The organism is Caulobacter segnis (genome assembly GCF_029543125.1).
GTDB classification, from domain to species: Bacteria; Pseudomonadota; Alphaproteobacteria; order Caulobacterales; family Caulobacteraceae; genus Caulobacter; species Caulobacter segnis_D.
Genome location: NZ_JARQWW010000001.1, coordinates 110,162 through 163,842 on the forward strand (window position 1 = coordinate 110,162; position 53,681 = coordinate 163,842).

General features: G+C 68.8%; 61 protein-coding genes and 2 riboswitches (2 of these 63 running past the window's edge). Of the genes, 34 read left to right on the top strand and 27 right to left on the bottom strand.

From position 1 onward, the window contains the following. The 5 genes in view from P7B02_RS00545 to P7B02_RS00565 are tightly spaced (at most 45 nt apart) and all read right to left on the bottom strand, a layout consistent with a single transcriptional unit that may run on beyond the window. Positions 1–154, bottom strand: the 5' portion of a protein-coding gene (locus P7B02_RS00545) for a GNAT family N-acetyltransferase (RefSeq protein ID WP_277784347.1). It extends 326 nt beyond the left edge of the window; only the first 154 of its 480 coding nucleotides appear in the window; the start codon lies at positions 152–154; its stop codon lies off the left edge, out of view. Continuing rightward, on the bottom strand, positions 151–1,110 hold the full coding sequence (locus P7B02_RS00550; protein ID WP_277784348.1) for an SDR family NAD(P)-dependent oxidoreductase: 960 nt from the start codon (positions 1,108–1,110) through the stop codon (positions 151–153). The genes P7B02_RS00545 and P7B02_RS00550 overlap by 4 nt, the downstream gene beginning before the upstream one ends. A gap of 45 nt (positions 1,111–1,155) precedes the next feature. Beyond that, complete coding sequence (locus P7B02_RS00555) at positions 1,156–1,926, bottom strand: enoyl-CoA hydratase (protein WP_277784349.1); 771 nt, start codon at positions 1,924–1,926, stop codon at positions 1,156–1,158. Positions 1,927–1,942: 16 nt separating this feature from the next. Next, positions 1,943–2,383, bottom strand: a complete 441-nt coding sequence (locus P7B02_RS00560) for a MarR family winged helix-turn-helix transcriptional regulator (RefSeq protein ID WP_277784350.1) — start codon at positions 2,381–2,383, stop codon at positions 1,943–1,945. 33 nt (positions 2,384–2,416) lie between these two features. Then, positions 2,417–3,511, bottom strand: coding sequence for an MBL fold metallo-hydrolase (locus tag P7B02_RS00565; RefSeq protein ID WP_277784351.1), 1,095 nt, complete (start codon positions 3,509–3,511; stop codon positions 2,417–2,419). A gap of 134 nt (positions 3,512–3,645) precedes the next feature. On the opposite strand from P7B02_RS00565, the gene P7B02_RS00570 reads away from it, so the two are divergent. Beyond that, positions 3,646–4,965, top strand: a complete 1,320-nt coding sequence (locus tag P7B02_RS00570) for a hypothetical protein (RefSeq protein WP_277784352.1) — start codon at positions 3,646–3,648, stop codon at positions 4,963–4,965. Between the two features lie 57 nt (positions 4,966–5,022). Here P7B02_RS00570 and P7B02_RS00575 read toward each other — a convergent pair whose 3' ends face one another. The 4 genes from P7B02_RS00575 to P7B02_RS00590 all read right to left on the bottom strand — a co-directional run bounded on the left by P7B02_RS00575 (position 5,023) and on the right by P7B02_RS00590 (position 9,088). Continuing rightward, on the bottom strand, positions 5,023–6,192 hold the full coding sequence (locus P7B02_RS00575) for an RNA polymerase sigma factor (RefSeq protein WP_277784353.1): 1,170 nt from the start codon (positions 6,190–6,192) through the stop codon (positions 5,023–5,025). A 44-nt stretch (positions 6,193–6,236) separates the two neighbouring features. Next, positions 6,237–6,587, bottom strand: a complete 351-nt coding sequence (locus P7B02_RS00580; protein WP_277784354.1) for a YciI family protein — start codon at positions 6,585–6,587, stop codon at positions 6,237–6,239. A gap of 92 nt (positions 6,588–6,679) precedes the next feature. Beyond that, complete coding sequence (locus tag P7B02_RS00585) at positions 6,680–8,014, bottom strand: dihydroorotase (RefSeq protein ID WP_277784355.1); 1,335 nt, start codon at positions 8,012–8,014, stop codon at positions 6,680–6,682. 33 nt (positions 8,015–8,047) lie between these two features. Beyond that, positions 8,048–9,088 (bottom strand): glycosyltransferase family 9 protein, encoded by a 1,041-nt coding sequence (locus P7B02_RS00590; RefSeq protein ID WP_277784356.1) that lies wholly within the window; start codon positions 9,086–9,088, stop codon positions 8,048–8,050. Positions 9,089–9,145: 57 nt separating this feature from the next. Between P7B02_RS00590 and P7B02_RS00595 the strand changes: the two genes are divergently transcribed. The 9 genes from P7B02_RS00595 to P7B02_RS00635 all read left to right on the top strand — a co-directional run bounded on the left by P7B02_RS00595 (position 9,146) and on the right by P7B02_RS00635 (position 16,784). Beyond that, complete coding sequence (locus P7B02_RS00595) at positions 9,146–9,934, top strand: YgfZ/GcvT domain-containing protein (RefSeq protein WP_277785153.1); 789 nt, start codon at positions 9,146–9,148, stop codon at positions 9,932–9,934. Positions 9,935–9,993: 59 nt separating this feature from the next. Further along, positions 9,994–10,362: a PRC-barrel domain-containing protein gene (locus tag P7B02_RS00600; protein ID WP_277784357.1), complete on the top strand. Its 369-nt coding sequence runs from the start codon at positions 9,994–9,996 to the stop codon at positions 10,360–10,362. Positions 10,363–10,441: 79 nt separating this feature from the next. Beyond that, positions 10,442–11,311, top strand: coding sequence for an alpha/beta fold hydrolase (locus P7B02_RS00605; protein ID WP_277784358.1), 870 nt, complete (start codon positions 10,442–10,444; stop codon positions 11,309–11,311). Beyond that, the gene (locus tag P7B02_RS00610) at positions 11,311–11,895 is read left to right on the top strand and encodes a DNA-3-methyladenine glycosylase I (protein ID WP_277784359.1); all 585 of its coding nucleotides are present in this window, start codon (positions 11,311–11,313) and stop codon (positions 11,893–11,895) included. The genes P7B02_RS00605 and P7B02_RS00610 overlap by 1 nt, the downstream gene beginning before the upstream one ends. A 14-nt stretch (positions 11,896–11,909) precedes the next feature. Beyond that, entirely contained in the window at positions 11,910–12,500 is a 591-nt protein-coding gene (locus P7B02_RS00615; protein ID WP_277785154.1) for a ribonuclease HII, read from the top strand. A 377-nt stretch (positions 12,501–12,877) separates the two neighbouring features. Then, the gene (locus P7B02_RS00620; protein WP_277784360.1) at positions 12,878–13,954 is read left to right on the top strand and encodes a site-specific DNA-methyltransferase; all 1,077 of its coding nucleotides are present in this window, start codon (positions 12,878–12,880) and stop codon (positions 13,952–13,954) included. A 13-nt stretch (positions 13,955–13,967) separates the two neighbouring features. Next, the gene (locus tag P7B02_RS00625) at positions 13,968–15,122 is read left to right on the top strand and encodes a DSD1 family PLP-dependent enzyme (RefSeq protein ID WP_277784361.1); all 1,155 of its coding nucleotides are present in this window, start codon (positions 13,968–13,970) and stop codon (positions 15,120–15,122) included. 31 nt (positions 15,123–15,153) lie between these two features. After that, a complete protein-coding gene (locus P7B02_RS00630; protein ID WP_277784362.1) occupies positions 15,154–15,915 on the top strand; it encodes a histidine phosphatase family protein in 762 nt (253 codons plus the stop codon). After that, entirely contained in the window at positions 15,912–16,784 is an 873-nt protein-coding gene (locus P7B02_RS00635; protein ID WP_277784363.1) for an NAD(P)H-hydrate dehydratase, read from the top strand. Before P7B02_RS00630 ends, P7B02_RS00635 begins: the two co-directional genes overlap by 4 nt. Here P7B02_RS00635 and P7B02_RS00640 read toward each other — a convergent pair. Further along, positions 16,781–17,725 (bottom strand): Gfo/Idh/MocA family protein, encoded by a 945-nt coding sequence (locus tag P7B02_RS00640; RefSeq protein ID WP_277784364.1) that lies wholly within the window; start codon positions 17,723–17,725, stop codon positions 16,781–16,783. The two genes, P7B02_RS00635 and P7B02_RS00640, sit on opposite strands and share 4 nt — an antisense overlap. Continuing rightward, entirely contained in the window at positions 17,719–18,765 is a 1,047-nt protein-coding gene (mutY, locus tag P7B02_RS00645; protein WP_277784365.1) for an A/G-specific adenine glycosylase, read from the bottom strand. Before mutY ends, P7B02_RS00640 begins: the two co-directional genes overlap by 7 nt. A 23-nt stretch (positions 18,766–18,788) precedes the next feature. Between mutY and P7B02_RS00650 the strand changes: the two genes are divergently transcribed. The 7 genes from P7B02_RS00650 to P7B02_RS00680 all read left to right on the top strand — a co-directional run bounded on the left by P7B02_RS00650 (position 18,789) and on the right by P7B02_RS00680 (position 26,213). Continuing rightward, a complete protein-coding gene (locus P7B02_RS00650; RefSeq protein WP_277784366.1) occupies positions 18,789–19,328 on the top strand; it encodes a DUF721 domain-containing protein in 540 nt (179 codons plus the stop codon). 101 nt (positions 19,329–19,429) lie between these two features. Beyond that, complete coding sequence (locus P7B02_RS00655; protein WP_277784367.1) at positions 19,430–20,056, top strand: thioredoxin domain-containing protein; 627 nt, start codon at positions 19,430–19,432, stop codon at positions 20,054–20,056. Positions 20,057–20,068: 12 nt separating this feature from the next. Beyond that, complete coding sequence (locus tag P7B02_RS00660; RefSeq protein WP_277784368.1) at positions 20,069–20,698, top strand: DsbA family protein; 630 nt, start codon at positions 20,069–20,071, stop codon at positions 20,696–20,698. An 11-nt stretch (positions 20,699–20,709) separates the two neighbouring features. Next, complete coding sequence (gene smc, locus P7B02_RS00665) at positions 20,710–24,150, top strand: chromosome segregation protein SMC (protein ID WP_277784369.1); 3,441 nt, start codon at positions 20,710–20,712, stop codon at positions 24,148–24,150. Positions 24,151–24,228: 78 nt separating this feature from the next. Then, positions 24,229–24,702 (top strand): nuclear transport factor 2 family protein, encoded by a 474-nt coding sequence (locus tag P7B02_RS00670; RefSeq protein WP_277784370.1) that lies wholly within the window; start codon positions 24,229–24,231, stop codon positions 24,700–24,702. Between the two features lie 64 nt (positions 24,703–24,766). Continuing rightward, on the top strand, positions 24,767–25,750 hold the full coding sequence (locus P7B02_RS00675; RefSeq protein ID WP_277784371.1) for an SPFH domain-containing protein: 984 nt from the start codon (positions 24,767–24,769) through the stop codon (positions 25,748–25,750). A 4-nt stretch (positions 25,751–25,754) separates the two neighbouring features. Next, complete coding sequence (locus tag P7B02_RS00680; protein ID WP_277784372.1) at positions 25,755–26,213, top strand: NfeD family protein; 459 nt, start codon at positions 25,755–25,757, stop codon at positions 26,211–26,213. A gap of 4 nt (positions 26,214–26,217) precedes the next feature. Here the strand turns inward: P7B02_RS00680 and rnhA are convergent, their stop codons facing one another. Genes rnhA through ispH form a run of 3 tightly spaced genes read right to left on the bottom strand, consistent with a single transcriptional unit; the run spans position 26,218 to position 28,608 of the window. Continuing rightward, complete coding sequence (gene rnhA, locus P7B02_RS00685) at positions 26,218–26,661, bottom strand: ribonuclease HI (RefSeq protein WP_277784373.1); 444 nt, start codon at positions 26,659–26,661, stop codon at positions 26,218–26,220. After that, entirely contained in the window at positions 26,658–27,617 is a 960-nt protein-coding gene (gene thrB / locus P7B02_RS00690) for a homoserine kinase (RefSeq protein ID WP_277784374.1), read from the bottom strand. The genes rnhA and thrB overlap by 4 nt, the downstream gene beginning before the upstream one ends. A 31-nt stretch (positions 27,618–27,648) precedes the next feature. Then, a complete protein-coding gene (gene ispH / locus P7B02_RS00695) occupies positions 27,649–28,608 on the bottom strand; it encodes a 4-hydroxy-3-methylbut-2-enyl diphosphate reductase (RefSeq protein WP_277784375.1) in 960 nt (319 codons plus the stop codon). A gap of 134 nt (positions 28,609–28,742) precedes the next feature. On the opposite strand from ispH, the gene P7B02_RS00700 reads away from it, so the two are divergent. From P7B02_RS00700 to P7B02_RS00735, 8 genes are all read left to right on the top strand, one after another. Beyond that, positions 28,743–29,444 (top strand): Tat pathway signal sequence domain protein, encoded by a 702-nt coding sequence (locus tag P7B02_RS00700; RefSeq protein WP_277784376.1) that lies wholly within the window; start codon positions 28,743–28,745, stop codon positions 29,442–29,444. Continuing rightward, positions 29,441–31,237 (top strand): arginine--tRNA ligase, encoded by a 1,797-nt coding sequence (gene argS / locus P7B02_RS00705; RefSeq protein ID WP_277784377.1) that lies wholly within the window; start codon positions 29,441–29,443, stop codon positions 31,235–31,237. The genes P7B02_RS00700 and argS overlap by 4 nt, the downstream gene beginning before the upstream one ends. 122 nt (positions 31,238–31,359) lie before the next feature. Continuing rightward, positions 31,360–31,578, top strand: coding sequence for a DUF1902 domain-containing protein (locus P7B02_RS00710; protein WP_277784378.1), 219 nt, complete (start codon positions 31,360–31,362; stop codon positions 31,576–31,578). 49 nt (positions 31,579–31,627) lie between these two features. Next, positions 31,628–31,722, top strand: a riboswitch (glycine riboswitch). 4 nt (positions 31,723–31,726) lie between these two features. Further along, a riboswitch (glycine riboswitch) is annotated at positions 31,727–31,805 on the top strand. 62 nt (positions 31,806–31,867) lie between these two features. Further along, entirely contained in the window at positions 31,868–32,977 is a 1,110-nt protein-coding gene (gene gcvT, locus P7B02_RS00715) for a glycine cleavage system aminomethyltransferase GcvT (RefSeq protein ID WP_277784379.1), read from the top strand. A gap of 17 nt (positions 32,978–32,994) precedes the next feature. After that, positions 32,995–33,360: a glycine cleavage system protein GcvH gene (gene gcvH / locus P7B02_RS00720; protein WP_277784380.1), complete on the top strand. Its 366-nt coding sequence runs from the start codon at positions 32,995–32,997 to the stop codon at positions 33,358–33,360. Between the two features lie 19 nt (positions 33,361–33,379). Further along, complete coding sequence (gene gcvPA, locus P7B02_RS00725; RefSeq protein ID WP_277784381.1) at positions 33,380–34,726, top strand: aminomethyl-transferring glycine dehydrogenase subunit GcvPA; 1,347 nt, start codon at positions 33,380–33,382, stop codon at positions 34,724–34,726. After that, positions 34,723–36,294, top strand: coding sequence for an aminomethyl-transferring glycine dehydrogenase subunit GcvPB (gcvPB, locus tag P7B02_RS00730; protein WP_277784382.1), 1,572 nt, complete (start codon positions 34,723–34,725; stop codon positions 36,292–36,294). Before gcvPA ends, gcvPB begins: the two co-directional genes overlap by 4 nt. A gap of 153 nt (positions 36,295–36,447) precedes the next feature. Next, positions 36,448–36,834, top strand: coding sequence for a hypothetical protein (locus tag P7B02_RS00735; RefSeq protein WP_277784383.1), 387 nt, complete (start codon positions 36,448–36,450; stop codon positions 36,832–36,834). 167 nt (positions 36,835–37,001) lie between these two features. Here the strand turns inward: P7B02_RS00735 and P7B02_RS00740 are convergent, their stop codons facing one another. From P7B02_RS00740 to mdh, 6 genes are all read right to left on the bottom strand, one after another. Continuing rightward, the gene (locus P7B02_RS00740) at positions 37,002–37,499 is read right to left on the bottom strand and encodes a F0F1 ATP synthase subunit B (RefSeq protein ID WP_277784384.1); all 498 of its coding nucleotides are present in this window, start codon (positions 37,497–37,499) and stop codon (positions 37,002–37,004) included. Positions 37,500–37,509: 10 nt separating this feature from the next. After that, the gene (locus P7B02_RS00745) at positions 37,510–38,061 is read right to left on the bottom strand and encodes a hypothetical protein (protein ID WP_277784385.1); all 552 of its coding nucleotides are present in this window, start codon (positions 38,059–38,061) and stop codon (positions 37,510–37,512) included. A 26-nt stretch (positions 38,062–38,087) separates the two neighbouring features. Continuing rightward, on the bottom strand, positions 38,088–38,312 hold the full coding sequence (locus P7B02_RS00750) for a F0F1 ATP synthase subunit C (RefSeq protein ID WP_277784386.1): 225 nt from the start codon (positions 38,310–38,312) through the stop codon (positions 38,088–38,090). 55 nt (positions 38,313–38,367) lie between these two features. Beyond that, a complete protein-coding gene (locus tag P7B02_RS00755) occupies positions 38,368–39,129 on the bottom strand; it encodes a F0F1 ATP synthase subunit A (RefSeq protein WP_277784387.1) in 762 nt (253 codons plus the stop codon). Positions 39,130–39,134: 5 nt separating this feature from the next. After that, positions 39,135–39,497 carry an AtpZ/AtpI family protein gene (locus P7B02_RS00760; RefSeq protein ID WP_277784388.1) on the bottom strand — a complete coding sequence of 121 codons (363 nt, stop codon included), beginning with the start codon at positions 39,495–39,497 and terminating at the stop codon, positions 39,135–39,137. Between the two features lie 212 nt (positions 39,498–39,709). After that, positions 39,710–40,672, bottom strand: a complete 963-nt coding sequence (gene mdh / locus P7B02_RS00765; protein ID WP_277784389.1) for a malate dehydrogenase — start codon at positions 40,670–40,672, stop codon at positions 39,710–39,712. 155 nt (positions 40,673–40,827) lie between these two features. Here mdh and P7B02_RS00770 point away from each other — a divergent pair, with 155 nt between their 5' ends. Together P7B02_RS00770 and P7B02_RS00775 are read left to right on the top strand one after the other, a co-directional pair. Continuing rightward, a complete protein-coding gene (locus P7B02_RS00770) occupies positions 40,828–41,868 on the top strand; it encodes a MaoC family dehydratase (RefSeq protein WP_277784390.1) in 1,041 nt (346 codons plus the stop codon). Between the two features lie 7 nt (positions 41,869–41,875). Continuing rightward, a complete protein-coding gene (locus P7B02_RS00775) occupies positions 41,876–42,301 on the top strand; it encodes an HIT domain-containing protein (RefSeq protein ID WP_277784391.1) in 426 nt (141 codons plus the stop codon). A gap of 36 nt (positions 42,302–42,337) precedes the next feature. Here the strand turns inward: P7B02_RS00775 and P7B02_RS00780 are convergent, their stop codons facing one another. Genes P7B02_RS00780 through P7B02_RS00795 form a run of 4 tightly spaced genes read right to left on the bottom strand, consistent with a single transcriptional unit; the run spans position 42,338 to position 45,532 of the window. Beyond that, a complete protein-coding gene (locus P7B02_RS00780) occupies positions 42,338–43,036 on the bottom strand; it encodes a hypothetical protein (RefSeq protein WP_277784392.1) in 699 nt (232 codons plus the stop codon). Continuing rightward, a complete protein-coding gene (locus tag P7B02_RS00785) occupies positions 43,033–43,902 on the bottom strand; it encodes an HpcH/HpaI aldolase/citrate lyase family protein (RefSeq protein ID WP_277784393.1) in 870 nt (289 codons plus the stop codon). The genes P7B02_RS00780 and P7B02_RS00785 overlap by 4 nt, the downstream gene beginning before the upstream one ends. Positions 43,903–43,931: 29 nt before the next feature. Further along, complete coding sequence (thpR, locus tag P7B02_RS00790; RefSeq protein WP_277784394.1) at positions 43,932–44,468, bottom strand: RNA 2',3'-cyclic phosphodiesterase; 537 nt, start codon at positions 44,466–44,468, stop codon at positions 43,932–43,934. Between the two features lie 11 nt (positions 44,469–44,479). Next, entirely contained in the window at positions 44,480–45,532 is a 1,053-nt protein-coding gene (locus tag P7B02_RS00795; protein ID WP_277784395.1) for an aldo/keto reductase, read from the bottom strand. A gap of 137 nt (positions 45,533–45,669) precedes the next feature. Between P7B02_RS00795 and P7B02_RS00800 the strand changes: the two genes are divergently transcribed. Next, entirely contained in the window at positions 45,670–46,422 is a 753-nt protein-coding gene (locus P7B02_RS00800; RefSeq protein ID WP_277784396.1) for a Bax inhibitor-1/YccA family protein, read from the top strand. Positions 46,423–46,484: 62 nt separating this feature from the next. Here P7B02_RS00800 and P7B02_RS00805 read toward each other — a convergent pair whose 3' ends face one another. The 3 genes from P7B02_RS00805 to acnA all read right to left on the bottom strand — a co-directional run bounded on the left by P7B02_RS00805 (position 46,485) and on the right by acnA (position 50,666). After that, entirely contained in the window at positions 46,485–46,820 is a 336-nt protein-coding gene (locus P7B02_RS00805) for a DUF2794 domain-containing protein (protein WP_277784397.1), read from the bottom strand. Positions 46,821–47,143: 323 nt separating this feature from the next. Beyond that, positions 47,144–47,830, bottom strand: a complete 687-nt coding sequence (locus tag P7B02_RS00810) for a DUF1223 domain-containing protein (RefSeq protein WP_347276626.1) — start codon at positions 47,828–47,830, stop codon at positions 47,144–47,146. Between the two features lie 145 nt (positions 47,831–47,975). Then, positions 47,976–50,666 (bottom strand): aconitate hydratase AcnA, encoded by a 2,691-nt coding sequence (gene acnA, locus P7B02_RS00815; RefSeq protein WP_277784399.1) that lies wholly within the window; start codon positions 50,664–50,666, stop codon positions 47,976–47,978. Positions 50,667–50,849: 183 nt separating this feature from the next. Here acnA and ccmA point away from each other — a divergent pair, with 183 nt between their 5' ends. The 6 genes from ccmA to P7B02_RS00845 form a co-directional block, all read left to right on the top strand. Further along, positions 50,850–51,458, top strand: coding sequence for a heme ABC exporter ATP-binding protein CcmA (gene ccmA / locus P7B02_RS00820; RefSeq protein ID WP_277784400.1), 609 nt, complete (start codon positions 50,850–50,852; stop codon positions 51,456–51,458). Further along, on the top strand, positions 51,455–52,120 hold the full coding sequence (gene ccmB, locus P7B02_RS00825) for a heme exporter protein CcmB (protein ID WP_277784401.1): 666 nt from the start codon (positions 51,455–51,457) through the stop codon (positions 52,118–52,120). The genes ccmA and ccmB overlap by 4 nt, the downstream gene beginning before the upstream one ends. A 108-nt stretch (positions 52,121–52,228) precedes the next feature. Further along, on the top strand, positions 52,229–52,738 hold the full coding sequence (locus P7B02_RS00830; protein WP_277784402.1) for a Spy/CpxP family protein refolding chaperone: 510 nt from the start codon (positions 52,229–52,231) through the stop codon (positions 52,736–52,738). Between the two features lie 42 nt (positions 52,739–52,780). Continuing rightward, on the top strand, positions 52,781–53,512 hold the full coding sequence (ccmC, locus tag P7B02_RS00835; RefSeq protein WP_277784403.1) for a heme ABC transporter permease CcmC: 732 nt from the start codon (positions 52,781–52,783) through the stop codon (positions 53,510–53,512). A 2-nt stretch (positions 53,513–53,514) separates the two neighbouring features. Continuing rightward, complete coding sequence (gene ccmD / locus P7B02_RS00840; protein WP_277784404.1) at positions 53,515–53,667, top strand: heme exporter protein CcmD; 153 nt, start codon at positions 53,515–53,517, stop codon at positions 53,665–53,667. Further along, on the top strand, positions 53,664–53,681 hold the 5' end (the start) of the coding sequence (locus P7B02_RS00845) for a DsbE family thiol:disulfide interchange protein (protein ID WP_277784405.1). The gene runs 507 nt beyond the window's last position; only the first 18 of its 525 coding nucleotides appear in the window; its start codon is at positions 53,664–53,666; its stop codon lies beyond the right edge, outside the window. The genes ccmD and P7B02_RS00845 overlap by 4 nt, the downstream gene beginning before the upstream one ends.

Here is a 53,681-nt window from a genome sequence, read left to right on the forward strand (position 1 = left end):
ACACGTGCGGCTCCGGCGCGAACAGGGCCGCCGCCAGGTCGGCGCGGGTGGCGTGCATGTAGTCCAGATCGCCCTGGTGCTCCGCCAGGTCACGGACAAAGCCGAACACCAGATCGAGATCGTCCGGCCCCGCGCGTCGCAGCGTGACGGTCATGCCCCGGTGGTCTCCCGCGACAGGTCCCACAAGCGATCCGCCGCCTGCGGATCAAGGGCGTGATCCATCACCCCGACCCAGGGCTTGTCCTTCGACCAGGGCACGGCCTGGGCGCAGTCCTCCAGATAGAGGCCGCCGACGCCCTCCAGTTCTTGCCCCACCGCCGCCCAGACGGAGGTGGAGGCGCCCTGCTGCGGCGTCTTGAAACCCTCGCGCGGCTTGCCGTTTTCATCCAGCCAGCCAAGCGCCTGCTGCTCCTCGATCGGCAGGTGGCGCTGCAGCGGCGTCAGGATGCCACCCGGCATGACCGCGTTGGCGCGCACGCCACGACCCTTGAACCGCTTGTCGAAACCCACGGCGAACAGGGAATTGGCGGTCTTGGCCTGACCGTAGCTCTCCCACTTGTCGTAAGGCCGCTGGCGATACTGCGGATCGTCGAAGTTCACGCCCGACCGGCGATGGCCGATGGAGGACAGCGACACAACGCGGGAGGTCCGCCCCGGCCGCGACGTCGCTTCCAAAGCCGGCGCCAGCAGCACGGTCAGCAGGTAGTGTCCGAAATGGTTCGTGCCGATCTGCATCTCCAGCCCGTCCTCGGTCCGGTCGAGGGGGCAGGCCATGACGCCGGCGTTGTTGATCAGAAGGTCCAGCGGACGGTCGCCCCAGCGCTCGGCGAAGGCGCGGATGGAAGCCTGGCTGGCGAGGTCGAGCATCGACCACTCCACCTTGCCCTTGGCGGTCCTGGCGATGTCGGCGACGGCGGCCTCCGCCAGATCGGGCTTGCGCACCGCGATGACCACGTCGGCGCCGGCCTCGGCCAGGGCGCGGGCGGTTTCGATCCCGATGCCGGTGGCGCCGCCGGTGACGATGGCCGTGCGGCCGGTCAGGTCATGACCCGCCACCACCTCCCGCGCCGTGGATGAACGCCCGAAGGACGAGGTTATGCGGTCAGACATGGCGGCGTTTCCCTGGTTTTGGGAAACGCTACCACGGGCTTTGGATCAGGCCACCTTGCTGAAGTCGGGCGGGCGGCGCTCGACGAAGGCGGAGAAGGCTTCACGCGCCTCGGCGGTCAGCAGGCGCTCGCCGAAGATCTTGCCTTCCGCATCCATCACTTCCTGGATGAAAGCGGCTTCACGCATCAGCTTCTTGGTGGCGACCACCGCGCCCAGCGGGCGCTGGGCCAGCTTGCGGGCGGCGTCCTCGGCGCAGGCCAGGACCTCCCCCGCCGGCAGGGCGGCGTTGGCGACGCCCAGGGTGGCGGCCTGTTCGCCGTCCAGCGCCTCGCCCAGGGCGAACATGGCGAAGGCGCGGGCATGGCCGATGCGCTGCGGCAGCAGCAGGCTGGACGCCGCCTCGGGCACCAGGGCCAGGTTCACGAAGGGGGTGGTCAGCTTGGCGTCCTTGGCCACGAAGACCAGGTCACAATGCAACAGCATGGTCGTGCCGACGCCGACCGCCAGCCCCTCCACCGCCGCCACCAGCGGCTTGTTCGCCCAGGCCAGGGCCGACAGGAAGCGCAGCACGTGCCGCTCGCCGGTGAAGGCGCCCGTCGCCTGGGCCGCGAAGTCCATCAGGTCGTTGCCGGAGGTGAAGACCCCGCCCTCGCCATGGATCAGCACGGCGCGGATGTCGCTGTCCGTCTCCGCCTGCTCCAGCGCGTCCGCCAGCACGCCGTACATGGCGTTGGTGATGGCGTTCTTCTTATCCGGCCGGGCGAAGGTCAGGCGCATCACGCCGTCTTCGACAGCCACGCGAACGGGTTCGGTCATCTCCGGATCTTTCTGTCTATTCCGCCCGCCGGAATTTCTCCGACAGGCTGGTCAGCCAGCGGCTGACAATCTGCATCTCTTCGTCCGTGAAGCCTTCGGTGAGCTTCTCGTTGATCTCGGCCAGGCCGGCCTTGGCGGTCGCCCGCGCATCCCGGCCCTTGTCCGTGAGATGAAGACGCAGCGACCGGCCGTCCTCGGCGTCGGGGCGGCGTTCCACCAGCCCGGCGCGTTCGGAGCGATCCACCAGACCCGTCATGGCCGACGGAGCCACATCCAGGGCTTCCGCCGCCTCGCCGATCAGGGCGCCGTCACGATTGCCCAGGAAGAACAGCAGTCCCGCCTGGGCGCCGGTCAGGCCGTCCTTGCTGGACGCCATCCGCCCCTCCACCCAGCGCTGCACACGGCGTTGCCCGGCGGAAAGCAGGAAATACCAGCGACGGTCGATCGTCTTCGTCATCTCATATCCAGATTATAATTCGCGTGCGAAATATCAAGCATCTTCTTGAAGGGGCCCGGCGGCCCGGTACCAGAGCACACCTTCACCGTCAGGCTCGACCACAACCGAGCCGCGGTGAACCAGACAGTTCAGGTGCGCGATCGCCTCCCCTGTCGCCATCCCCAACAGGTCCGGACCGATCACCCGCGCGAACAGCAGGGAGAACACGTCCACCGCACGCCTCGGCCCTTCGCGCAGGGTCTTCTCCAGCCGGGCCAGGGCCCGCTCATGCCCCGCGATCAGGTGGTCGATGCGCGAATGCAGGCCGTGAAAGGGATCGTTGTGCGCCGGCAGGACCAGCACATCCTCGGGAACGACCGACTTCACCCGCGCCAGTGAGGTCAGCCAATCCTTCATGGGATCAGCCTGCGGCTCGGTCGGGAAGACCGAGACGTTGGACGAGATCTTGGGCAGCACCTGATCGCCGCTGATCAGCAGCTTCAGCTCCGGCTGCCACAGGCAGGCGTGTTCGGGCGAATGGCCGGAGCCGACCACCACCGTCCACGGCCGCCCGCCGATCTCGAAGATCTCGCCGTCGACTATGCGGCGATAGCTGTCCGGCAAGGCGTGGACCGCGCGGCCGAAGCCGCCGAACTTCACCTGATAGTGCTCGATCGCCGCCTCGTCCCAGCCGGCGGCGCGATAGAAACGCACCCCGTCCTGCGGCGCCTCGCGCCCGGTGTCGGCCACCAACATGCGGCACTGGAAATACTCCAGCCGGGTCATCCAAAGGCGGCAGTCGAACTTGCGGGTCATCCAGCCGGCCAGGCCGATGTGGTCGGGATGAAGGTGGGTGACGATCACCCGCCTCACCGGCCGTCCGCCCAGCGCCCCGGCGAACGCCGCGCGCCAGCCGTCCTTGGTCGGCGGGGTGGCCATTCCGGTATCGACGATCGCCCAGCCTTCGCCGTCCTCGATCGCCCAGACATTGATGAAACCCAGGGATCCGCCCAGCGGCTGACGCAACCACAGGACGCCGGGGGCGACCTCGACCGCATCGCCCGCGCCTGATTCGGGCGCGGTCTCGAACGGGTAGCTCAGCCGTGCGCGGCGCGGCTCCGGCTCGGCGGTTTCAAATCCATCCCGCAACATCATCTCCCGTTTTTCGCCATCATCGGTGTTTAGAGGCTTAGGTCCAACCCCAAGGCCGAACGGCCATCTTGACCCTGCCCCGGCGCTCGCGCTTATGGGCGGATCGGGGAATGTCCAGGAGATCAAAACCCATGAAGCTGTTCGGGATAGCGTTGGCCGCGATGGCCGTCGCCGCCCTGGGCGGAGCCGCACAGGCCGCGCCCAAGGAAGACAAGACCAAGGCGCAGGGCATGGCCGAAGCGCCGGCCGTCATCCAGGCCGCCGGCCTGGCCTGCACCCTCGCCGACGCGCGTTTCATCGCCAAGAACACCGACAAGGCCACCAAGGTCGATTCGAGCTACTACGAAGTGAACTGCTCGGAAGGCGGCGGCTACGTCCTGGTGGGCAAGTCGGATGGCTCCAAGCCGGGCGCCTTCACCTGCCTCGAAACCGGCCAACCCCGCCCGGACGGCAAGCCGTCGGGTCTGGAATGCAAGCTGCCGGGCAACGCTGACGCCCTGGCCGGCATGAAGCCGTTCGTCGCCAAGTCGGGCGTGCCCTGCGAAGTCGAAAAGGCCCGCTCGATCGGCGCCGGCGCCAAGGCCGCCTACTTCGAAGTCGCCTGCAAGGGCGGCTCCGGCTACATCATGAGCACCTCGTCCCCGCCGAACCCGGCCCAGGAAGTAGTGATGCAAAGCTGCCTGCTCTATGAGCCGGGCGGCAACGTGTCCTGCACCCTGACCGACCGCGCCGCCCAACTGGCCGTCGTCGACCAGCTCGCCGCCCAGTCGGACAAGAACTGCGCCGTGAAGGAAAAGCGCTACGTCCTCAGCACCAAGGACGGCTCGAACTACTTCGAAGCCTCCTGCCAGGACGGCAAGGGCTACATGTTCCAGCAAGCCGCCACCGGCAAGCTGGAGCGCGCCATCGACTGCGCCCAGGCCGAATTCGTCGGCGGCGGCTGCACCCTGACCGACGCCCGCGCGGCCCAGACCGAGCAGGCGGCGCTCTACACCCGTCTGGCCAAGAAGGGCGGCTTCGACTGCGACGTCGCCAAGTACGGCATGCTGCCGGCCCGCGTCGCCGGCGTGGAAGTCGTCGAACTGCAGTGCTCGAACCGTCCGGACGGCGCCATCGGCGAGTTCGGCGCCAACACCGCCAAGTTCCACAACTGCGTCCTGGCCGAGTTCGCCGGCTACCGCTGCTCCTTCACCAAGAAGGAGCCCTACTACCCGGGCCTGACCCAGCACCTCGTCAAGTTCGGCAAGGGCAGCTGCCAGGTTTCGGACGTGCGCGGCATCGGTTCGACCGACACCGACGGTTATCTGGAAGTCGCTTGCTCGGACGGCCTGCCCGGTTGGGTTTTGGTCTTCCCTAAAGGCACGGATCAGCCCAAGGAGCTCCTGAGCTGCGTTCAGGCCAAGGGCGTCGGCGGCGGCTGCAAGCTGCCCACGAACGTGACGAAGAGATAAGTCCGGTCCCGGATCGGATACTGTAGGAGCCCCGCCGGAGCGATCCGGCGGGGTTTTCTACATCTGGAGCGCCGTCAGACGGCGTTGCAGGAACAGGCGCTCCGCCGGCGGCGGATCAAGCGCCAGAGCGGCGGTGTAGGCCGCGCGCGCTTCATCCAGGCGCCCGGCCGTCGCGCACAGCGCCGCCCGCGCCGCCTGATAGGGCAGCCAGTCCCTCGGCGCTCCAGCAGTCTCAAGCGCGGCCAGACCGGCGTCGGCGCCCTGAGCTTCGGCCGCTGCGACCGCTCGGTTCACCCGCGTCACGGTATCGCGCCGGAAGAACAGCAGAGCGTCATACAGTTCGACGATGTCCGCCCACGGCGTGACGCCCGTCTCCAGGCGGGAAAGATGCGCCCCATGGATCGCCGCCAGAATCTGGCGTGGTCCCGGCCGCCGCAACGTCGCGGCCCGATCCAGCAAGCGAGCGCCTTCCTCGATCATCGGCGAGAGCCACAGGTCCGGCTCCTGCTCGCTGACCGGGACCATGGCGCCGAGCTCGTCCAGCCGCGCGGGCCGACGCGCCTCCGCGAAACGGACCAGGGCGGCCAGGGCCAGCACCTCGGGCTCATCCGGCAGCAGCTCCGCCAGGACGCCGGAGAGACGCAGCACCTCCGGTCCAAGTTCGGCGGCCTCGCTGGCTCCAGCGGCGTCTTGGTAGGCCTGGGCGTAGGCGATCTCCAGGGTGGTGAGCACCGCCTCCAGACGCTCCGGCCAGGCGGCGCGCCCCGGAACCTCGAACGGCACGCCAGCGTCGCGAATCTTGCGCTTGGCGCGGGTGATCCGCTGCAGAATGGCGGGCTCGGCGACCAGGAAGGCGCGGGCCAGACGCTGGACGGAAAGACCGCAGACCACCCTCAGGGTCAGGGCGACACGGGCCTCCGGCGCGATGGCCGGGTGACAGCAGGCGAAGATCAATCCCAGGCGCTCATCGGGGAACGGCCGGTCAGCGGCCATCAGCAGCGCCTCCGGGTCCGGCTCGGGCGGCGGCAGGTCCGGCTTCAGCCGCGCCCGGACGGCGGCCCGCCGTTTCAGGTCAACGGCGCGCCTCACGGCGGCGGCGTACAGCCAGGCGGCGGGATCGCGGGGCGGCGCATCGGACCAGACGGCCAGGGCGCGCTCGCAGGTGTCGGCGAAGGCGTCCTCCGCCAGATCCAGGTCGCGGAAGCGCGCCGCCAGGGCGGCGACCACCCTGGCCCCGTGGGCGCGGAAAGCCGCCTCCGCCCCCATCCCGATCAGTACTCGGCGACCGGCCGCACCTCGACCATGCCGCCATCGACCACGGGAATCTTCTTCGCCCAGGCCAGGGCCGCGTCGAGATCGGCGGCTTCGATCAGGTAGTAGCCGCCGACCTGTTCCTTGGTCTCGGCGAAGGGGCCGTCATGCACCGTCTGGGCGCCGCCCTGGGTGCGGACCGTGGTGGCGGTGAAGCTGGGCTGCAGGCCGTCGCCGCCCAGCAGGGCGCCCGCCGCCTGCAGTTCGGCGACCAGGGCCATATGCTTGCCGACGATCTCGGTCAGCTTCGCCTCGCCAGCCTCGCCCTCATAAGCGTTCTCGGGCTCGGCGATCAGCATCAGGTATTTCATCTCGTCCTCCATGCGCGGCCAAGCGCCGCCGCCGAAGAGACGCGCGAGCCCCGCCGGATTCGACAGGGCTCGCGAAGAAAGTCGAGGCCTCTTTAGCCCGCCAGGGTTTCCTGGAAGCGGACCGGCTCGCCGCGGCCTTCGGCGACCACTTCGTCGTCGCGCATGACCACCGTGCCGCGGACGATGGTCGCCATGGGCCAGCCCTTGGCCTGGAAGCCGTCGAAGGGGGTCCAGCCGGCGCGGGTGGCCTGCTGCTCGGTCTTGATGGTGCGCTCGGCCTTGAGGTCTACGATGGTCAGGTCGGCGTCGTAGCCCTCGGCCAGGCGCCCCTTGTCGGCCAGGCCGAAGATGCGGTTGGCGCCGTGGCTGGTCAGGTCGATGAACCGCTCCAGGCTCAGGCGGCCATTCGCCACGTGGGTCAGCATGATCGGCACCAGGGTCTGCACCCCCGGCATGCCGGAGGGCGAGGCCGGATAGGGCCGGGCCTTCTCCTCGATGGTGTGCGGCGCGTGGTCGGAGCCGATGACGTCGGCGACGCCCGAGGCCAGGCCGCGCCACAGGCCGGCCACGTGCTCTGCGCTGCGGATCGGCGGGTTCATCTGGGCGTAGCCCTTCAGACGTTCATAGGCCTCCGGCGCGGTCAGGGTCAGGTGCTGGGGCGTGAACTCGACGCTGGCCACGTCCTTGTGCTTGGCCAGGAACTCGACCTCCTGCGCCGTGGTCACGTGCAGGACGTGGATGCGCTTGCCCAGGCCGCGCGCGATGCGAACCAGGCGCTCGGTGGACTGCATGGCGCTGATCTCGTCGCGGACCTCCGGGTGGCTGGTCCAGTCGCCGGTGCGGGCCAGAGGGCGGCGGTCGGCCAGACGGTACTCGTCTTCCGAGTGGAAAGCGGCGCGGCGGTTCACATGGCGCAGCACCTGCTCCACGCCCTCGTCATCCTGCACCAGCAGGGTGCCGGTGGAGGCGCCCATGAACACCTTGATCCCGCAGCAGCCGGGCAGACGCTCCAGCTCGCCCAGGAACTGCGCGTTCTCGTGCGTGCCGCCGACATAGAAGGCGTGGTCGCAGTGCATGCGGTTCTTGGCCCGCGCCAGCTTGTCCGCCAGGGTCGCCGGGTCGGTGGTGTTCGGCTCGGTGTTCGGCATCTCGAACACGGCGGTGACGCCGCCGAGGACCGCGCCGCGCGATCCGCTCTCCAGATCTTCCTTCCACTCCAGGCCGGGTTCGCGGAAGTGGACCTGGGTGTCTATGACGCCCGGCAGGACAGTCAGGCCCGTGGCGTCGAACACCTCCCCCGCCGAGGCCTGGGACAGGTCGCCGATGGCGACGATCTTGCCGTTGACGACGCCCACGTCCGCCAGGCCGCGTCCGGCGTGGTTGGCGACTTCGCCGCCCCGCACGATCAGGTCGAAGGTCTGGGCCATGGTTTCGTCTCCGCGCTGGCGCCGCGGAGAAGATCAGGCCTCGCTGGCCACCTTCTTCGTCCGCGTCTTCTTGGGTTTGACGGCCGGCTCGGCCGCCGGCGCCTCGGGCTGCTCAGCCGTCGCCGCGAGGAGTTCTTTAGCGGTTTCCAGCACGCTCGCCACCGGCAGATCGATCATATGACGGATCGACTGGCTGAGATCGGGGTCCAGCTTCACAAACTGCTCGAACTCGCGGGGGCCGCGCACGGCTCGCGACTTGGGCCCCCACGGGGCGTAGAGCAGATCGTCGGAGGGACCGAACAGGCCAATCGTCGGAACGCCGGCCGCCGCCGCCATGTGCATCAGGCCGGAATCATTGCCCACGAACAGCCGCGCCCGCTTCAGGCAGGCATAGACCGTCAGCAGGTCGGCCTGGCCCACCAGGTCGATGACCTGGTCCTTCGGGAAGGCGGCGATCAGATCGTCGGCGATCATCCGGTCGTCCTTGCCGCCCAGGATCATCAGGCGGCCGCCCTTCAGCTCCCCGGCCAGCAAGGACTTGGCCGTCTGGCCGAAGCGTTCGGTGGGCCATACCTTGCCGATCCAGTTGGCCGACGGGCCGATGGCCAGGATGGGACCCTCGCCCGCCGTGACCTCGGCGGCGCGGGCCTCGGTCTCCTCCGAGGTGAACAGGAAGGGCGACGGCGGATCGTCCTCGAGGGTCAGGACGCGCGCGGCCTCGACCACCTTGTGGACGGGATCGCCGAAATTCTTGCGATGCACGGCGCGGCGTTCGCGACGCAGAAAGCCGCTGATGGCGGAGCCGCGAAGATCGACGATCAGGCCCCACTTCTTGCCGCGCACCTGGCTCCACAGCTTGAACCAGTGGGCCTTGCCCTTGCCCTTCTCCATGACGATCAGGCGATCGAGGTTCGGAATCTGCGCGAACAGGGGGGCGGCCACCGGGCCGGCCACCACGGTGAAGCGGGCGTTGGGCACCTCGTCGGCCAAGCGTTTCAGCAGGCCGGAGGACAGGACCGCGTCGCCGATCCGCGTCGCGGTGATGAAGAGAATCGGGAAGTTAGAGCGGCCCATGGTTAATGATAGCACGAGCCTCTGGCGTTAAAGGCGTCACGGCGCCACATGGCTGACATGAGCATCGCCCGCCTATCCTCCCGCGCCCTGATCAGATTCTCCGGTCTCGACTGGCGGACCTTCCTGCAGGGGCAGCTCACCCAGGATGTTTCGACCCTGCAGCCAGGCGAGGCGCGCTTCGCCGCCCTGCTGACGCCGCAGGGGCGGTTGATGTTCGATCTGTTCGTGGTCGGCTTCGAGGACGGCGCCTGGCTGGACATCGCCGCGGAGCATCGCGACGCCATGGTCCAGCGCATGACCCTCTATCGCCTGCGCGCCAAGGTGGACATCGCCGCCGACGATGCGCCGGTCCTGGCCGCGTTCGACGTGGACCCCGTGCCGGGCGAAGGCTGGGTCCGCGATCCCCGCCGTCCCGACCTCGGTTGGCGCGGCTATGGCGTGGCCTCCGAAACCGATGCGACGGAGGCGGACTACGACGCCTTCCGTCTGGCGCAAGGCGTGCCAGGCCCCGCCGACTGGGCGGGCGAGAAGACCTATCCCATTGAGGCCAACTTCGACCTGCTGGCCGGGATCGACTTTAAGAAGGGCTGCTTTGTCGGTCAGGAGACAACCTCGCGCATGAAGCGCCGGGGCCAGATCAAGAACCGCATGCTGCCGATCACCTTCGACGGCCCGCCGCCCGCCTACGGCGCGGAGGTCCTGGCCGGAACCCTTCGGGCGGGCGAGGTGCTGTCGGGCGTCGACGGCCGGGCCATGGCCCTGCTGCGCCTGGACCGGATCGGGGGCGCGGACCTGACCGTGGACGGCCGGTCGGTGCGGGTCGAGCGGCCCGACTGGATCGCCTGAAGCCGGAACTGCGGGTTGGACGGGGCGTTCGCTCCTCGTCCAATTCAAAGGAGGTTCCCATGAAAACCCTGCTTATCGGCCTGTCCGTCGCCGCGATCGGCGGCGCCGCCCTGGCCCAGACCTTCACCGTCGCCCGCGACGAGAACGTGCCCGCCAAGGGCGCCTTCACCGTCGGCCAGGTCGAGGACGCCGACGTCATCGACTCCGCCAACAAGAAAGCGGGCGAGATCGAACACGTCCTGCTGGATTCCGCCGGCAAGCCCACCGCCGTGGTGATCGAGATCGACCGCATGGGCCTGGACAAGAAGGTCGTCGTCGCCCTGGCTGACGTGACCGTGGCTCCGGAGCCGGGCGACAGCGACGATCACATCGTCCGCACCAAGCTGACCAAGGCGCAGCTGACCGCCCTGCCCGATTGGAAGGGCTAAGGTCCGAAAGGCGCCAACCGCGCCACTGGCGCGGCGGCGAGGCGGCGGCTAGCTTCCCGATCCTGATCGGGAGGGATTCATGGACCGCCGCACCTTCATCGCCGCCGCGACCTCGGCCGCCGCAGTCACCAGCATCGCCCACGCCGCCGAGCCGCGCTTCACTGTCGAGGTGAAGGGCTCCGGCCCCGACGTGATCCTGATCCCCGGCCTGACCTCGTCCCGCACCGTGTGGGACGGCGTCGCCGCGCACCTGCAGGGCAAGTATCGGCTGCACCTCGTTCAGCTCGGCGGTTTCGCCGGCGCGCCGACCGCCGGCAACAAGGATGGCCTGGTCGCCGCCGGCGTGGCCGAGGAGCTGGCGGCCTACATCACCGCCAAGGGCCTGAAGAAGCCCGCCGTCATCGGTCACTCGATGGGCGGGACCATGGGCCTGATGCTGGCCGCCCGGCATCCCGACCTGGTCGGCCGCCTCATGGTCATCGACATGTTCCCGAAACTGGCCGTCGCCTTCTTCGGCCCCACAGCGACGCCGGAGCAGGTGACCGCCGGCGCCGCCGCCATCAAGGCCGGGCTGGAGAGCGGCCCGCAGGCCGAATACGAGGCCCGCACGCGCCAGACCATCGCCGGCATGGTGAAGACCGAATCCGCTCGTGAAGAGATCGTCCGACAGGGGATCACCAGCGACCGCAGCGTCCAGGCCCGCTCCATGCACGAGATCCTGACCACCGACCTGACGCCCGAGCTGACCAAGATCACCGCGCCGCTCACCGTGGTCTATCCCACGGACTCCACCCTGCCGTTCACCGCCAGCTATCCGGCCTGGTACGCGGGCGCCTATGCGTCGGTGAAGGGGGCCAAGCTGGTCCAGGTCGATGGCAGCTATCACTTCATCATGATCGACCAGCCGGCGGCCCTGAACGCCGCCATCGACAGCTTCCTGGCCGGCTGATGGTCACGCGCTGCGTCTGGCACGGCATGGCGGGCGATCCCGTCTATGAGGCCTATCACGACACCGACTGGGGCGTGCCGGAATACGATCCCCGCGCCCTGTGGGAGAAGCTCGTGCTGGACGGGTTCCAGGCCGGCCTGTCGTGGATCACGATCCTGAAGAAGCGGGAGAACTTCCGCGCCGCCTTCGCCGGCTTCGATCCCGAGAAGGTGGCCCGCTTCGGCGACGCCGACCGCGAGCGTCTGCTGAATGACGCCGGCATCATCCGCTCCGGAGCCAAGATCGACGCCGCCGTCAACGGCGCGCGTATCTATCTGAACATGCGCGACCGGGGCGAAGACTTCTCCAAGTTCCTGTGGGACTTCGTCGGCGGCTCGCCCATCAAGAACCAATGGGCGGATCGGTCGCAGGTGCCGGTGAAGACACCGGAGGCCGAGGCCATGGCCAAGGCGCTGAAGGCGCGGGGCTTCAAGTTCTGCGGCCCTGTGATCGTCTATGCCTTCATGCAGGCCACCGGCATGGTCAACGATCACCTCACCTGCTGCTTCCGCCACGCCGAATGCGAGGCTATGAGCGCCGGGTGAAGCCGATTCCCGACATGCTGCTGGAAGCCGCCTGCCCCGCCCCGGTCTGCGGGGTGGACGAGGCTGGGCGCGGCCCCCTGGCCGGGCCGGTCTGCGCGGCGGCGGTGATCCTGGACCCGAACCACATTCCGGCGGGGCTGAACGACTCCAAGAAGCTGACCGCCAAGCAGCGCGACGCCCTGGAGTTCGAAATCAAGGCCCGCGCCGTCGCCTTCTCCGTGGCCTTCGCCACCGTGGAGGAGATCGCCGAGCTGAACATCCTGCACGCCACGGGCCTCGCCATGTGCCGGGCGGTGGAAGGGCTGAGCATCCAGCCGGTCTTCGCCTTGGTGGACGGCAACTACAGGTTCAAGCTGCCCTGCGACATCAAGACCGTCGTCGGCGGCGACGGCATCTCGTCATCCATCGCGGCGGCCTCGGTTCTGGCCAAGACGGCGCGGGACCGGCTGATGGTGGAGATGGACCTGGTTCATCCCGGCTATGGCTTCGCCAGCCACAAGGGCTACGGCGCGCCGACGCACATGGAGGCGATCCGTCGCCTCGGGCCTTCGCCCATTCACAGGTTGGGATGGGCGCCGTTCAAGACGGCGCTGGAAGAGGCCTAGAGCCCCTTATCGAAGATCGAAAATGCGAAAGGCCGCCGGCGACCGGCGGCCTCCGTCAGATCATGTCTTCAGTTGAACGGGCCGGCGAAAGCCCCGATCGCGAAGGCGAAAAGCCCCGCGGCCGCGAAGACAAAGGCCTCAAGCGACGAGCACCGGGCAAGCGCCCGAGTCCACGTGTCGCCCTCTGGCCGCCATACCGCCCCATCGGCTTGGCTGCGCATAATTAGTTCCCTCCAGCCTTTCGGCAGATGAATGAGGGACTCAAGTTTTGTGACTTGGCAAGATTAACAGCGCATTCACCATGTTTTTTTAAGACGCGCTAACCACGCGGCGGTCAGATTCCACCCTCTTCGCGTAACCGGGAGCGTTAGGGCGTCATGAAGCTCGGGCCTGAACTGATTATCCAGGGCGACTGCATCGAGCAGATGAACGCCCTGCCCGAGAAAAGCGTCGACCTTGTCTTCGCCGATCCGCCTTACAACCTTCAGTTGGGCGGCGATCTGCTGCGTCCCGACAATTCGAAGGTTGATGCGGTCGATGACCACTGGGACCAGTTCGAAAGCTTCGCCGCCTACGACGCCTTCACCCGCGACTGGTTGAAGGCCGCCCGCCGGGTCCTGAAAGACGACGGCGCCCTGTGGGTGATCGGCAGCTACCACAACATCTTCCGCGTCGGTTCGATCCTGCAGGACCTGGGGTTCTGGATTCTCAACGACGTGATCTGGCGCAAGTCGAACCCGATGCCGAACTTCAAGGGCACCCGGTTCACCAACGCCCACGAGACCATGATCTGGGCCGCGAAGGGCCGCGGGGCCAAGCGCTACACCTTCAACTACGACGCCATGAAGATGGCGAACGACGAAGTGCAGATGCGCTCGGACTGGACGCTGCCGCTTTGCACCGGGGACGAGCGGATCAAGAACGCCGCCGGCGAGAAGGCCCACCCGACCCAGAAGCCGGAAGCCCTGCTTCACCGCGTGATCCTGTCGTCCACCAAGGCGGGCGACGTGGTCCTCGACCCCTTCTTCGGCGTCGGCACCACCGGCGCGGCCGCCAAGCGCCTGGGCCGTCAGTTCATCGGCATCGAGCGTGAGACCGAATACGCCGAGCTGGCCAAGGAGCGCATCTCCAAGGTCGTGCCGATCGCGCCTGAAGACCTGCAGGTCATGGGCTCCAAGCGCGCCGAGCCGCGCGTGCCCTTCGGCCACATCGTCGAGGCCGGCCTGCTGCAGCCCGGCGACATGCTGTTCGACCCCAAGGGCGAACGCGCCGCCAAGGTCCGCGCCGACGGCAGCCTGGTGGTCGGCGACATGGCCGGCTCGATCCACAAGGTCGGCGCCATGGTGCAGTCGGCCCCGGCCTGCAACGGCTGGACCTACTGGCACTTCAAGACCGACAAGGGCCTGGCCCCCATCGACGTCCTGCGCGCCAAGGTCCGCGCGGAGATGAACTAGCAGGACCAAGGCCGTGCGGAACGATCTGGGAGACCTCGCTGATCGTCCGCACGTGGCCGCCGCCCTGGCCGACATCGGTCGCCCCGGTTCTCGCCATCGCATCCCGACGCCGGCGGCGGTCCTCGACCTCGACGCCTTCGACCGCAATGTCGCGACGATGGCGGAACGCGGCGCTAAGGCGGGCCTAGCGCTCCGCCCGCACGCCAAGTCACACAAGTGCGCCACTCTGGCCCGCCGCCAGATCGAGGCGGGCGCCGTCGGCATCTGCTGCGCCAAGCTGGCGGAGGCGGAAGCCATGGCAAAAGCGGGCATCGGCTCGATCCTCGTCACCTCCCCTGTGGCCGGGGCGCTGTCGGCGCAAAGGGCCGCGCGGCTGGCTACGGACATTGCCGACTTCCGCATCGTGGTCGACCACCCCGACGGCGTGGCCGAACTGGCCGCCACAGGCGCGATGATCCAGGTGGTGATCGACGTGGATGTCGGTCTGGGCCGCACGGGTTGCGGCTCGCCGGAGCAGGCCGCCGTCGTCGCCCAAGCCATCGCCGCCGCGCCGAACCTGAAGCTGCTGGGCGTCCAGGGTTATGGCGGACACTGGCAGCACATGGCCGGCGCCAACACCCGCGCCTCCGCCGTGGCCGAGGGCATGGCGAAGCTCAATGCCGCCGTCGCCGCGATCCGCGCCACGGGCGCGAAGGTCGATCTGGTCACCGGCGGCGGCACGGGCACCTTAAGCGCCGACTTGGCGCAGGGCGTCCTGAACGAGGTGCAGCCCGGCTCCTACGCCTTCATGGACCGGGAATACCGCGACGCCCTGGGCGAAGACGCCGACGGCGCCTTCGAGCAGAGCCTCACCATCGCCGCCACGGTGATCAGCGCCAACCATCCCGCCTGGGTGACGGTGGACGCGGGCTTGAAGGCCTTCGCCGCTGACGGCCCGGCTCCACAGCCGCTGACGCCGCGCTTCGCAATGGCGGCCTACCGCTTCTTCGGCGACGAGCATGGAATGCTGGCCCGGCCGGAAGGCAGGCCCGTCCTGCGTGGCGACCGCATCAACTTCGCCCCCGGCCACATCGACCCGACCCTGGACCGTTACGACCTGCTGCATCTGGTGCAGGGCGACGTGCTAATCGACATCGTCCGGCTGGAGGCGCGCGGCGGCGCACAGTGAACCGAGCCGTCCTTGGCGGATTAAACCCGCCATGGATCAGCGTTGGCCTGAAACCCTCTGGATCGTCCGCCACGGACAGAGCGCCGGGAATGTCGCGCGTGACGCCGCCGACGCCGCCGGCCTCGGCCGCATCGACATCGCCGACCGCGACATGGACGTGCCGCTCAGCGCCCTGGGTCAGGATCAGGCCCGCGCCCTGGGCCGCTGGTTCGCGCAACAACCGCAGGACGAACGGCCCCAGACCCTGCTGGTCTCGCCCTACGCCCGCGCGATCCGCACCGCCGAACTGATGCGCGAGGAAGGCGGCCTGGCGAAACCCGACGGCTTGTTCTGCATCGACGAACGCCTGCGGGAGAAGGAGTTCGGCATCCTCGACCGGCTGACCGGCGTGGGCATTCGCGCCGAGTTTCCGGAACAAGCCGAATTCCGCCGCCTGCTGGGCAAGTTCTATCACCGGCCGCCGGGCGGCGAGAGTTGGTGCGACGTGATCCTTCGCCTGCGCAGCGTGCTCGACACCATCAGCCTGCACCACACGGGCAAACGTGTGATGATCGTCGCCCACCAGGTGGTGGTGCTGTGCATGCGCTACCTGCTCGACGGCCTGACCGAAGACCAGATCCTGGCCATCGACCTGGAGGCGGACGTCGCCAACTGCGGTGTCACCGAATACCGCTTCCGACCCGACGAGAACGACGGCGGCATGGTGCTGACCCGCTGGAACTTCACCGCGCCGGTGGTCGAGGGCGGCGCTCCGGTCACCGCCCAGCCCGACCCTGCGGTCGCGGCGCGATGAGCGCACCGGTCGAAATCACCGCGCGGCTGCTGCGCCGCTGGCCCCTTCCCCAGCCCGGCCGCGGCGGAAAGGAAGAGCGTGGCCGCGTTCTGGTGGTCGGCGGTCATGTGGAGGTTCCTGGCGCCGTGGTCCTCGCCGCAACCGCGGCTCTGCGCGCCGGCGCGGGCAAGCTGCAGGTGGCGACAGTCGAGCAGATCGCCGCCCAACTCGGGCTGTCCCTCCCCGAAGCCCGCGCCTTCGCCTTGAAGGCTGATCACGGCGCTCTGACGCCGGAAGCCCTGGCGCCCCTGATCGAACATCTTCCACGCTGCGACGCCGTGCTTGTGGGTCCGGGTATGATGCAGGAGGGCGAAGCGGTCGCCCTTCACCTGCTGTCGGCGGCGCAGGACGCCGCGATCGTTCTCGATGCAGGCGCCATAACCGCCGCCGACGCGGGCGGTCATCTGCTGGCTCAGCGTCGCGGACGCGTCGTGCTGACGCCCCACGCCGGAGAAATGGCCGCCCTGACCGGACGCCCGAAGGAGGAGATCGAGGCCGATCCCCTGGGCGTGGCCCAGGCCGTCGCGGCCCGCTACGGCGCGGTGGTCGCCATGAAGGGCGCGGCGACGCACATCGCGGCTCCCGACGGCCGCAGTTGGTTCTACCCTGGCGGCGGTGTGGGATTGGGCACGTCCGGCTCGGGCGACGTCCTGGCGGGCGTGATCACGGGGCTGCTGGCCCGAGGGGCGGAGCCCGAACAGGCGGCGACCTTCGGAGTGTATCTGCACGGCGAGGCTGGAAAGGTTCTCGCTCGAAAGGTCGGCCCCCTCGGCTTCCTGGCCCGCGAGATCGGAGCGGAAATCCCTCGGCTGCTGGGCGCCCTGGCCTAGCGGGCCGCGGCGTAGATCGCGTCGATCGCCGTCATGGTCGCCACCGCGTCCGCGCCGCCCGTCAGCGGCGTAACCCGCCCGGCCAGCACCTCGACCACATGATCGAGCTGCGCCTCGTAGGTGGTCATGGGCAGGGCCGGCTCCCAGCGGTCGCCGATGCGCAGGCCGCCATTGTCGCGATACGGGTGGACGAAGCTCTCCAGGGTCATTGAGGCTTTTTCCCCATCCACGCGCAGCAGGATCTTCCGCTCCATCGCCTCCATGTCGCAATGGATTCGGGCCGGCACGCCGCCGAAGTCGAGCTCCGCCCCCAGGGCCGCATCGACGCCGCCATCCCAGCGCGCTGTCGCCGAGCGCACCACCGGCTCCGCGGCCAGAAGCGTCCGCAGGGCGTGCAGCGGATAGCAGCCCAGGTCCATCAGCGCCCCGCCGCCCTGCTCGCGGATCCAGCGGAGCTCGCCCTCGCGCTTGGGGATCACCACGTCGAACACGGCCTCGGCGCCGACGATGCGGCCGAGCTCGCCCGAGGCCATGACTTCAAGCGCCCGCGTCATCATCGGGTGGAAGCGATAGTGGAAGGCCTCGATCAGCACGACGCCCGCCGCCTCGGCCGCATCGACCATCGCCAGGGCTTCCGTCGCCGTCATGGCGAAGGGCTTCTCGCACAGCATGTGCTTGCCGGCGGCGGCCGCCTTCAGCGTCCATTCCAGATGCGCGGCGGGCGGCAGGGCGTTGTAGATCAGGTCCACGTCGTCACGGGCGATCAGGGCCTCATAGCCCTCCACCGCCGTCGTGATCCCGTATTGCTGGGCATAGGCTTGGGCCTTGGACCGGTCGCGCGCCGCCACGGCGGTCACCACCACGTCGTCGCGCAGGGCGACCGGCGGCAGCACGGCCTTGGGCGCGATCTTCGACGCCCCGAGAAGTCCGATCCTCAGCATAGCCTCGCCTCCGCCGCTCTCGCCGCCTTCAGGAACACGCTGGGGAGGGCCTGCAGCCCTTCGCGCGGCGTCCAGATGAACGCCCCATCCCCCTCGGCCGCAAGCACGGTCAAAGTCAGGGAGAAGTGGGTGAACACATGCTCGACCTCGCCCACCGTCCGCCAGGCGGCGGCGACCGGCGCGGCCTCCAGCGCTTCGGCGGGCGAGAACGGCGTCGCGCGCCATTCGCTGGTCGGCAGGGCGAGCATGCCGCCCAGCAGGCCTTTAGGCTCCCGCCGCACCAGACCCGTCTGACCGTCTCGCGTCAGCACATAGGCGACCCCATACCGGCGCGGCCGGTCGGCCTTCTTGGTCTTCCTCGGATAGGTCTCCGGCGCGCCCGTCTTCAGCCCCTCGCAGAAGTCCGACACCGGGCAGCGGTCGCACAGCGGCGCCTTGGGCCGGCAGACGGTGGCGCCGAGGTCCATCAGCGCCTGGGCCCAGTCGCCCGGCCGATGGTCCGTGACCAGTTCGCCCGCCAGACGCTTCAGCTCGGGCTTGGAGCCGGGAACCGGCTCCTCCACCGCGAACAGGCGGGCCATGACCCGCTCCACATTGCCATCGACCACATTGGCCGGACGGTCGAAGGCGATGGCGGCCACGGCGGCGGCCGTGTAGGCGCCGACGCCCGGCAGGGCCAGCAGGCCCGCCTCGGTGTCCGGGAACACGCCGCCATGCTGCCCCGCCACCGCGCGCGCGCAGGCCAGCAGGTTGCGGGCGCGGGCGTAGTAGCCAAGCCCCGCCCAGGCGGCCATCAGGTCGCCGTCCTCAACCGCCGCCAGGTCGGAGACCGTCGGCCAGCGCCGGGTGAAGCCCAGGAAGTACGGGGTCGCGTGCGGCACGGTGGTCTGCTGCAGCATCACCTCCGACAGCCAGACCCGGTATGGATCGGACCGCACGCCCGCCATTCCGGCCGCCGGCCCGGTGCGCCACGGCAGATCGCGGGCATGGGCGTCGTACCAGTCCAGCAAGGCGGCGCGGAGGGGAGCGACGGGGATCATCGAGCTGGGTATATAGGAACTTCATGCGCCGCACCCTGCCCACCGCCGAAGAAGCCGTCGCCATCCTGCGCTCGCGCAAGACCCGGCCGCCGCATCGCACGCCGCCGCCGGCCGGCAAGGCCCTGAACGGCCTGGTGAAGGCGCTGGATGACAAGTATGGCGCCGGCCCCGCCGCCCTGCAGGGGCGGTGGAAGGAGATCGTCGGCGAGAACCTGGCCCGCCGCACCGAACCGGTGAAGATCATCAAGTCCCGCACCGGCGAGGGCGGCACCCTGGAGCTGCGCGTGGATGGCCCCATGGCCACCCTGATCCAGCACCAGGCCGCCGAGATCACCGCCCGTCTCGACCTGATCCTGGGCAAGGGCGTGGTGACCAAGCTGCGGATCGTCCAGGGCCCGGTGAAGGCGCCCGTGGCCGCCGCAAAGCCCGGCCGCCGCCGCAAACCGCCGCTCGATGCGGCGACGGAGGCGTCCCTGGAGACCAGCCTGAAGGATCAGCCGGAAGGCCCCCTTAAAGCCGCATTGCTCAAGCTTGGTCGCGAGGTGCTGCGCGGGGCGCGTTGACAAGCCGCCGCCGGCCTTGCTTTTGGACTCCAAGAACCGCCCGTCGATCCTGGCCGGGAATCGGGCTTAGACTTAACGGCTGCATTTCAGGGATTTTGCCCATGCATTTCTTCGACCGCCGCGTTCTGATCGCCGGCGCTCTCGCCCTCACCGTGGCCGCCTGCTCCAAGGGCGGGACCGGCGGTTCGGCCGTCACCGCCGAGGACATGACCATGGGCTCGGCTGACGCCAAGATCACCTTGGTCGAGTACGCCTCCGCCAGCTGCAGCCACTGCGCCGCCTGGTCTCAGGACGTCTTCCCCGAGTTCAAGAAGAAGTACGTGGACACCGGCGAGGTGCGCTACGTGATGCGCGAGTTCCTGACCCCGCCGGTCGAGGTGGCCGCCGCCGGCTTCCTGACCGCGCGCTGCGCCGGCAAGGACAAGTACTTCACCGTCCTCGACGCCGTGTACAAGGGCCAGCAGGAGATGTTCTCCACCGGCGACTTCCGCGGCGTGCTGCTGCGCATCGCCCAGTCGGCCGGCATGACCGAAGCCCAGTTCGACGCCTGCGTCTCGGACGAAGCCTCGCTGAAGGCCCTCAACGACCGGGTCGAGAAGTACAGCCGCGACGCCAAGATCACCAGCACGCCCAGCTTCATCCTGAACGGCAAGCTGATCGGCGAGGGCGCGCTGCCCATGGAGAAGATCGACGCCGAGGTCGCCGCCGCCAAGGCCGCGCTGAAGTAGGGATCGAACGACGTGACCCTGTCCCGCAAAGGCCTTCGCACTGACCGCCGCAGCGTGCTGCTGGCCGGCTCGGCGTTCGCCCTGGCGGGGGTGTCGCCGGCCGCCGCCGCCCCGGTGGTGCGCGCCGACGACATGATCCTGGGCAATCCCAAGGCCAAGGTCACGGTGGTGGAGTACGCCTCCGCCAGCTGCCCGCACTGCGCGCACTTCGCCAATACGGACTTCCCGCAGTTCAAGAAGGCCTACATCGACACCGGCAAGGTGCGGTTCGTCCTGCGTGAGCTGCTGACCCCGCCGCAGAACTTCGCGGCCCTGGGCTTCCTGACCGCCCGTTGCGCCGGGCGCGACAAGTACTTCGACGTGCTGGCCGCCGTGTTCCGCGACCAGGCCGAGATCTACCGCACCAGCGATCTGCGCGGCGGCTTGCTGAAGATCGCCCAAGCGGCCGGTCTGACAGAAGAGAAGCTGAACGCCTGCATCACCCAGGACGCCCTCACCGCCATGCAGACCCGCATCAACGCGGACGCCCAGGCGGATGATGTCGACCAGTCGCCGACCTTCTTCGTCAATGGCGTGAAGCTGGGCGGCAGCGTCGACTTCGGGGCGCTCAAGGCCGCGGTCGACAAGGCCCTCAAGGGCTAGGAGCACGGGCGGTGCAATTCCAGCGCCTGCGCCTTTCAGGATTCAAATCCTTCGTCGAACCCACGGAGTTCCGCATCGAGCCGGGGCTGACAGGGATCGTCGGCCCGAACGGCTGCGGCAAGTCCAACCTGCTGGAAGCCCTGCGCTGGGTCATGGGCGCCAACTCCGCCAAGGCCATGCGGGCCGGCGGCATGGACGACGTGATCTTCGCGGGCTCGGGCAACCGCCCCGGGCGCAACCACGCCGAAGTGACCCTGACCATCGACAACGCCGACCGCACGGCGCCGGCGGCGTTCAACGACGTGCCCGTGCTGGAGGTCATTCGCCGCATCGACCGCGGAGCCGGCTCCACCTACAAGATCAACGGCCGCGAGGTGCGGGCCCGCGACGTGCAACTGCTGTTCGCCGACGCCTCCACCGGGGCCAACTCCCCCGCCCTGGTCCGCCAGGGCCAGATCAGCGAGCTGATCGGCGCCAAGCCGCAGAACCGCCGCCGCATCTTGGAAGAGGCCGGCGGCGTCTCCGGCCTGCACACCCGCCGGCATGAGGCGGAGCTGCGCCTGCGCGCGGCGGAGACCAACCTGGATCGCCTGGACGATGTGGCGCGGGAGCTGGAGACCAGCCTCAACCGTCTGCGCCGCGAAGCCCGCCAGGCCGAGAAGTACAAGCGCCTGTCGGCGGAGATCCGCGCCGTGCAGGGGGCGGTGCTGTTCGCCCGCTGGACCGACGCCCGCGACACCCTGACCAAGACCGAATCCGAGGCCTCGCAGGCCGCCGGCGAGGCGGAACGCACCGCCCGCGAGGTCGCCGTGGCCAGCGCCGAGGCGATCAAGGCCGAGGAGGCCATCGCGCCCCTCCGCGAGGAGGAGATCATCGCCGCCGCCGTGCTGGGCAAGCTGGCCATCGAGAAGGACCGCATCGAGCGGGAGCTTGAGGCCGCGGCCGCCGAGGTGGCCCGCCTGAACGCCGACCTCGCCCGCATTGACGCCGACGAGGCCCGCGAGGCCCAGGTGCGCGACGACGCCGCCGGGGCGCTGGACCGCCTGGGCGCGGAACTGGCCCAGATCGAGTCCGAGATCGCCGCCGCCCCTCAACGCGGGCCGGAGCTGCAGGCCGCCGCCGCCAAGGCCGAGGAGGCGCGCGCCGCCGCCGACACCCAGGTGGAGACCCTGGCCGCCCGCCTCGCCGCCGAGGAGGCCAGCCGCCGCGCCGCCGCCGCCCGCGTGGAGGAGGCCCGCACCCGCCTGTCGCGCACGGTCCGCGCCCTGGACCAGGCCAAGTCCGAACGCGCCGCCCTGGGACCAGAGGTTGATCCGCAGCTCGCCGACGCCAAGACCCGGTTCGAGACCGCGCTGGAGGCGCTGAAGAAGGCCCGCTCCGCCCTGGAGATCGCCGAGGCCGAACGCGCCGAAGCCGCCAACAGCGAGGCCGGCGCCCGCGATGCGGCCCGCAAGCTGGAGGACCAGCTCGGCCGCCTGAAGACCGAGGCCCGGGGTCTGGTCCAATTGCTGGCCCCGACCGGCAAGTCCGGCTTCTCGCCAGCCCTGGATTCCGTGGCTCCCGACCGAGGTTATGAGGCCGCCCTCGCCGCCGCCTTGGGCGACGACCTGCAGGCGGCGCTGGATGAGCGCGCGCCGTCCTACTGGGGCGGGCGCGAAGTGACGACCCCGACCTGGCCGGAAGGGGCGACCCCGCTCGGCCCGCTGGTCAAGGCGCCCGGCGCCCTGTCGGCGCGCCTGGCCTTCACCGCCCTGGTGGATCGGGCGGACGGCGACCGGTTGCAGAAGCTGCTGCCTACCGGCGCGCGCCTGGTCTCCCGCGAGGGCGACCTGTGGCGCTGGGACGGCTTCACCGCCCGGGCCGAGGCGCCCAAGCCCGCCGCCATCCGCCTGGAGCAGAAAACCCGCCTGTCGGAGGTGGAGACCGAGATCGACCGCCGCGCGCCGGAAGCCGCCGCCGCCGACACCGCCCACAAGACCGCCGCCGCCCGCCTGCGCGCCGCCGAGGATGTCCTGCGCGAAGCCCGCAAGGCGCCGCAGGAGGTTGAACGCGCCCTGGGCTCCGCCCGCGACGTGGTCGAGCGGCTGGAGCGCGAGGCCGCCCGCCGCGACGCCCGCGCCCAGTCCCTGGACGAGACCATCGCCCGCTTCGACGCAGAGCGCGTGGAAGCCGAAACGCAGCTCGCCGCCGTGGAGGCCGAAGCCGCCGGAAGCCAGGGCGGTGAAGACCTGGCGCCTCAGCTGGCCGCCGCTCGCCAGGCCGCCGCCGCAGCCCGCGAAGCCGCCGCCGCAGCCCGCGCCGAAATCGACCGCGAGGTGCGCGAGCACCAGGGCCGCGCCCGCCGCCAGGAAAGCCTGACGCGCGAGATCGCCGACTGGACCCGCCGCGCCAGCGCCGCCGACGGCCGCCTGGAGACTCTGGCCAAGGATCGCGACACGGCCGCCGCCGCCCTGGCCGCCGCCAAGGACGCCCCCGAACAGGTCGAGGTCCGCCGTGTGAAGCTGCTGGAGGATTTCGCCCAGGCCGAGGCCCGCCGCGCCAAGTCCTCCGACGCCTTGGCCCAGGGCGACGCCGCCCGCCAGGCCGCCGACCGCGCCCTGCGCGCCGCCGAAGCCGCCGCCGCTGACGCCCGCGAGGCCCGCGCCACCCTGTCCGCCCGCCTGGACGCCGCCCGCGACCGCTTTGGCGAGATCGCCGGCCAGATCCGCGAGGCGGCCCATATGGAGCCGGAGGAGCTGGGACGCCAGATCGCCGGCGAGGCGATCGCCGTGCCCACCGGCGCCGCCGGGGTCGAGGCCCACCTGTTCAACCTGGAGCGCGAGCGCGACGCCATCGGCGCCGTGAACCTGCGCGCCGAGGAGGAGGCCGCCGAGTCCGGCGCCCGCCTGGAGGCCATGCGCACCGAACGCGCCGACCTGTCCGGCGCCGTGGCCCGCCTGCGCCAGGGGATCGAGGAGCTGAACGCCGAGGGGCGCGAGCGCCTGCTGGCCGCCTTCGACGTCATCAACGGCCACTTCCAGGCCCTGTTCACCGCCCTGTTCGGCGGCGGCCAAGCCGAGCTGCGCCTGATCGAAAGCGACGATCCGCTGGAGGCCGGCCTGGAGATCTACGCCTGCCCGCCCGGCAAGCGCATGGCGTCCATGAGCCTGATGAGCGGCGGCGAGCAGGCCCTGACCGCCAGCGCCCTGATCTTCGGCGTCTTCCTGGCCAACCCGGCCCCGATCTGCGTTCTGGACGAGGTGGACGCCCCGCTCGATGACGCCAATGTCGAGCGCTACTGCAACATGCTGGACGAGATGCGCCGCCGCACCCACACGCGCTTCGTGGCCATCACCCACAACCCGGTGACCATGAGCCGGATGGACCGCCTGTTCGGCGTCACCATGGGCGAGCGCGGCGTGTCGCAGCTGGTCAGCGTCGACCTGAAACAGGCCGAGGCCCTGGTCGCCTAGGCGAAGATGTCTTCGACTTAACTAGGCCGCGCGCCGGTCCGGCCGTAGCAATTCCCTTGGAACACACAGGGGAACACCATGCTCAACCTGCTTCTCGCCGCTGCCGCCGCCGCCGTCATCCCGACGGGCCCGGCGCTGGAGGAGACGCTCGCCAAGCGCGACGCGGAGTTCTTCGAGCTGTTCTTCCAGGGCTGCGACCCGGCACGCCTGCGGACGATGGTCACCGACGACTTCGAATTCTTCCACGACAAGGACGGGCTGGTGGCGACCTCCGGCGACGGCTTCATCGCCGACTACGCCAAATCCTGCGAAGCCAAGAAGAAGCCCGACGCCTGGAACTCCCGCCGCGAGCTGGTCGCTGGGACGATGAAGGTTTGGCCGGCGGGAGGCTACGGCGCCTTCGAACAGGGGGATCACGTCTTCCACGAACGCCAGGGGACCGGTCCCTATAAGCTGGTGGGCAAGGCCGCCTTCACCCAGGTCTGGAAGCTGGAGGACGGGAGCTGGAAGCTGGCGCGGGTGTTCAGCTACGCCCACGAGGCGGTGAACTAGCTCAAGCTTTCGGATGACGAGGGGCGCTCCGGCGCCCTAGGGTTGCATTCCATAGGGAGGCCTCATGTCCGCGCTGATCGTGCCTATCGTCTTCGTCTTCCTCGCCATCGTGGTGCTGTTTGCGGTGGTGAAGATCGTGCCCCAGGGCCGCGAGTTCACGGTGGAGCGCTTCGGCCGCTACACCCGCACCCTGAAGCCCGGCATCAACATCCTGACGCCCTTCATCGAAACCGTCGGCCGACGGATGAACATGATGGAGCAGGTGCTCGACGTGCCGACGCAGGAGGTCATCACCAAGGACAACGTCTCGGTGAAGGTGGACGGCATCATCTTCATCCAGGTGATGGACGCCGCCGCGGCCGCCTATCGCGTGGACAATCTGAACTTCGCCATCACCCAGCTGGCCATGACCAACCTGCGCACCGTGGTCGGCTCCATGGAGCTGGACGAGGTGCTGAGCCAGCGCGACGCCATTAACTCGCGCCTGCTGGCCACCATCGACCACGCCACCAGCCCCTGGGGCGTGAAGGCCACGCGGATCGAGATCAAGGACCTCACACCGCCGCCGGACATCACCAACGCCATGGCCCGCCAGATGAAGGCCGAACGCGAACGCCGCGCCGTCATCACCGAGGCCGATGGCGAGCGCCAGGCCCAGATCGCCCGCGCTGAAGGCTCCAAGCAGGCCGCCATCCTGGAGGCCGAGGGCCGCAAGGAAGCCACCTTCCGCGACGCCGAGGCCCGCGAACGCGAAGCCGAGGCCGAGGCCAAGGCGACCGCCATGGTGTCCGAGGCCATCGCGCGCGGCGACGTGAACGCCATCAACTACTTCGTGGCCCAGCGCTATGTGGAGGCCTTCTCCAAGCTGGCCGAAAGCCCGCAGCAGAAGACCGTCATCGTGCCCGCCGACATGGCGTCCCTGGTCGGCACCATCGCCGGCATCGGCGAACTGGTGAGCACGGCCAAGGCCCCCGCGCCGTCGGCTCCGCCGCCCGCCCAACCGGCCGCCCGCCGCAGCGGCTCGGCCGTGCCGCGCACGAAGGGCTGATCCGATGCAGTCGATTCTGGCCCTCTACGCCTCTCAGCCGCTCTGGGTCTGGCTGGCCGTCGCCGCTCTATTGCTGGCGGCGGAGGTCTCCACCGGCAGCGGCTGGCTGCTATGGCCGGCCGCCACGGCGGCGGCGGTCGGGATCGTCGCGGTGATCCTGCCCCTGCCGCTCGGCTGGGCGCTTGGCCTGTTCGCGCTGCTGACCCTGGTTGCCACCTTCGCCTCGCGCCGGATCCTGCCCCGCAAGGAGCTGGAGCCGACGGACGACATCAACGACCCCCTCAGCCGCCTGATCGGCCGCGACGGCGAGACCGCCAGCGTCTTCGTGGGCGGCGAGGGCCGGGTGTTCGTGGACGGCAAGGAATGGGCCGCCCGCCTGAGCGGCGCCTCCACCCTGGAGCGTGGCATGAAGATCGAGGTGGTCCAGGTGGACGGGTCGGTGCTGACCGTTAGGGCGGGCTAGCGGCCTACCGCCCCAGCGCTTCCTTCAACCCCTTGCGGGCCAGGGCGTCGGCTTCCTCGTTGTACTGATTGCCGGCGTGCCCCTTGACCCAACGCCAGTCGACATCGTGCCGGGCGCGGGCGGCGTCGAGGCGCTTCCACAGGTCTTCGTTCTTGACCGGGCTCTTGTCGGCGGTCTTCCAGCCCTTGGCCTTCCAGCCGTGGATCCACTGGGTGACGCCCTTCATCACGTACTGGCTGTCGGTGTGCAGCTCGACCTTGCAGGGGCGGTTCAGGGTCTCCAGCGCCACGATGGCGCCCATAAGCTCCATGCGGTTGTTGGTGGTGCCCGGCTCGCCGCCGCACATGGTCTTGCGCTTGTCGCCATACATCAGCACCGCGCCCCAGCCGCCGGGCCCCGGATTTCCGCTGCAGGCGCCGTCTGTGAAGATCACGACCTTGGGGGTCATGCCTGCTCGCTGAACAGGTGCAGGCCTTCGCGGTGGACCGCCAGCTTGCGCTCGTACTCCATGGGGTCCTTGGGCCGCACCAGAGCGTCCTTGGGCGTGGCGTCCCAATCGTGCAGGCGGGTCAGGAAGAAGCGCATGGCCGCCCCGTGCGCCAGCAGCGGCAGGGCCTGCTTCTCGGCCGGCGACAGGGGCCGCAGGGTCTCGTAGCCCGCGATCATCGCCCGTGCGGCGGTGGCGTTGAACATGCCGTCCGCCTCGAAGCACCAGGCGTTCAGGGTCACCGCGATGTCGTAGGCCAGGGCGTCGTAGCAGGCGAAGTAGAAGTCGATCGCGCCCGCGAACTGGTCGCCGTGGAAGAAGACATTGTCCGGGAAGAAGTCGGCGTGGATCGCCCCCGCCGGCAGGCCGCGCGGCCAGGACAGGGCGAACTGGGCCAGATCCTTCTCGATGGTGGCCGACAAACCAGGCTTCAGCGCTTCCGCCTGCTTGCGCAGAGGCGCGAACAGCGCCGCCCAATAGGGCTGGCCCAGATCATTGGCCCTGCGGCCAGGGAAGCCTTCGGCCGCCAGGTGCATGCGCGCCAGACCCTCGCCCGCCGCGCGGCACTGGGCGACGCTCGGCTTGCGGACCGACAGGCCCGGCAGGAACTCGACGATGGCGGCCGGCTTGCCGCGCAGGGTCTGCAGATCGCGGCCGTTGCGGTCCTTCACCGGCGTGGCCGACGGGAAGCCCCGGTCGGCCAGGTGCCGCATCAGGCCCAGGAAGTACGGCAGGTCCTCGGACCGCACGCGCTTCTCAAAGACGGTCAGGATGAAGCGCCCGGTCTCGGTCTCCAGCAGGAAGTTGGAGTTCTCCACGCCCTCGGCGATGCCCTTGAACGAAAGGGGAGCGCCCAGGTCGTAGCCTGCCAGGAACGCCGCGAGTTCGGCGTCGGTGATGTCGGTATAGACGGCCATGGGGAGGGGATGGGCGAGCCCGCCCGCCGGGTCAAGCGGTCAGGATGCGGGGAAGCTTGAAGGTCACCGTCTCGAGGGCCGGCGCGACCTCCTCGACCGTCACTTCATAACGCTCCGAAAGGGCGTCGATAACGCCTTGCACCAAGGCTTCCGGGGCCGAGGCGCCGGCGGTCAGGCCCACGCGCGACGCGCCGTTGAGCCAGGCGAAGTCCAGGCCCGTCACGTCGTCGATCAGCCGCGCGTCCTTGGCCCCGCCCTTCAGGGCCACCTCGACCAGGCGCACGGAGTTGGAGGAGTTTTTTGAGCCCACCACCAGCACCAGATCCGTCCCTTCGGCCAGGTGCTTCACGGCCTCCTGGCGGTTGGTGGTGGCGTAGCAGATGTCTTCCTTGTGGGGCGCGGCGATGCCCGGGAAGCGGGCGCGCAGGGCCTCGATGATCTCGGTCGTGTCGTCCACCGACAGGGTGGTCTGGGTCACGAAGGCGGCGTTCGAGGCGTCCTTCGGCGTCCAGGTGGCGACATCCTCCACCGTCTCGATCAGGGTCACCGTGCCTTCCGGCAGCTGGCCCATGGTCCCGATCACCTCCGGGTGGCCGGCATGGCCGATCAGCACGATCTCGCGCCCGGCCTCGAAGTGGCGCTGGGCCTCCACATGCACCTTGGAGACCAGGGGGCAGGTGGCGTCGAGATAGAGCATCTCCCGCGCCTTGGCGGCGGCGGGGACGGATTTCGGCACACCGTGGGCCGAGAAGATCATCGGCCGGTCGGCCGGCGCCTCGTCGATCTCCTCCACGAAGATCGCGCCCATGGCCTTCAGCCGGTCGACCACATGGCGGTTATGGACGATCTCGTGGCGCACATAGACCGGCGCGCCGAACTTCTCGATCGCCCGTTCGACGATCTGGATGGCGCGGTCCACCCCGGCGCAAAAGCCGCGCGGGCTGGCCAGAAGGACGGTGAGCGGCGGTCGGATGGCGGCGTGGGCGTTCATTTCGGTGCGGAACCTAAGCGTTCGAGGGGCGTCTCGCCAGCCGCATCCGTTGCGACGTCATGCATAAGCCTTTATCACGCGGCATGACGCAGGCGGGCTCATTCCGCCTATGCGCTTACATTTCCGGACGATCCATGCGCCGCATCGCCACTTCCGCTCTCTGCCTCGCCCTCGCGGCCAGTTTCATCGGCTCCTCCGCCATGGCGCAGGGCCGACGTCAGGGCGGCGGCGACGCCGAGCGCCGTCAGCAGGAAGAAGCCGCGGCCAAGAAGAAGCGCAAGGAAGAGTGGGCCTCGCCCCGCGCGCCCCTGGCGTCGCTGAAGAACGCCGGCCCCTGCCCCTATGTGAAGGTGCTGTACGACGCCGGCCGCTATCAGGAGTTCAAGGGCGGCCGCGAAGCCATCAACACCGTCGCCTACACCGGCGAGATCGAGGGCCTGTCGGCCGGCTGCCGCTATGAAGGCGCCGATCCGATCGAGATGCGCATCGAGGTGCTGTTCAGCCTGGGCCGCGGCCCGCAGGCCGAAGAGCGCCGCAAGAACTACCGCTACTGGGTGGCCGTGACCCGCCGCAACAACTCGGTCATCGCCAAGGAATATTTCGACCTGCCCGTGACCTTCCCGGCCGGCCAGGACCGCGTGATGATCACCGACCTGCTCGAAGGCATCGTCATCCCGCGCGCCAACGAAACCACCAGCGGCTCGAACTTCGAAGTCCTGCTCGGCTTCGACGTCACGCCGGAGATGGCCGAGTTCAACCGCGACGGCAAACGCTTCCGCGTCAATGCAGGCCAGGCCACGGCCGCCGCCCCGACGACCAACAACCAGAACCAATGACCGACCTGAAATCCCGCCTCGGCGAAGCGGTTGGAGCCGCCTTCGCCGCGGCCGGCCTGCCCGCCGACCTCGGACGCGTCACGCCGTCCGACCGCCCCGACCTTGCCGACTTCCAGTGCAACGGCGCCCTCGCCGCCGCCAAGCAGGCGGGCAAGCCCCCGCGTGAGATCGCGACCGCCGTGGCCGCCGCTCTGGAAGGCTCGCCCCTGTTCAAGTCGGTGGAGATCGCCGGCCCGGGCTTCATCAATCTGAAGCTCGCCGACGCCGCCCTCTCCGAACGCGCCGCCGAGATCGCCGCCGACGAGCGCGCCGGCGCCGCCAAGGTCGAACCGCGCCGCGTGCTGGTCGACTACGCCGGCCCGAACGTGGCCAAGCCCATGCACGTGGGCCACCTGCGCGCCTCGATCATCGGGGAGTCGGTGAAGCGCATCTATCGCTTCCGCGGCGACGAGGTCCTGGGCGACGCCCACTTCGGCGACTGGGGCTTCCAGATGGGCCTGCTCATCGTCGCCCTGCAGGACGAAGGCACGGCCGCCCCGTTCATGGCCGAAGGCGACGGCCCGTTCCCGGTCGAAAGCCCGGTGACGCTCGAGGACTTGGAGCGCCTGTATCCGGCGGCTTCCGGCCGCATGAAGGAAGACGTCGAGTTCCGCGACCGCGCCCGCAAGGCGACGGCGGAGCTGCAAGGCGGCCGCCCGGGCTATCGCGCCCTCTGGAATCATTTCGTAGCCGTCAGCCGCGTGGCGCTGGAGCGTGAGTTCCACGCCCTCGGCGTCGACTTCGACCTGTGGAAGGGCGAGAGCGACGTCAACGACCTGATCCCGCCGATGGTCGAGGAACTGGACGCCAAGGGTCTGCTGGTCGACGACCAGGGCGCGCGCATCATCCGCGTCGCCCGCCCCGGCGAGACCAAGAAGAAGAAGCTGCCCGACGGCTCGGTGATCGAGGCTGAAAGCCCCGACCCACTGCTGGTGGTCTCGTCCGAAGGCTCGGCCATGTACGGCACGACCGACCTGGCGACGATCCTGGACCGCCGCGACAGCTTCGCACCGCACCTGATCCTGTATTGCGTGGACCAGCGTCAGGCCGACCACTTCGAGCAGGTGTTCCGCGCCGCCTACCTGGCCGGCTACGCCGCCGAGGGCTCGCTGGAGCATATCGGCTTCGGCACCATGAACGGCACGGACGGCAAGCCGTTCAAGACCCGCGCCGGCGGCGTGCTGAAGCTGCACGACCTGATCACCATGGCCAAGGACAAGGCGCGCGAACGCCTGACCGAGGCCGGCCTGGGCGCCGAGCTGCCCAAGGACGAGTTCGAGGAGATCGCGCACAAGGTGGCCGTGGCCGCCCTGAAGTTCGCCGACCTGCAGAACTTCCGCGGCACGTCCTATGTCTTCGACCTCGACCGCTTCACCAGCTTCGAGGGCAAGACCGGCCCGTACCTGCTGTACCAGGCGGTGCGCATCAAGTCGGTCCTGCGCAAGGCCGCCGAGAGCGGCGCGGCCGCCGGCCCGATCACCATCGCCGAACCGGCGGAACGTGATCTGGCCCTGATGCTGGACGCCTTCGAGACCGCCCTGGCCGAGGCCTACGACAAGAAGGCCCCGAACTTCATCGCCGAACACGCCTTCAAGCTGGCCCAGGGCTTCTCGAAGTTCTACGCCGCCTGCCCGATCGTAGTCGCCGACGACCCGACCGTCCGCGCCTCTCGCCTGGCGCTGGCCCAGACCACGCTGAAACAGCTCGAACTGGCGCTGGATCTGCTGGGCGTCGCGACGCCGGAGCGGATGTAACCCCATTCCGCTCACTCCCGCGAAGGCGGGAGCCCATACCGAGATTCAGCTTGGATCCCCGCCTTCGCGGGGATGAGCGGACGTGGTTGGCTTATGGTGATCGCTAGGCGTAAGTTTCTCACATGAGCCATTGGGTCCAGGCCGATTGGGATGCCGACGCCGGTGTCTGGGTGTCATCAAGTAGTATTCCCGGCCTCGTGGTGGAGGCTGCAACGCTCCGCGAGTTCGTAGAAAATGCCGACGCCCTAGCAACTGAACTGCTGGTCGAGAACGAAGGCTTTCGCGGCGAAGTGCAGACTGAACTGCGCGTTCAGGGACCGCTTGAGCACACCATCATCTAGGAGCCCCCAGCGACGCTTGACTCCAGGGGGGCGGTCGATCAGGTTCCGCCTCGCTCTCGCGGGAGACATCGGGATTCTTTGAAGCCCGAGGCCGAAGGCGCAACCGCCCCGGAAACGCTCAGGCAAAAGGACCGCGCGAGCCTCTAAACGCTGGAAAGCAGCCTCGTCAGGGGCTCGCCGAAGGAGCAAGGGCCAAGGCCCGGAATCTCTCAGGCTCAGGGACAGCGGGGGCGCCAGCATGTTCGGCTAGGCCGGACGTGTCGCGTCGCCACCCCTCGCGGAGCCCAGCGTGTCCGAAGCCGAACTCAAGAAAACTCCGCTCTATGACGCGCACGTCGCCGCCGGCGCGCGCATGGTCCCCTTCGCGGGCTACTCCATGCCCGTGCAGTACAAGGACGGGGTGCTGAAGGAGCACCTGTGGACCCGCGACCACGCGGGTCTGTTCGACGTCTCCCACATGGGCCAGGCCAAGCTGCGCGGCGTCGCGCCCCTGGCCGCCTTCGAGGAGATCACCCCCGGGGACTACATCGGCCTGAAGCCGGGCAAGCAGCGCTACTCCATGCTGCTGAACAAGACCGGCGGCATCATCGACGACCTGATGGCCGCGCGTCCTGACGACGATGGCCTGTTCGTGGTGGTCAACGGCGCCTGCAAGGACGGCGACTACGCCCACATGGAGTCCGAGATCGGCGGCCAGGTGAAGATCGAACGCCTGGAGGACCGCGCGCTGCTGGCGCTGCAGGGCCCTGAGGCCGCCGCCGTGCTGGCCGCCCATGCTCCGGCCGTGGCCGAGATGGTGTTCATGGACGCCGCCGTGATTGAAATGTTCGGCGTGTCCGCCATCGTCTCCCGCTCCGGCTACACCGGCGAGGACGGCTACGAGATCTCCGTGCCGGCGGCCGAGGCGGCCCGCATCTGGAACACCCTGCTGGAGGACGAGCGCGTTCGTCCCATCGGCCTGGGCGCCCGCGACAGCCTGCGTTTGGAGGCTGGCCTGCCGCTGTACGGCCATGACCTGGACGAGACCACCAGCCCGGTTGAGGGCGGCCTGAACTTCGCCCTGTCCAAGAAGCGCCGCGAAGCCGGCGACTTCCCCGGCGCCGCCCGCATCCAGAAGGAGCTGGCCGAAGGTCCCTCGCGCATCCGCGTCGGCCTGAAGGTCGAAGGCGCTCCCGCCCGTGAAGGCGCGGAGATCGCCGACGCCGAGGGCAAGGTCATCGGGGTCATCACCAGCGGCGGCTTCTCGCCGACCCTGGGCTATCCCATCGCGCTTGGCTTCGTCCCCCCGGCCTTCGCCGAGGCCGGAGCCAAGCTGAACGTCATCGTACGTGGGCGGACCCAGGCGGCTGAAGTCGTCCCGACCCCGTTCGTCCCCAATCGCTACGTGCGCAAGATCTAAGGAAAAGGGCCCCTCCGATGCGCTTCACCAAAGACCATGAATGGATCTCCGTCGACGGCGACATCGCCACCGTCGGCATCACCGCCTACGCCGCCGACCAACTGGGCGACGTGGTGTTCGTCGAGACGCCGGACGTCGGCAAGACCGTGAAGAAGGGCGACAGCCTGGCCGTGGTCGAAAGCGTCAAGGCCGCCTCCGACGTCTACGCCCCGGTCAGCGGCGAAGTGGTCGAGGCCAACGGCGAACTGTCCGGTTCGCCCGAGACCGTCAACGCCGCCCCGGAAGCCGGCGGCTGGTTCGCCAAGGTGAAGCTGTCGGACGCGTCGGAAGTCGACGCCCTGATGGACCGCGCCGCCTACGAAGCCTTCCTCGGCACCCTCTAAGCCAGAAACAACGGCCCCGATGCGTTACCTCCCCCTTACCCCCGACGACCGCGCCGAGATGCTCTCGGTGATCGGCGTCAAATCCATCGACGACTTGTTCGTGGACGTGCCCGCCGCGGCCCGCCGCACCGGCGTCGTCGATCTGCCGCTGCACGCCGGCGAGCTTGAGGTGGAGCGCGAGCTGTCCGCCCTCGCCGCGCGCAACCGCACGGCGGGTTCGGGGCCGTTCTTCTGCGGGGCCGGCGCCTATCGCCACCACGTCCCGGCCAGCGTCGACCACATCATCCAGCGGTCGGAGTTCCTGACCAGCTACACCCCATACCAGCCGGAAATCGCCCAGGGCACCTTGCAGGTCCTGTTCGAGTTCCAGACCCAGGTCGCGGCCCTGACCGGCCTCGAGGTCGCCAACGCCTCGCTCTATGACGGCTCCACCGGCGCCGCCGAGGCGGTGATGATGGCCAACCGCATCACCCGCAAGGGCAAGGCGGTGCTGTCGGGCGGCCTGCATCCGCACTACGTCCGCTCGATCGAGACCCTGGCCCACGCGGCCGGCGTCGCCACCGACACCCTGGCCGCCGCCGTGGACGCCGAGGCCGCCGTGATCGACGCCATCGACGCCGACACCGCCTGTGTCGTCGTCCAGACCCCTAACGTCTTCGGCACGGTCACCGACGTGACCAGGATCGCTGAGGCCGCCCACGCCGCCGGCGCCCTGTTGATCGTTGTGACGACCGAGGCCGTCTCCTACGGCCTGCTGAAGTCGCCCGGCGAGATGGGCGCGGACATCGCCGTGGCCGAGGGTCAGTCGATCGGCAACGGCCTGAACTTCGGCGGTCCCTATGTCGGCCTCTTCGCCTGCCGCGAAAAGTACATGCGCCAGATCCCCGGCCGCCTGTGCGGCGAGACCGTGGACGCCGAAGGGCGTCGCGGCTTCGTCCTGACCCTGTCGACGCGCGAGCAGCACATCCGCCGCGACAAGGCGACGTCGAATATCTGCACCAACAGCGGCCTGTGCGCCCTGGCCTTCACCATCCACATGTCGCTGTTGGGCGAGCAGGGCCTGCGCCGTCTGGCCGCCCTGAACCACGACCGCGCCCGCAAGCTGAAGGCCGCCCTGGCCGCCACGCCCGGCGTCGAGGTGCTGACCGACCGCTACTTCAACGAGATCGCCGTGCGCCTGCCGCGCGACGCCGCCGAGGTCGTCGAGACCCTGGCCGGCGCCGGCGTCATCGCCGGCGTGCCCTATTCGCGCCTGGCGCCCCAGGCGGGCATGGACGACGTCCTGCTGCTGGCGGCCACCGAGCTGACCAGCGACGCCGACATCGCCCTTCTGCAAAAGGCCCTGACCAAGGTGATCGCCCAATGAGCATGAACTCTGTCGGCCGTCCCACCCGGCCCGAAGCCCCCGCCAATGACGCATCGACCGCCACCCTGACCGGAGGCCGCGGCCTGCTGCAGGACGAGCCCCTGATCTTCGAACTGGGCGGCTGGGACAAGTCGGGCGTCGACCTGCCCGAGGCCACCGGCGTCGATGACGCCCTGGACGGCCTGCTGCGTCACGATCCGATCGGCCTGCCCGGCCTGTCGGAGCCGGAGATCATGCGCCACTACGTGCGCCTGTCGCAGAAGAACCACGCCATCGACCTGGCGCTCTATCCGCTCGGCTCGTGCACCATGAAGCACAACCCGCGCCTGAACGAGAAGATGGCGCGGCTGCCGGGCTTCTCGGACATCCACCCGCTGCAGCCGGTCTCCACCGTGCAGGGCGCGCTGGGCCTGATGGACCAGCTGGCCCATTGGCTGAAGACCCTGACCGGCATGCCCGCCGTGGCGCTGTCGCCCAAGGCCGGCGCCCATGGCGAGCTGTGCGGCCTGCTGGCCATCCGCGCCGCTCATGAGGCCAACGGCCAGGGCCACCGCAAGACGGTGCTGGCCCCGACCAGCGCCCACGGCACCAACCCGGCCACCGCCGCCTTCGCCGGCTATACGGTGAAGGAGATCGGCCAGACCGACGACGGCCGTGTCGACCTCGCCGACCTGGCCGCCAAGCTGGGTCCGGACGTGGCGGCCATCATGGTCACCAACCCCAACACCTGCGGCCTGTTCGAGCGGGAGGTGATCGAGATCGCCCGCCTGACGCACGAGGCCGGAGCCTACTTCTACTGCGACGGCGCCAACTTCAACGCCATCGTCGGCCGGGTGCGCCCGGGCGACCTGGGCGTCGACGCCATGCACATCAACCTGCACAAGACCTTCTCCACCCCGCACGGCGGCGGCGGTCCGGGCGCGGGTCCGGTGGTGCTGTCGGCGGCGCTGGCCCCCTACGCCCCCACCCCGTGGGTCGTGGCCGGCGAAGACGGCTTCAAGCTGGTGGAGCATGAGGAAGAAGAGGCAGCGGCCGCCTTTGGCCGCCTGACCGCCTTCAACGGCCAGATGGGCATGTATGTCCGCGCCCTGTCCTACATGCTGTCGCACGGGGCCGACGGCCTGCGTCAGGTGGCGGAGGACGCCGTCCTCAACGCCAACTACATCAAGGCCCGCCTGTCCGACGTGATGAGCCCGGCGTTCCCGGACGGCCCGTGCATGCACGAGGCCCTGTTCGACGACGCCTGGCTGGAAGGCACGGGGGTCACCACGCTCGATTTCGCCAAGGCGATGATCGACGAGGGCTTCCACCCGATGACCATGTACTTCCCGCTGGTCGTCCACGGCGCGATGCTGATCGAGCCGACGGAGACGGAGTCGAAGTACGAGCTGGACCGCTTCATCGCCGCCCTGCGCGCCCTGGCCCACGCGGCCAAGGCCGGCGATGTGGACCGCTTCAAGAACGCGCCGACCCAGGCGCCTTTGCGACGTCTTGATGAAACTCTTGCGGCACGCAAGCCACGCCTGAAGTGGTCTTCTGTGTCCCCGGCGCCACTGGCGGCGGAATAGGGGATTAAGTTTCGTTAAGACGCAACAGGCGTCCTTTACGGCGCGTTCCGGGGTTCTCATATCCCCGGTTGCCCGCCGCCCATCTTGAGTCCATCTGGAGACGCGGCGGGATTCTCCCGTCGTGTCCCAATGCAGATCGCCCTGACCCTCTCGATGCCGCGCGCACGCCAGTCTGACGCCTTCGCCCGAGCCCTGCTCGCGCGTGCGGCGCGTTGGCTGCTGCTCATCGTCGGCGGACTACTGATTCTGGCGGGCTTCCTGATCGCCCCGCTGCCCGGGCCGCTCGGCGTGCCGCTGACCATAGTCGGCCTGATGCTGGTGCTGCGCAACTCCTTCTGGGCGCGCAAGCAGTTCATCAAGGTGCAGCGGGCCCACCCTAAGGTGATCTTCCCCCTGCGCCGCCTGCTTCGCCGCGAGCCGGAGGTTCTGCAGGTGGCCTGGCAGCAGGCTCTGCGCATCGAGCGCATCATCCTCCCCCGCCGCTGGCGCGTCGCCGTCCGCTGGCGCCGGTCGCTGCGGCGTCGGGGCCGGGTGGTTTAGGCCAAACCCGCTCATCCCCGCGAAGGCGGGGGCCCACGCTGCTTCTCTCCCGAAGGCCGAACGCCCGCATGGATCCCCGCCTCTGTGGGGATGAGCGGTCGAATGGCCAAAGAAAAAGGGCGTCCCCTTTCGGAGACGCCCTTCGATCTTTCAGCTCAACCCCGCTGCTACTGCAGCTTGGCTCCGGCCACCTGCTTGACGGCGGCGTCGACCAGCGGGTCCGAGGCGCCCAGACGGGCGACCAGGATCTGCTCCGCCGCGGCGACAGCCAGGTCGGCGGCGGCCGACTTCACCTCGGCGGCGGCCTCGGCTTCGGCGGCGGCGATCTTGCGCTCGGCCAGTTCGGCGCGACGCTTGATCTGCTCTTCGAGCTTGCCCTGGGCTTCCGTGGCCAGACGCTGGGCATCGGCTTCGGCGGCGGCCAGCATCTCGGCGGCCTGACGCTCGGAAGCGTCACGCTGGGCCTTGATGTCGGCGAGCAGGGCCTGGGCCTCGGCGCGCAGCTTGGCGGCTTCGTCCAGCTCGGCCTGGATCTTGGCCGCATGGCCATCCAGAGCGCCGAACAGCGCACCCGGCAGCACCTTCAGAACGACCAGCAGGCCGAAGAAGAGCACCAGGGCGACCAGCACCCAGAACTCGGGGTTGGACAGTTGGAACAGTTCCATGTCCGTCTCCTTAAGCCGACAGCTTGGCCAGCGCGGCGTTCACCTCGGCGGAGGTGGCGGCCTTGCCGGTCAGCTTGGCGGTGATCGCCTGGGCGGTGTCCGACGCGATGGTCTTCACATTGCCCATGGCCGCATCGCGCGAGGCGCGGATGCGGGCCTCGGCGGCCTCAAGCTTCTCGGCCAGAGCGGCGTCTTCCTTGGCCTGACGCGCGGCGGCTTCGGCTTGCGCCTTGGCTTTCGCGTCGGCCGCGGTGCGCAGGGCCTTGCCGCGGGCCTCGGCCAGTTCGGCGGCGGCCGCCTGGCTCTGGACTTCGGCTTCGTCACGCAGCTTGCGAGCGTCGGCGATGTCGCCGGCGATCTTGTCCGCGCGCCCCTCGATGGCGCCGCCCACCTTGGGCAGCAGCATCTTGGACAGCACCACGTACAGGACGACGAAGATCAGGAGCAGCCAGACGATCTGGCCCGCCCAATGCTCGAACTGCAGCTGCGGCAGGCCGCCGGAGCCGTGAGCTTCGGGCGCGCCGGTCGTTTCGGTCACGCCGTGGTTTTCCGTCGTCGCCATAGGAGGACGAGGTCCCTCTTAAGCGATTAGGAGAACAGGATCAGGAAGGCGATGACGAGGGCGAAGATGCCCAGGGCTTCGGTCAGAGCCATGCCCAGGAACAGCATCGGACGCTCTTGAGCGGCGGCCGACGGGTTGCGCAGAGCGCCCTGGAAATAGTTGCCGAACATCACGCCCAGGCCGACGCCCGCGCCGATCATGCCCAGCATCGCAAGGCCAGCGCCGATGTACTTCGCGGCTTCAGCTTCCATTGTCTTAGTCCTTTAGGTCGAATGGATGGAGGTAAGAGATAGTAGGTCGTGAGCCTTAGTGGCTGTCCAGGTTCACGACGTCGTTGAGGTACACGCAGGTCAGCACGGCGAACACGAAGGCCTGCAGGAAGGCCACCATGAACTCCAGAGCCGTCAGGGCCACGACCGAGCTCAGAGCGAGCGCCGAACCGGCCCAACCGAGGATGCCGAGCGAACCCATGGCCACCACGAAGCCGGCGAAGATCTTCAGCACCACGTGACCGCCCAGCATGTTGCCGAACAGACGAAGGCCGAGAGTGACCGGACGGATCAGGAAGGACAGGATTTCGATCGGGACCAGCAGGAAGTACAGCGGCCACGGCACGCCCGACGGGGCGAACAGCTTGAAGAACTTGAAGCCGTTCTTGGCGAAGCCGACGCCGACCACGGTGAGGATGACCATCATGCCGAGGGTCAGGGTCACGGCCAGCTGCGAGGTGGCGGTGAAGACCAGGAACATGCCCAGCATGTTCATGAACAGCACGAAGGAGAACAGGGTGAAGACGAAGGGCAGGTACTTCTTGCCCTCGTGGCCGATGATCGACGAGGTCAGGCTGTTGACCAGGCCATAGAGCATCTCGCCCACGGTCTGCAGGCGGCCAGGGACCACCGCGCCGCGGCCGGCGGCCGCGAAGAACAGGATGACCAGAACAGCGGCGGCCAGCATGGCGGCCACGGAGTTCGTGATCGAAAGGTCGACAAGGCCCAGCCCGGGAACGTTCACGGGCGGCAGCTCCACGACCTTCGCGATCTGGAACTGGTGCATCGGATCGGCCATCGGCCTTACGCGTCCCCTGGTTTGGTCCCGACATCGGGACCGTCGTTGGTTTCAACAGCGGCCTTGAGGGCCGCCTTGGCGCTCATCTGGGAGGCGCGACGCACCACCAGGAACACCGAAAGCCCCGTGCCGATCAGCACGCCGCCGATCAGGCCCCAGGGCCGTGTGCCGGCGTAATGGTCAAGCGCCCAGCCGAGACCGAGACCGCCCAATACGCCGCCAAGCAGATCCGCCAGAAGGCGGTACCCGTCGCTGGCTCCCTTTTCCACGGATCCCGTGGGCTTGGAAGCCTCCCGGCCCTCGACTGCGGCGAGCCGTGCGTCGAGGCTCCTGAGAGCCTCATCGTGCGGTTCGTCGGCCTTGGACATGGGAGAGGTCAGGTCCGAGTTCGGCCGCGAAAACAATATCCGCGCCCGGGCTTGATCGCGGCGGAACCTATAGATCGGACCCGTCAGCGTCAAGGCTGGTTAGGGGTTCATTAAGCCCCTGAAAACGCGAGGGATTTCCGCTGCGGAAACGAGAAAGGCCCTCCTCCGCGCGGGAGAAGGGCCTTCTACGATTTCGCGAAATGCGGCGAAGCTTAGGCCAGCGAGGGCTCGATGCCCTTGCAGGCCTCGATCAGGCCCTGAACCGACTCGACCGACTTGGCGAACATCGCCTTCTCGGCGTCGTTGGTGGTGAACTCGATGATCTTCTCGACGCCGTCGGCGCCGATAACCACCGGAACGCCCACGTACAGATCCTTCAGGCCGTATTGGCCTTCCAGGTAGGCGGCGCACGGCAGGACGCGCTTCTTGTCCTTCAGGTAGGAGGTCGCCATGGCGATGGCGCTCTCGGCCGGGGCGTAATAGGCGCTGCCCGTCTTCAGCAGGGCCACGATCTCGCCGCCGCCCTTGCGGGTGCGCTCGACGATGGCGTCCAGCTTGTCCTGCGACAGCCAGCCCTGGGCCACCAGCTCAGTCAGCGGCAGGCCGCCGACGGTGGAGTGACGGACCATCGGGACCATGTCGTCGCCGTGGCCGCCCAGGGTCCAGGCGTGGATGTCTTCAACCGACACGCCGGTGGCTTCGGCCAGGAAGTAGGCGAAGCGGGCCGAATCGAGGACGCCGGCCATGCCAACGACCTTGTTGTGCGGCAGGCCCGAGAATTCGCGCAGGGCCCACACCATAGCGTCCAGCGGGTTGGTGATGCAGATGACGAAGGCGTTCGGGGCGTGGGCCTTGATGCCCTCGCCGACGGCCTTCATCACCTTCAGGTTGATGCCCAGCAGGTCGTCGCGGCTCATGCCCGGCTTGCGCGGCACGCCGGCGGTGACGATGCAGACGTCGGCGCCGGCGATGTCGGCGTAGTCGTTCGCGCCCTTCAGGGCCACGTCCTTGCCGAACACGGCAGAGGCTTCGGCGATGTCGAGCGCCTTGCCCTGCGGGGTGCCTTCGGCGATGTCGAACAGGATCACGTCGCCCAGCTCTTCGCGCGCGGCGATGTGGGCCAGGGTGCCGCCGATCATGCCGGCGCCGATAAGGGCGATCTTCGCGCGAGCCATGCAGGTCTCCAGTCAAAAAATCAGGGGATAAGTCGCCGGGCGGTCTAGCTCCGCGTGGCCCCAGGCGCAAGCGATGCGGTTGCGACGCACTGGACTTTTTGCGCCGCAAAATGCCCGATGAGTGAAAAGCGATAAGTCAGGGGCAGCGCGCAGTCATGGCCAAGACCGACCCGGGAAACTTCTTCGAGGACTTCCGCCTCGGCCGGACGCTCGTCCACGCGACGCCGCGAACGGTCACCAGCGGCGATGTGGCGCTCTACACCGCCCTGCACGGTCCCCGCTTCGCCCTGTTCTCCTCCGACGCGTTCGCGCGCGGCTGCGGCCTGCCCGGCGCGCCCCTGGACCCGCTGCTGGTCTTCCATGTGGTGTTCGGCAAGAGCGTCCCCGACATCAGCCTGAACGCCGTGGCCAATCTGGGCTACGCCGAGGGCCGCTTCCTGGCCCCGGTCTATCCAGGCGACACCCTGGCGGCCACGTCCGAGGTCATCGGCCTGAAGGAGAACTCCAACGGCAAGACCGGCGTCGTCTATGTCCGCACCACCGGGACCAACCAGCGGGGCGAGGTCGTCTTGTCCTATGTCCGCTGGGTCATGGTGCGGAAGAAAGACCTGTCGGCCAAGGTCGAGCAGAAGCTCCCCGATCTGAAACCGGCCCTCGACGCATCCGACCTGATCGTCCCGCCGGGTTTGGCCTTTTCCGGCTACGACCACGCCCTGGCCGGGTCGCCCCATGTCTTCGAGGACTACGTGGTCGGCGAGCGGATCGACCACGTGGACGGCATGGCGGTGGAGGAGGCCGAGCACGCCATGGCCACCCGCCTCTACCAGAACACCGCCAAGGTGCATTTCAATCAGTTCGAGCGGTCCAAGGATCCGTCCGGCCGCCGCCTGGTCTATGGCGGGGTGGTGATCTCAACCGCCAAGGCCCTGTCGTTCAACGGCCTGCAGAACGCCGGCCTGATCCTGGGTATCAACGGCGGCCGTCACGTGAACCCGTATTTCGCGGGCGCCACGGTGTTCGCCTGGAGCGAAGTCCTGGACAAGGCGGACCTCGGCTCTTGCGGCGCCCTGCGGTTGCGTCTGGTGGCGACGAAGGACCGCATCTGCGAGGACTTCCCGGTCAAGGATCACGCCGGCGCTTACCCGACCGACGTTATTCTCGATTTCGATTACTGGGCCGCCGTTCCCAAGCGTTAGGGCATGCATGCTGAACTTCGTCATCGACCCCGCCTTTCACGCCGCCTCCCACCGCATCGGCGTGCTCGACCTGTGCGAACTGCGTCTGCAGGACGACGCCCGCTGGCCCTGGGTGATTCTCGTGCCCCGCATTCCGGGCCTGGTGGAGATCGAGGATCTTAAGCCTCGCGACCGTAACCAGCTGATGGACGAGATCGTCTGCGGCGGGACCGCCGTGCGCGCCATCGGCCAGGCCCTCGACATCCCGGTGGAGAAGCTGAACGTCGGCGCCCTGGGGAACATCACGCCGCAATTGCACCTGCACGTCATCGGCCGCCGGTCCGACGACCCCGCCTGGCCCGGCCCCGCCTGGGGCTACGGCTCGGGCGAGGCCTACGACAACAAGACCCGCGCCATCGCCATCCAGGCGGTGAAGGATGCGATCCTGATCTAGCGTCTTTCCCCTGCCCCGCTTGCGGGGCAGGGGAAATCAGCGGCGGCGTCGCTTGCCCTTGCCGCGCTTGGCGGTCGCCTTGCGCTTGACCACGTTCTTGGCCGGAACAGCCTTCGGCGCGGTCGAGGCCGCCACGAAAGGCCGGGTGGAGGCGGCGGGTGTGAAGCTGTCCCAGGCGGCGGAGATCGGATCGCGCTTGGCGCTCACCGTCTGCGCCACGCCGCCGTCGCGCAGCTCGCCCGACCAGCCGTCCGCGACAGGACGCAGGGTCAGCTTGGCGGGAGCCGCCGGGTTCTTGCCGGGCAGCAGCGCGGTCACGCCCTCGCCAGCCTCGGTCACCTCGTCAATGACGCCCAGGGTGGACACCCCGCCCCGGCGCAGGTCGCGCCAGGCGCCCTCGAGCCCGTTCTGCGGCGTCTGGGAAAATTGCAGCGCATAGAGCGGCGCCCCCGCCTGGTCGCTGAGGATCCAGCCGCCATCCAGCCGTCCGCGCTGACTCTGCGCCGCGCCGATCCGCCCCTGCACGCGGGCGTCATAGACGGGGCCGACCTCCGTGGGCGGCGCGGCCTCATAGGGGCGTTCGATCTGCGGCTGCGGCGCCGGCGCCGCTTCCGCCGCATCCTCGTCCGGCTGGGCTGGCTGGGCCTGGACGGGCGCCGGCTCTGGGGTCTCCTGAGCAAAAGCCGGCAGCGCCAGAGACGCCGCGATCAGGAGGGAGACTGAAAGCCGGATCACGCCGCCTCCGCCGTCACGATGGCCTCGGCCACGGCGACCAGACGCTCGGCCTGCGCCAGGTGCAGCAGCTCGGCCATCTTGCCGTCTACCCGGATCGCGCCCTTGCCGGCGTTCTCGGGCAGGGCGAAGGCCTCGATCACCGCGCGGGCCCAGGCGATCTCCCCCTCGGTCGGCGAGAAGACGCGGTTGCAGATCTCCAGATGCTTGGGATGGATCAGGGTCTTGCCGTCGAAGCCGAGATCTACGCCCTGGCGGCAGACCGCCTCCAGCGCCTCCAGGTCCTCGATGTCGTTGTGAACCCCGTCCAGGATCGACAGGCCGCTCCCACGCGCTGCGGCCACCGCCAGGGACAGTATGGGCTGGAACGCCTCGCGCTGCGGCGTCTGGCGGGCGCGCATCTCCTTGGCCAGATCGTTGACGCCCATGACCCAGGTCGACAGCCGCGTGTCCTTGGCCGTCGAGGCGATGTCCCACAGGTGGAAGGCGGACTTGGCCGTCTCGATCATCGCCCACAGGCGCGTCTTGCCCTTCAGGGCGGCGTCGTAGAACCGCACATCGTCGGCGTCGTTGACCTTGGGGACCAGGATGGCGTCGGGGCCAGCCGCTGACGCGGCTTCAAAATCCGCCGCGCCATAAGGCGTGTCGCGGCCGTTGACCCGTATGACCACCTCGCGTCGGCCGAAGCCGCCAGCCTTCACGGCCGCAACCGCCTGCTGGCGGGCCACCTCCTTGGCCTCGGGGGCGACCGCGTCCTCAAGGTCGAGGATGACCACGTCGCAGGCCAGGGTCTTGGCCTTCTCGATCGCCTTCAGGTTCGAGGCGGGCATGTACAGCGCGCTGCGGCGCGGCCTCGCGGCGTCGGTCATTTCGTTCCCCCTAAAGTGTCGGGAGAATCCTAGCCGAGGCGGTATTCCCGTTCCAACCGGTAACGCGACCCTTCGGCGGTCCGCCAACTGGAATAGAGGCCGAATCGGTCCACGGCGAACACCGGCGAATGCAGCAGGTTGTTGGCCTGGACCCAAGCCGCCACCTCCGCCGGATTGGACCGTTTCAGATAGGCCAGGGTCACGTGGGGCTTATAGACCCGTGTCTCCGGCGGCAGCTTGGCCCGGCGCGCGGCGGCCTCACAGGACTTGGCCAATTGGCGCAGCGGCTCCGATTCGGCCACGCCGGCCCAGACCGCATGAACGTCCGCTCCCTCGCCGAACGTGCCCACACGCTCCAGCTCCACCCCGAACGGACGCTGGCTGATGGCGTCCAGCTCCAGGTCCAGGTCGTCGGCCACGGGCTCGGCCACGTCGCCGATAAAGCGCAGGGTGATGTGCAGCGCCTCCAGCGGACGCCAGCGCGCGCCCTCGATCCCCCGCTGGCGGGCCAGCAGGGGCTCCCCGATCTCCTCGGGCACTTCGATGGCGGCGAACAGTCTCAGCATGCGATCAGGATTCAGGGGCAGGGGCTGGGTTGCTGGACGTGCAACGCGTCCACGGCCTTGTCGAGTTCCTCGGTCCATTCCAGGTCGAAGGCGTCGATGGCCGTCTTCAGCTGCGCCATGCTCGTCGCGCCGATGATGGTGGCGGTGACGAAGGGCTTGGAGTCGCAGAACTTCAGCGCCAGCTGCGCCGGGTCCCATCCCACCTGATTGGCCAGGTCCACATAGGAGCGGATGGCCGTCTCGGCGCGCGGCCCCTCATAGCGCTGCATGCGGTTGTACAGAGCCTTGCGGGAGCCTTCCGGAAGAGCGCCGTCCAGGTACTTGCCGGTGAGCTGCCCTTGGGCCAGGGGCGAGTAGGCCAGCAGGCCCACCTGCTCGCGCATGGCGATCTCGGCCAGGCCGGTCTCGAAGGTGCGGTTCACCAGGTGATAGGCGTTCTGGATCGAGGCCATGCGGGGCAAGCCGCGCTTGTCCGATTCCGCCAGGAACCGCATCACGCCCCAGGGGGTCTCGTTGGAGACGCCCACATGGCGCAGGTTGCCCTTCTTCACGTGGGCGTCGAGGGCTTCGAGGATCGCCTCGAACGCTTCGAACTCCGGCGTGTAGTCCTTGTAGACCATGCCGCCGAAGGTGCGGACCGGGCGGTCCGGCCAGTGCAGTTGATACAGGTCGATGTAGTCGGTCTGCAGCCGCTTCAGCGACTTCTCCACCGCCTCGTCGATCTGGACCTTGGTCTGGCGGGTGAAGGCCCCGTCCTCGCGCAGCCACGACAAGCCGCCGAACACGCCGCCCTGCCCGGCCACCTTGGAGGCCAGGACGATCTTGTCGCGCTGGCCGGTCTTGTTCAGCCAGGTCCCGATGTAGCTCTCGGTGCGCCCCTGCGTCTCGGGATTGGGCGGCGAGGCGTACATCTCGGCCGTGTCCCAGAAGGTGACGCCGCGCCCGAGGGCGTAGTCCATCTGCTCGTGGGCCTCGGCCTCGGTGTTCTGCGAGCCCCAGGTCATGGTGCCCAGGCAGCAGCGCGACACCGACACGTCGGTGCGGCCCAGTTTGACGTATTGCATGCGTTCCCTCCGCGGAGACCCGAACTTGGCCATGTGTTCCCCGCCCCGCAAGGGCGCGGCGCCTTGCTTTGGCCCCCGGGACACCCGATATTCCAGTAGCGTCCGCTAGGGACGCGGAATTTAAGGGCTTTAACTCGATGAACGACTTCAACCGCGGCTACGCGCGCTCGATCCCGGCGGATCGCGCCGACATGTCGGTTGACGCCGGACTGCGCAGCTTCATGCTCGGCGTCTACAACAAGGTTGCGCTGGGCCTTCTCCTGTCGGCTGCACTGGCCTTCCTGACCAGCAGCTTCCCGCCCGTCCGTGACATGCTCTACCTCGTCACGCCGGATGGGCGCCTGGCCGGCTTCACCCTGCTCGGCAATATCGTTCGCTTCGCTCCGTTGGTGATGATCCTTGTCACCATGTTCGCCATGCGCAACCCGACCCCGAAGTCGTCGGGCATTCTGTACTGGGCGATGGTTTCAACCATCGGCGCCGGCCTCGGCGTCTGGATGCTGGCCTACACCGGGACCTCGGTGGCGATGACCTTCCTGATCACGGCCACCGCCTTTGGTGCGCTGAGCCTGGTTGGTTACACGACCAAGAAGGACCTGACAGGCTTCGGCAGCTTCCTGATCGTGGGCCTGATCGGCATCGTGATCGCGTCGCTGGTGAACATCTTCCTCAAGCTGCCCGCGATCTCGATGATCGTGAACGTGCTGGGCGTGTTCATCTTCGCCGGCCTGATCGCCTACGACACCCAGCGTCTGAAGATGACCTATTACGCGCTGGAGAACGACCACGTGGGCCAGGGCGTCGCCACCAACTACGGCGCTCTGAGCCTGTACCTGAACTTCATCAACCTGTTCCAATTCCTGCTCGCCCTGTTCGGCGACCGCCGCTAATCCCGGCGCAGGTCTGAAACGAGAAGGCCCCGGAGCGATCCGGGGCCTTTTTTTTTCTTTGGCTAGTCCACGACCGAGAACTTGTTCTTGTCGAAGACCTTCAGCACCTGGGCCAGCTCATGGCCCCGCTTCATCACCAGACCGCCCCTGGCGATCACCGCCCAGGCGCCCTGCTTGCGGGCCAGGGCGGGGCGTTTCTCGATCCGGTAGAGCGGATCCTCCGCCGCGTGGCGGAACACCGAGAAGACGGCGCTGTCGGACAGGCCGGCTATGCCGTAGTCGCGCCATTCGCCAGCCGCCACCATGCGGCCGTACAAGCGCATCAGCTGATCCAGTTCGCGCCGCTCGAAGAAGACGACGCCCCCGGCCGGCTGAGAGGGGATGGGTTCGAAGGCCATGCGACAAGCCTAACGCGCGAATCTTCCATCCGTCGATGCGCCGCCGCCAATCATGGCGAACCGGACACATTCGGCCGAAATTGCGCGGCATAGTCACGTTACGCCGCGAAATGACCTTATTTCGGTCCCGCCGCCGCCGGGTTGCGCCCGTTTATTGAGGGTGTCGGCTGATCGGACGTACTCGCGGTTCCGGATCCTGAACAGCCCCCCCAGCCCCCCTGGATCGTGGGGTCTGATCGGCCGACGCCCTACAGAAGAGCCCGCGCACCCCATCCCTCCCGGTTGCGCGGGCTTTTTAGCGTCTGGAGTTCAGGTTTCGCCGTCTAGGGCTTCAGGACGCCGATGACGCGGCCGCCCTTGGCCGCCTGCACCAGCACCACGCTCTCCAAGCCTGCATCCTCGCCGGCCGGCACGGAATAGACGCGCGGACGTCCCGACCAGGCGCCCAGGCGCACCACATCACGGACGGCGTTGCGATAGACGATGGTCTCGCCCCGGTTTTCACCGCGGCGCACCTGCACCTCGGTGGGCTTGGGGTCGTAGCGCACCAGCCAGACCTCGCCGCCGCCGCGCGGGGCGGGGCCGGAGCCGACGGCGACCTTGCCGTCCTGGCGCATCAGCATGTCGGGCGGATTGCGGCCCGTCTCGGCCGCCTCGCGGATCAGCTTGTCCACGTCCTGCGGCTTGGCGCCGGAGACCTGGACACGACCGTCGATCACCACCTGAGGCGTATAGGGGTCGCGCAGCTGCAGGCGGCTGACATAGGCGCGCTGGCGCTCGGCGAAGGCCGGCTTGGCGTAGGTGTCGGCCCAGCCCAGATAGTCCCAGTAGTCCACCGAGAAGGTCAGGGGCAGCACGCCCGGACGTTCGGCCATTCCAGCCACGAGCTCGTTCGCCTTCACGCAGGGCGCGCAGCCCTGGGCCGTGAACAGCTCAACCACCACCGGAGTCTTGGCCGGCGCGGCCAGCGCCGCAGTGCCGGACAGGGCGGCCGCGGCCGCCGCGATCATCGAGAACATCGCCTTACGCATCGCGCTGCAATAAAGCGGACTTGATCGTTAAACGCCCCTCACGAGGCCGTGAGCGTGACCGTCGCCAACGAAAAAGGGGGGGCCTTTCGGCTCCCCCTTTCCGATTCCAGCAGGCTGGAGCAGCTTAGGCCGCGCCGCGCGCCAGGTTGCGCAGCACATAGTTCAGCACGCCGCCGTTCTTGAAGTACTCAAGCTCGGTCGGGGTATCGATGCGGCAGCGGACCGGGAAGCGGGCGATGCGGCCGTCGGTCGGGCGATAGAGCTCGACGATCAGCTGCTTGCGCGGCGACAGGTCCTGCAGACCGCGGATCGAGACGATCTCTTCGCCCGTCAGGCCCAGCTTCTGCCAGCCGTCAGCCAGGAACTGCAGCGGCAGAACGCCCATGCCCACCAGGTTCGAGCGGTGGATGCGCTCGAAGCTTTCGGCGATCACGGCGCGGACGCCGAGCAGCTTGGCGCCCTTGGCGGCCCAGTCACGCGACGAGCCGGTGCCGTATTCCTTGCCGGCGAAGACGACCGCCGGACGGCCCTCTTCCTTGTACTTCATGGCCGCATCGTAGATCGACATCACTTCGCCCGTGGGGAAGTGCTTGGTCACGCCGCCTTCGATCTCCGGGGTGATCTTGTTGCGGATGCGGATGTTGGCGAAGGTGCCGCGCATCATGACTTCGTGGTTCCCCCGGCGGGCGCCGTAGGAGTTGAAGTCCAGCGGGTCGACGCCGTGCTCGACCAGGTACTGGCCGGCCGGGCCGGTCTTCTTGATCGAACCAGCCGGGCTGATGTGGTCGGTGGTGATCGAGTCGCCGAACACGCCCAGGACGCGGGCTTCGACAATGTCGGAGACCGGGGTCGGGGTCATGCTCATGCCCTCGAAGTAGGGCGGGTTGGCCACGTAGGTCGAATTGGCGTCCCAGGCGTAGGTCTGGCCGCCGGCCACCTTGATGCCCTGCCAGTTCTTGTCGCCCTTAAAGACGTCGCCGTAGCGGCTGGCGAACATCTCTTCGGTCACGGCCTTGCGCTGCAGGGCGGCGATGTCTTCCGACGACGGCCAGATGTCCTTCAGGTAGACCGGCTTGCCGCCCTTGCCGAGGCCCAAGGGCTCATTGGCGAGGTCGATCTTCATGGAGCCGGCCAGGGCGTAGGCCACCACCAGCGGCGGCGAGGCCAGGTAGTTGGCGCGGACGTCCGGGTTCACCCGGCCTTCGAAGTTGCGGTTGCCCGACAGCACCGAGCAGGCGACCAGATCGCCGTCCTGGATGGCCTTGGACACCGGCTCCGGCAGCGGGCCGGAGTTGCCGATGCAGGTGGTGCAGCCGTAGCCGACCAGGTTGAAGCCCAGGGCGTCCAGCGACTTGGTCAGGCCGGCCTTGGCCAGATAGTCGGTCACGACCTGCGAGCCGGGGGCCAGCGAGGTCTTCACCCACGGCTTCACCTTCAGCCCCTTGGCCACCGCGTTCTTGGCCAGCAGGCCGGCGGCGATCAGGACCGAGGGGTTCGAGGTGTTGGTGCAGGAGGTGATGGCGGCGATGACCACGTCGCCGTGGCCCACGTCGTAGTTCTCACCCTGGACCTGCGTGCGCTGGTCCATCAGCTCGGCCTTGCCGAAGTCGCCGGCCAGGGCTTCGTTGAACTTGGCGGCGGCGTCGCTCAGCAGGACGCGGTCCTGCGGACGCTTCGGACCGGCCAGCGAGGGCTGGACCGAACCCAGGTCGAGTTCGAGAGTGTCGGTGAATTCCGGATCGGCCATGCCCGGCTCGAACCACAGGCCCTGCTCCTTGGCGTAGGCCTCGACGAGGGCGACGCGGTCGGGAGCGCGGTTGGTGGCCTTCAGATAGCCGATGGTGGCTTGGGTCACCGGGAAGAAGCCGCAGGTGGCGCCGTATTCCGGAGCCATGTTGGCGATGGTCGCCTGGTCTTCCAGGGTCAGGCCGGGGACGCCGTCGCCGAAGAATTCGACGAACTTGCCCACCACGCCCTTCTTGCGGAGCATCTGGGTGACGGTCAGCACCAGGTCGGTGGCGGTCGCGCCTTCCGGCATCTTGCCGGTCAGCTTGAAGCCGATGACCTCGGGGATCAGCATCGGGATCGGCTGGCCCAGCATGACGGCCTCGGCTTCGATGCCGCCGACGCCCCAACCCAGGACCGACAGGCCGTTGATCATGGTGGTGTGCGAGTCGGTGCCGACCACGGTGTCCGGATAGGCGACTTCATCGCCCTGGATCGTGTTGGTCCAGACAGTCTGGGCCAGGTACTCCAGGTTCACCTGGTGGCAGATGCCCGTGCCCGGGGGCACCACGCGGAAGTTGTTGAAGGCCGACGAGCCCCAGCGCAGGAAGCGGTAGCGCTCGATGTTGCGCTCGTATTCCTTGGCGACGTTCTCGTTGTACGACTTGGCCGTGCCGAAGTGGTCCACCATGACCGAGTGGTCGATGACCAGGTCGACGGGGTTCAGCGGGTTGATCTTTTCCGGGTCGGCGCCGAGGGCGGCCATGGCGTCGCGCATGGCGGCCAGGTCGACGACGGCGGGAACGCCGGTGAAGTCCTGCATCAGGACGCGGGCCGGACGGAAGCTGATCTCGTGCTCGACCGAGCCCTTGTTCTCCAGCCAGTTGGCCACGGCGCGAAGATCGCCTTCCTTGACCGAATCGCCGTCCTCGTTACGCAGCAGGTTCTCGAGAAGAACCTTCATCGACGCCGGCAGACGCGAAACGCCAGTGAGACCGGCGGCTTCCGCGCAGCGCAGGCTGTAGTAAACGTACTTCTTGCCGCCGACCGAGAGTTCCCGGCGGGTGTTCAGGGTGTCCAAAGACGCCATGCGTGGAGATCCTTTGCTGTCCACAGCCGTCCAAAATGGTCCCCTGGGATCGCGCGCATCTGAAGTCGGACACACAGGTTCCGGCCCCGCGCCGCGTACGCCCCTACAAGGGATTGATACGGCCGCGCGCTTCATAGCGCCGCCGCAAGCCAACGTCCATGCACACGACATGGACTTAGCCAATTGATAACGGCTCTCAAAATCGGCGGACTTGCACTTTCCCGAGGTGAAAGAGCGCTTTTCAGCGGCCTGGATCTGTCGGTTTCGGCGGGCGAGGCGGTCTCCCTGGTCGGCCGCAACGGCGCCGGCAAGACCAGCCTGCTGCGCGCCATCGCCGGGCTGCTGCGCCCCACGGCCGGCACGATCGGCTTTGAGGGCCCCGACGGCGCACTGGACCCACAGGACGCCCGCGTCGGCGGCCTGCACATGGTCGGCCACCATGACGGCCTGAAACCCGGGCGAACGGCCCGCGAGGAGCTGCAATTCCAGGCGGACTGGACCGGCGGCGGCGATATCGACGAGGCCGTCCGCGCCCTGGATCTGAACCGCCTGCTGGATCTGGAGGTGCGCCGCCTGTCCGCCGGCCAGCGCCGTCGCGTCGCCCTGGCCCGCCTGTTGGCCGCGCCCCGGACGCTCTGGCTGCTGGACGAGCCCATGGCGCCCCTCGACGCCGGTCATCGCCGCGGCCTGGGCGAGGCCATGACCCGGCACATCGCCGGCGGCGGAATGATCGTCGCCGCGGTTCACGACCCCCTGCCCATCCCCGCCCGCGACGTGCAGGTGGGGGCATGAGGGCGCTGTCTGCGCTGTTTGGCCGCGAGCTTTCCCTGGCCTGGGGCCGGGGCGGCGGCCCCTTGCTGGCCTTGGCCTTCTACGCCGCCGTGGCGACGCTGCTGCCCCTGGCCTCCGGCCGGGAGCCGGAGCGTCTGGCCGCCATCGCCCCCGGCGTCGCCTGGCTGGCCCTGGCCCTGTCCGCCCTGCTGTCGCTGGAGCGCCTGTTCGAGCGCGACTACGAGGACGGTGCCCTGGACCTGCTGTCCCTGGGCCCGATCCCGCTGGAGGCGGTCGCCGCCATCAAGTGTCTGGCCCAATGGCTGGCTACCGGCGCGCCGCTGGCCTTGGCCGCGCCGGTCGCCGCCATCGCCCTGGGCGCGCCGCCCGCCGCTGCGCCCCTGCTGTTCGCCTGCGCCCTGATCGGCGGCCTGGCCTTCGCCTTCGTGGGCGGACTGGGCGCCAGCCTCGCTCTGGGATCGCGCCGGGGCGGCCTGTTGATCGCGGTGATCGTCCTGCCGCTGTTCGCGCCGCCGGTGATCTTCGGGGCCGGCGCGCTCAGCAGCCTGACGGCCGGCCTGCCCTGGACCGGCGGCTTCCTGCTGCTGTGCGCCTACAGCACGGCGGCCGTAGGCCTGTCGCCCTTCGCCATGGCGGCCGCCTGCCGCAACGCCCTTTCGTAAAAGCGACCAAACCGCGGCGAAGCTGCAACAAAGCCGCCGAACGGCGAAATTCCGGTGCAACAGCACGGTCTCAAGGTGAAGGCTCACCAGTCCACGGAGCCCCAATCGATGAACACCAAACTGACCACCCGGCTCGCCATGGCGGCGGGCGCGACCCTGCTGATGACCGGCGCCGCCTTCGCCCAGCCGGCCCCGGAAGCCAAGCCCGCCCACACCGCCCCGCATCGCGGCGGCGACCACATGAAGGCCCGCTTCAACCCCGAGGCCCGCGCCCAGAAGCTGCGCGACGTCCTGCAGCTGCAGCCCAACCAGGAACCGGCCCTGAAGGCCTTCCTGGAAAGCAGCAAACCGCAGATGCGCCGCGAGCGTCCTGACCGTCAGGCCCTGCAGAACGAGACCACGCCGCAGCGCCTCGACCGCCAGGCCGCCCGCATGACCCAGATGCAGCAGGCCTTCCAGCGCCGCGCGACGGCCACCAAGACATTCTACGCCGCCCTGTCGCCCAGCCAGCAGAAGGCCTTCGACGCCCTGCACGAGCGTCGCGGTGACCACGGCAAGCGCATGATGAAAAAGCGCTTCGACCACCGCGGCCCGCCGCCGGCGGCCCCCGCCGAATAAGCGGAAGTTGCAGCCGGGACGGGCGGGGCCTAGAGAGGCCCCATGATCCCCGTCCCGGCGTTCCTCGCCAATCCGCAACGGTTCATGGTGTTCTCGCGCTGGGCCGCGCCGATGTTCGGCGCCCTCGCCGTCGCCCTGATCGCCGCTGGCCTCTGGATAACCTTCCGCGTCCCCGAGGACTACCAGCAGCACGACACCGTGCGGATCATGTTCATCCATGTGCCCGCCGCCTGGCTGGCCATGTTCGCCTATCTCTGCCTTGGGATCGCCAGCCTGCTGGGCCTAGTCTTCCGCCACGCCCTGGCCGATATGGCGGCCAAGGCCGCCGCCCCGCTGGGCGCGGCCTTCACCGTCCTGGCCCTGGCCACCGGCTCCCTCTGGGGCAAGCCCATGTGGGGGACCTGGTGGGTGTGGGACGCGCGCCTGACCTCGGTCCTGGTGCTGCTGCTGCTCTATCTCGGCTATCTGGCCCTGCGCGCCAGCATCGATGACGAGACCAAGGCCGGCCGCGCCGCCGCCATCCTGGCCCTGGCCGGCCTGATCAACCTGCCGATCATCCATTACTCGGTCGAATGGTGGAACAGCCTCCACCAGGGCAGCTCGACCTTTGAGGCGGATCAAGGCGACCGCCTGCCGGCCGTCTATCTGACCCCGCTGCTGATCATGGGCCTGGGCTACATGTCGGCGTTCGGCTCGCTGTGGCTGGTCGGCATCCGCGCCGAGGTCTGGCGTCGCCGGGCCCGCGTCCTGTCCCTGCAGCAGGCGGGAGGCTGACCATGCTCGATTTCGACGCCGGCAAGTACGCCGTCTATGTCTGGCCCGCCTTCGCCCTGACCGCCGCCGCCTTCGCCTGGATGGCCGCCTCGACCCTGCTGCGCGCCCGCCGCTGGCGCCGCGAGGTGGAGCGTCTGGAAAAGAACCGGCCGTGAGGCGCTGGCTCGCC

Bases quoted from the DNA above. Each gene is read 5' to 3' on its own strand.
- P7B02_RS00550 (WP_277784348.1), bottom strand. From the start codon at position 1,110: ATGTCTGACCGCATAACCTCGTCCTTCGGGCGTTCATCCACGGCGCGG.
- P7B02_RS00555 (WP_277784349.1), bottom strand. From the start codon at position 1,926: ATGACCGAACCCGTTCGCGTGGCTGTCGAAGACGGCGTGATGCGCCTG.
- P7B02_RS00560 (WP_277784350.1), bottom strand. From the start codon at position 2,383: ATGACGAAGACGATCGACCGTCGCTGGTATTTCCTGCTTTCCGCCGGG.
- P7B02_RS00570 (WP_277784352.1), top strand. From the start codon at position 3,646: ATGAAGCTGTTCGGGATAGCGTTGGCCGCGATGGCCGTCGCCGCCCTG.
- P7B02_RS00580 (WP_277784354.1), bottom strand. From the start codon at position 6,587: ATGAAATACCTGATGCTGATCGCCGAGCCCGAGAACGCTTATGAGGGC.
- P7B02_RS00585 (WP_277784355.1), bottom strand. From the start codon at position 8,014: ATGGCCCAGACCTTCGACCTGATCGTGCGGGGCGGCGAAGTCGCCAAC.
- P7B02_RS00590 (WP_277784356.1), bottom strand. From the start codon at position 9,088: ATGGGCCGCTCTAACTTCCCGATTCTCTTCATCACCGCGACGCGGATC.
- P7B02_RS00595 (WP_277785153.1), top strand. From the start codon at position 9,146: ATGAGCATCGCCCGCCTATCCTCCCGCGCCCTGATCAGATTCTCCGGT.
- P7B02_RS00600 (WP_277784357.1), top strand. From the start codon at position 9,994: ATGAAAACCCTGCTTATCGGCCTGTCCGTCGCCGCGATCGGCGGCGCC.
- P7B02_RS00605 (WP_277784358.1), top strand. From the start codon at position 10,442: ATGGACCGCCGCACCTTCATCGCCGCCGCGACCTCGGCCGCCGCAGTC.
- P7B02_RS00610 (WP_277784359.1), top strand. From the start codon at position 11,311: ATGGTCACGCGCTGCGTCTGGCACGGCATGGCGGGCGATCCCGTCTAT.
- P7B02_RS00615 (WP_277785154.1), top strand. From the start codon at position 11,910: ATGCTGCTGGAAGCCGCCTGCCCCGCCCCGGTCTGCGGGGTGGACGAG.
- P7B02_RS00620 (WP_277784360.1), top strand. From the start codon at position 12,878: ATGAAGCTCGGGCCTGAACTGATTATCCAGGGCGACTGCATCGAGCAG.
- P7B02_RS00630 (WP_277784362.1), top strand. From the start codon at position 15,154: ATGGATCAGCGTTGGCCTGAAACCCTCTGGATCGTCCGCCACGGACAG.
- P7B02_RS00635 (WP_277784363.1), top strand. From the start codon at position 15,912: ATGAGCGCACCGGTCGAAATCACCGCGCGGCTGCTGCGCCGCTGGCCC.
- P7B02_RS00640 (WP_277784364.1), bottom strand. From the start codon at position 17,725: ATGCTGAGGATCGGACTTCTCGGGGCGTCGAAGATCGCGCCCAAGGCC.
- mutY (WP_277784365.1), bottom strand. From the start codon at position 18,765: ATGATCCCCGTCGCTCCCCTCCGCGCCGCCTTGCTGGACTGGTACGAC.
- P7B02_RS00650 (WP_277784366.1), top strand. From the start codon at position 18,789: ATGCGCCGCACCCTGCCCACCGCCGAAGAAGCCGTCGCCATCCTGCGC.
- P7B02_RS00655 (WP_277784367.1), top strand. From the start codon at position 19,430: ATGCATTTCTTCGACCGCCGCGTTCTGATCGCCGGCGCTCTCGCCCTC.
- P7B02_RS00670 (WP_277784370.1), top strand. From the start codon at position 24,229: ATGCTCAACCTGCTTCTCGCCGCTGCCGCCGCCGCCGTCATCCCGACG.
- P7B02_RS00675 (WP_277784371.1), top strand. From the start codon at position 24,767: ATGTCCGCGCTGATCGTGCCTATCGTCTTCGTCTTCCTCGCCATCGTG.
- P7B02_RS00680 (WP_277784372.1), top strand. From the start codon at position 25,755: ATGCAGTCGATTCTGGCCCTCTACGCCTCTCAGCCGCTCTGGGTCTGG.
- rnhA (WP_277784373.1), bottom strand. From the start codon at position 26,661: ATGACCCCCAAGGTCGTGATCTTCACAGACGGCGCCTGCAGCGGAAAT.
- thrB (WP_277784374.1), bottom strand. From the start codon at position 27,617: ATGGCCGTCTATACCGACATCACCGACGCCGAACTCGCGGCGTTCCTG.
- ispH (WP_277784375.1), bottom strand. From the start codon at position 28,608: ATGAACGCCCACGCCGCCATCCGACCGCCGCTCACCGTCCTTCTGGCC.
- P7B02_RS00700 (WP_277784376.1), top strand. From the start codon at position 28,743: ATGCGCCGCATCGCCACTTCCGCTCTCTGCCTCGCCCTCGCGGCCAGT.
- argS (WP_277784377.1), top strand. From the start codon at position 29,441: ATGACCGACCTGAAATCCCGCCTCGGCGAAGCGGTTGGAGCCGCCTTC.
- P7B02_RS00710 (WP_277784378.1), top strand. From the start codon at position 31,360: ATGAGCCATTGGGTCCAGGCCGATTGGGATGCCGACGCCGGTGTCTGG.
- gcvH (WP_277784380.1), top strand. From the start codon at position 32,995: ATGCGCTTCACCAAAGACCATGAATGGATCTCCGTCGACGGCGACATC.
- gcvPA (WP_277784381.1), top strand. From the start codon at position 33,380: ATGCGTTACCTCCCCCTTACCCCCGACGACCGCGCCGAGATGCTCTCG.
- gcvPB (WP_277784382.1), top strand. From the start codon at position 34,723: ATGAGCATGAACTCTGTCGGCCGTCCCACCCGGCCCGAAGCCCCCGCC.
- P7B02_RS00735 (WP_277784383.1), top strand. From the start codon at position 36,448: ATGCCGCGCGCACGCCAGTCTGACGCCTTCGCCCGAGCCCTGCTCGCG.
- P7B02_RS00740 (WP_277784384.1), bottom strand. From the start codon at position 37,499: ATGGAACTGTTCCAACTGTCCAACCCCGAGTTCTGGGTGCTGGTCGCC.
- P7B02_RS00745 (WP_277784385.1), bottom strand. From the start codon at position 38,061: ATGGCGACGACGGAAAACCACGGCGTGACCGAAACGACCGGCGCGCCC.
- P7B02_RS00750 (WP_277784386.1), bottom strand. From the start codon at position 38,312: ATGGAAGCTGAAGCCGCGAAGTACATCGGCGCTGGCCTTGCGATGCTG.
- P7B02_RS00755 (WP_277784387.1), bottom strand. From the start codon at position 39,129: ATGGCCGATCCGATGCACCAGTTCCAGATCGCGAAGGTCGTGGAGCTG.
- P7B02_RS00760 (WP_277784388.1), bottom strand. From the start codon at position 39,497: ATGTCCAAGGCCGACGAACCGCACGATGAGGCTCTCAGGAGCCTCGAC.
- mdh (WP_277784389.1), bottom strand. From the start codon at position 40,672: ATGGCTCGCGCGAAGATCGCCCTTATCGGCGCCGGCATGATCGGCGGC.
- P7B02_RS00770 (WP_277784390.1), top strand. From the start codon at position 40,828: ATGGCCAAGACCGACCCGGGAAACTTCTTCGAGGACTTCCGCCTCGGC.
- P7B02_RS00775 (WP_277784391.1), top strand. From the start codon at position 41,876: ATGCTGAACTTCGTCATCGACCCCGCCTTTCACGCCGCCTCCCACCGC.
- P7B02_RS00785 (WP_277784393.1), bottom strand. From the start codon at position 43,902: ATGACCGACGCCGCGAGGCCGCGCCGCAGCGCGCTGTACATGCCCGCC.
- thpR (WP_277784394.1), bottom strand. From the start codon at position 44,468: ATGCTGAGACTGTTCGCCGCCATCGAAGTGCCCGAGGAGATCGGGGAG.
- P7B02_RS00795 (WP_277784395.1), bottom strand. From the start codon at position 45,532: ATGCAATACGTCAAACTGGGCCGCACCGACGTGTCGGTGTCGCGCTGC.
- P7B02_RS00800 (WP_277784396.1), top strand. From the start codon at position 45,670: ATGAACGACTTCAACCGCGGCTACGCGCGCTCGATCCCGGCGGATCGC.
- P7B02_RS00805 (WP_277784397.1), bottom strand. From the start codon at position 46,820: ATGGCCTTCGAACCCATCCCCTCTCAGCCGGCCGGGGGCGTCGTCTTC.
- P7B02_RS00810 (WP_347276626.1), bottom strand. From the start codon at position 47,830: ATGATCGCGGCGGCCGCGGCCGCCCTGTCCGGCACTGCGGCGCTGGCC.
- acnA (WP_277784399.1), bottom strand. From the start codon at position 50,666: ATGGCGTCTTTGGACACCCTGAACACCCGCCGGGAACTCTCGGTCGGC.
- ccmB (WP_277784401.1), top strand. From the start codon at position 51,455: ATGAGGGCGCTGTCTGCGCTGTTTGGCCGCGAGCTTTCCCTGGCCTGG.
- P7B02_RS00830 (WP_277784402.1), top strand. From the start codon at position 52,229: ATGAACACCAAACTGACCACCCGGCTCGCCATGGCGGCGGGCGCGACC.
- ccmC (WP_277784403.1), top strand. From the start codon at position 52,781: ATGATCCCCGTCCCGGCGTTCCTCGCCAATCCGCAACGGTTCATGGTG.
- ccmD (WP_277784404.1), top strand. From the start codon at position 53,515: ATGCTCGATTTCGACGCCGGCAAGTACGCCGTCTATGTCTGGCCCGCC.